General features: G+C 51.7%; 42 protein-coding genes and 1 pseudogene (2 of these 43 only partly in view). 19 read left to right on the top strand and 24 right to left on the bottom strand.

The genetic code is table 11. The annotated features are described in order from the left end of the window. Window positions 1-1,781, bottom strand: partial view of an indolepyruvate ferredoxin oxidoreductase family protein gene (locus tag MWU62_RS08515; protein ID WP_247114439.1) — the 5' portion only. It extends 1,771 nt beyond the left edge of the window; 1,781 of the gene's 3,552 nt are visible here — the first part of the coding sequence; the start codon lies at window positions 1,779-1,781; the stop codon falls past the left edge of the window. A gap of 159 nt (window positions 1,782-1,940) precedes the next feature. On the opposite strand from MWU62_RS08515, the gene MWU62_RS08510 reads away from it, so the two are divergent. After that, window positions 1,941-2,420 carry an Lrp/AsnC family transcriptional regulator gene (locus MWU62_RS08510; protein ID WP_200361484.1) on the top strand — a complete coding sequence of 160 codons (480 nt, stop codon included), beginning with the start codon at window positions 1,941-1,943 and terminating at the stop codon, window positions 2,418-2,420. Window positions 2,421-2,442: 22 nt separating this feature from the next. Here the strand turns inward: MWU62_RS08510 and MWU62_RS08505 are convergent, their stop codons facing one another. Beyond that, window positions 2,443-3,363, bottom strand: a complete 921-nt coding sequence (locus MWU62_RS08505; protein ID WP_247114438.1) for a DMT family transporter — start codon at window positions 3,361-3,363, stop codon at window positions 2,443-2,445. A 120-nt stretch (window positions 3,364-3,483) separates the two neighbouring features. Between MWU62_RS08505 and MWU62_RS08500 the strand changes: the two genes are divergently transcribed. Then, a complete protein-coding gene (locus MWU62_RS08500) occupies window positions 3,484-4,347 on the top strand; it encodes a LysR substrate-binding domain-containing protein (protein WP_247114437.1) in 864 nt (287 codons plus the stop codon). A 2-nt stretch (window positions 4,348-4,349) separates the two neighbouring features. On the opposite strand, the gene MWU62_RS08495 is transcribed toward MWU62_RS08500, so the two are convergent. After that, window positions 4,350-4,901 carry a hypothetical protein gene (locus tag MWU62_RS08495; RefSeq protein ID WP_247114436.1) on the bottom strand — a complete coding sequence of 184 codons (552 nt, stop codon included), beginning with the start codon at window positions 4,899-4,901 and terminating at the stop codon, window positions 4,350-4,352. Window positions 4,902-5,175: 274 nt separating this feature from the next. On the opposite strand from MWU62_RS08495, the gene MWU62_RS08490 reads away from it, so the two are divergent. Together MWU62_RS08490 and MWU62_RS08485 are read left to right on the top strand one after the other, a co-directional pair. Next, a complete protein-coding gene (locus MWU62_RS08490) occupies window positions 5,176-6,060 on the top strand; it encodes an alpha/beta hydrolase (protein WP_247114435.1) in 885 nt (294 codons plus the stop codon). Between the two features lie 26 nt (window positions 6,061-6,086). Next, window positions 6,087-7,019: a 5'-nucleotidase gene (locus MWU62_RS08485; RefSeq protein ID WP_247114434.1), complete on the top strand. Its 933-nt coding sequence runs from the start codon at window positions 6,087-6,089 to the stop codon at window positions 7,017-7,019. Window positions 7,020-7,021: 2 nt separating this feature from the next. Here MWU62_RS08485 and MWU62_RS08480 read toward each other — a convergent pair whose 3' ends face one another. From MWU62_RS08480 to MWU62_RS08465, 4 genes are read right to left on the bottom strand one after another with little or no spacing between them, the layout of a single operon-like run. Then, window positions 7,022-17,452: a DUF5801 repeats-in-toxin domain-containing protein gene (locus tag MWU62_RS08480; protein WP_247114433.1), complete on the bottom strand. Its 10,431-nt coding sequence runs from the start codon at window positions 17,450-17,452 to the stop codon at window positions 7,022-7,024. A gap of 55 nt (window positions 17,453-17,507) precedes the next feature. After that, the gene (locus tag MWU62_RS08475; protein ID WP_247114432.1) at window positions 17,508-18,962 is read right to left on the bottom strand and encodes an HlyD family type I secretion periplasmic adaptor subunit; all 1,455 of its coding nucleotides are present in this window, start codon (window positions 18,960-18,962) and stop codon (window positions 17,508-17,510) included. Then, window positions 18,959-21,088: a type I secretion system permease/ATPase gene (locus tag MWU62_RS08470; RefSeq protein ID WP_247114431.1), complete on the bottom strand. Its 2,130-nt coding sequence runs from the start codon at window positions 21,086-21,088 to the stop codon at window positions 18,959-18,961. The genes MWU62_RS08475 and MWU62_RS08470 overlap by 4 nt, the downstream gene beginning before the upstream one ends. A 15-nt stretch (window positions 21,089-21,103) precedes the next feature. Next, a complete protein-coding gene (locus MWU62_RS08465; protein WP_247114430.1) occupies window positions 21,104-22,891 on the bottom strand; it encodes a TolC family outer membrane protein in 1,788 nt (595 codons plus the stop codon). 299 nt (window positions 22,892-23,190) lie between these two features. Between MWU62_RS08465 and MWU62_RS08460 the strand changes: the two genes are divergently transcribed. Continuing rightward, window positions 23,191-23,943 (top strand): response regulator, encoded by a 753-nt coding sequence (locus MWU62_RS08460; RefSeq protein WP_247114429.1) that lies wholly within the window; start codon window positions 23,191-23,193, stop codon window positions 23,941-23,943. A gap of 15 nt (window positions 23,944-23,958) precedes the next feature. Next, window positions 23,959-26,388, top strand: a complete 2,430-nt coding sequence (locus tag MWU62_RS08455; RefSeq protein WP_247114428.1) for an ATP-binding protein — start codon at window positions 23,959-23,961, stop codon at window positions 26,386-26,388. A gap of 38 nt (window positions 26,389-26,426) precedes the next feature. On the opposite strand, the gene MWU62_RS08450 is transcribed toward MWU62_RS08455, so the two are convergent. After that, complete coding sequence (locus MWU62_RS08450; RefSeq protein ID WP_247114427.1) at window positions 26,427-27,098, bottom strand: hypothetical protein; 672 nt, start codon at window positions 27,096-27,098, stop codon at window positions 26,427-26,429. Beyond that, the gene (gene dcm / locus MWU62_RS08445; RefSeq protein WP_247114426.1) at window positions 27,046-28,695 is read right to left on the bottom strand and encodes a DNA (cytosine-5-)-methyltransferase; all 1,650 of its coding nucleotides are present in this window, start codon (window positions 28,693-28,695) and stop codon (window positions 27,046-27,048) included. Before dcm ends, MWU62_RS08450 begins: the two co-directional genes overlap by 53 nt. A gap of 445 nt (window positions 28,696-29,140) precedes the next feature. On the opposite strand from dcm, the gene MWU62_RS08440 reads away from it, so the two are divergent. Continuing rightward, on the top strand, window positions 29,141-30,166 hold the full coding sequence (locus tag MWU62_RS08440) for an alpha/beta hydrolase (protein ID WP_247114425.1): 1,026 nt from the start codon (window positions 29,141-29,143) through the stop codon (window positions 30,164-30,166). A gap of 15 nt (window positions 30,167-30,181) precedes the next feature. Here the strand turns inward: MWU62_RS08440 and MWU62_RS08435 are convergent, their stop codons facing one another. Both MWU62_RS08435 and MWU62_RS08430 read right to left on the bottom strand, forming a co-directional pair. Continuing rightward, window positions 30,182-30,382: a hypothetical protein gene (locus tag MWU62_RS08435; RefSeq protein ID WP_247114424.1), complete on the bottom strand. Its 201-nt coding sequence runs from the start codon at window positions 30,380-30,382 to the stop codon at window positions 30,182-30,184. After that, window positions 30,382-30,843 carry a hypothetical protein gene (locus MWU62_RS08430; RefSeq protein ID WP_247114423.1) on the bottom strand — a complete coding sequence of 154 codons (462 nt, stop codon included), beginning with the start codon at window positions 30,841-30,843 and terminating at the stop codon, window positions 30,382-30,384. Before MWU62_RS08430 ends, MWU62_RS08435 begins: the two co-directional genes overlap by 1 nt. 268 nt (window positions 30,844-31,111) lie before the next feature. On the opposite strand from MWU62_RS08430, the gene MWU62_RS08425 reads away from it, so the two are divergent. Beyond that, the gene (locus tag MWU62_RS08425; protein ID WP_247114422.1) at window positions 31,112-31,861 is read left to right on the top strand and encodes a CLCA_X family protein; all 750 of its coding nucleotides are present in this window, start codon (window positions 31,112-31,114) and stop codon (window positions 31,859-31,861) included. Beyond that, window positions 31,858-32,001: pseudogene (locus MWU62_RS08420) on the top strand (DNA polymerase V subunit UmuC); the annotation flags it as partial. The gene MWU62_RS08425 and the pseudogene MWU62_RS08420, both read left to right, overlap by 4 nt. Window positions 32,002-32,276: 275 nt before the next feature. On the opposite strand, the gene MWU62_RS08415 reads toward MWU62_RS08420, so the two are convergent. Further along, a complete protein-coding gene (locus MWU62_RS08415) occupies window positions 32,277-33,377 on the bottom strand; it encodes a PilT/PilU family type 4a pilus ATPase (RefSeq protein WP_247114421.1) in 1,101 nt (366 codons plus the stop codon). A gap of 761 nt (window positions 33,378-34,138) precedes the next feature. Between MWU62_RS08415 and MWU62_RS08410 the strand changes: the two genes are divergently transcribed. The 8 genes from MWU62_RS08410 to MWU62_RS08375 all read left to right on the top strand — a co-directional run bounded on the left by MWU62_RS08410 (window position 34,139) and on the right by MWU62_RS08375 (window position 41,513). Further along, window positions 34,139-34,537, top strand: coding sequence for a hypothetical protein (locus MWU62_RS08410; RefSeq protein ID WP_247114420.1), 399 nt, complete (start codon window positions 34,139-34,141; stop codon window positions 34,535-34,537). Next, window positions 34,534-34,902, top strand: a complete 369-nt coding sequence (locus MWU62_RS08405) for a hypothetical protein (RefSeq protein ID WP_247114419.1) — start codon at window positions 34,534-34,536, stop codon at window positions 34,900-34,902. The genes MWU62_RS08410 and MWU62_RS08405 overlap by 4 nt, the downstream gene beginning before the upstream one ends. Before the next feature lie 177 nt (window positions 34,903-35,079). Beyond that, window positions 35,080-36,390, top strand: coding sequence for a DsbA family protein (locus MWU62_RS08400; RefSeq protein ID WP_247114418.1), 1,311 nt, complete (start codon window positions 35,080-35,082; stop codon window positions 36,388-36,390). A 489-nt stretch (window positions 36,391-36,879) separates the two neighbouring features. Then, window positions 36,880-37,962 carry a tRNA dihydrouridine(20/20a) synthase DusA gene (dusA, locus tag MWU62_RS08395; RefSeq protein WP_281494833.1) on the top strand — a complete coding sequence of 361 codons (1,083 nt, stop codon included), beginning with the start codon at window positions 36,880-36,882 and terminating at the stop codon, window positions 37,960-37,962. A 128-nt stretch (window positions 37,963-38,090) separates the two neighbouring features. Continuing rightward, a complete protein-coding gene (gene tal / locus MWU62_RS08390) occupies window positions 38,091-39,059 on the top strand; it encodes a transaldolase (RefSeq protein WP_247114417.1) in 969 nt (322 codons plus the stop codon). Between the two features lie 64 nt (window positions 39,060-39,123). Continuing rightward, window positions 39,124-39,588 (top strand): TerB family tellurite resistance protein, encoded by a 465-nt coding sequence (locus MWU62_RS08385; protein ID WP_247114416.1) that lies wholly within the window; start codon window positions 39,124-39,126, stop codon window positions 39,586-39,588. Window positions 39,589-39,597: 9 nt separating this feature from the next. Further along, complete coding sequence (locus MWU62_RS08380) at window positions 39,598-40,725, top strand: 3-deoxy-7-phosphoheptulonate synthase (protein ID WP_247114415.1); 1,128 nt, start codon at window positions 39,598-39,600, stop codon at window positions 40,723-40,725. Further along, window positions 40,722-41,513: a glycerophosphodiester phosphodiesterase gene (locus tag MWU62_RS08375; RefSeq protein WP_247114414.1), complete on the top strand. Its 792-nt coding sequence runs from the start codon at window positions 40,722-40,724 to the stop codon at window positions 41,511-41,513. The genes MWU62_RS08380 and MWU62_RS08375 overlap by 4 nt, the downstream gene beginning before the upstream one ends. 12 nt (window positions 41,514-41,525) lie before the next feature. Here MWU62_RS08375 and sthA read toward each other — a convergent pair whose 3' ends face one another. The 10 genes from sthA to MWU62_RS08325 form a co-directional block, all read right to left on the bottom strand. Beyond that, window positions 41,526-42,917, bottom strand: coding sequence for a Si-specific NAD(P)(+) transhydrogenase (gene sthA / locus MWU62_RS08370; protein WP_247114413.1), 1,392 nt, complete (start codon window positions 42,915-42,917; stop codon window positions 41,526-41,528). Between the two features lie 65 nt (window positions 42,918-42,982). Beyond that, entirely contained in the window at window positions 42,983-43,234 is a 252-nt protein-coding gene (gene nqrM, locus MWU62_RS08365) for a (Na+)-NQR maturation NqrM (protein WP_247114412.1), read from the bottom strand. Window positions 43,235-43,246: 12 nt separating this feature from the next. Then, window positions 43,247-44,299 (bottom strand): FAD:protein FMN transferase, encoded by a 1,053-nt coding sequence (locus MWU62_RS08360; protein WP_247114411.1) that lies wholly within the window; start codon window positions 44,297-44,299, stop codon window positions 43,247-43,249. A gap of 9 nt (window positions 44,300-44,308) precedes the next feature. After that, complete coding sequence (nqrF, locus tag MWU62_RS08355) at window positions 44,309-45,535, bottom strand: NADH:ubiquinone reductase (Na(+)-transporting) subunit F (RefSeq protein WP_247114410.1); 1,227 nt, start codon at window positions 45,533-45,535, stop codon at window positions 44,309-44,311. 37 nt (window positions 45,536-45,572) lie between these two features. Continuing rightward, window positions 45,573-46,181, bottom strand: coding sequence for an NADH:ubiquinone reductase (Na(+)-transporting) subunit E (gene nqrE / locus MWU62_RS08350; RefSeq protein WP_200201103.1), 609 nt, complete (start codon window positions 46,179-46,181; stop codon window positions 45,573-45,575). Beyond that, a complete protein-coding gene (locus tag MWU62_RS08345) occupies window positions 46,181-46,846 on the bottom strand; it encodes an NADH:ubiquinone reductase (Na(+)-transporting) subunit D (protein WP_247114409.1) in 666 nt (221 codons plus the stop codon). Before MWU62_RS08345 ends, nqrE begins: the two co-directional genes overlap by 1 nt. A 2-nt stretch (window positions 46,847-46,848) precedes the next feature. Then, a complete protein-coding gene (locus MWU62_RS08340; protein ID WP_247114408.1) occupies window positions 46,849-47,652 on the bottom strand; it encodes a Na(+)-translocating NADH-quinone reductase subunit C in 804 nt (267 codons plus the stop codon). After that, the gene (locus tag MWU62_RS08335) at window positions 47,645-48,853 is read right to left on the bottom strand and encodes an NADH:ubiquinone reductase (Na(+)-transporting) subunit B (protein WP_247114407.1); all 1,209 of its coding nucleotides are present in this window, start codon (window positions 48,851-48,853) and stop codon (window positions 47,645-47,647) included. The genes MWU62_RS08340 and MWU62_RS08335 overlap by 8 nt, the downstream gene beginning before the upstream one ends. 4 nt (window positions 48,854-48,857) lie before the next feature. Further along, entirely contained in the window at window positions 48,858-50,204 is a 1,347-nt protein-coding gene (locus tag MWU62_RS08330) for a Na(+)-translocating NADH-quinone reductase subunit A (protein WP_247114406.1), read from the bottom strand. Between the two features lie 265 nt (window positions 50,205-50,469). Further along, the gene (locus tag MWU62_RS08325) at window positions 50,470-51,939 is read right to left on the bottom strand and encodes a glyceraldehyde-3-phosphate dehydrogenase (RefSeq protein ID WP_348645632.1); all 1,470 of its coding nucleotides are present in this window, start codon (window positions 51,937-51,939) and stop codon (window positions 50,470-50,472) included. A 185-nt stretch (window positions 51,940-52,124) separates the two neighbouring features. Between MWU62_RS08325 and mfd the strand changes: the two genes are divergently transcribed. Together mfd and MWU62_RS08315 are read left to right on the top strand one after the other, a co-directional pair. Next, window positions 52,125-55,655: a transcription-repair coupling factor gene (mfd, locus tag MWU62_RS08320; RefSeq protein ID WP_247114405.1), complete on the top strand. Its 3,531-nt coding sequence runs from the start codon at window positions 52,125-52,127 to the stop codon at window positions 55,653-55,655. A gap of 44 nt (window positions 55,656-55,699) precedes the next feature. After that, window positions 55,700-56,461, top strand: coding sequence for a CsiV family protein (locus tag MWU62_RS08315; protein WP_247114404.1), 762 nt, complete (start codon window positions 55,700-55,702; stop codon window positions 56,459-56,461). Here the strand turns inward: MWU62_RS08315 and MWU62_RS08310 are convergent. Next, entirely contained in the window at window positions 56,436-57,218 is a 783-nt protein-coding gene (locus tag MWU62_RS08310; RefSeq protein ID WP_247114403.1) for an S-methyl-5'-thioinosine phosphorylase, read from the bottom strand. The two genes, MWU62_RS08315 and MWU62_RS08310, sit on opposite strands and share 26 nt — an antisense overlap. Next, a protein-coding gene (locus MWU62_RS08305; protein ID WP_247114402.1) for a mechanosensitive ion channel family protein crosses the window boundary here: on the bottom strand, window positions 57,218-57,671 show its end. 851 nt of this gene lie beyond the right edge of the window; only the last 454 of its 1,305 coding nucleotides appear in the window; its start codon lies off the right edge, out of view; its stop codon occupies window positions 57,218-57,220. The genes MWU62_RS08310 and MWU62_RS08305 overlap by 1 nt, the downstream gene beginning before the upstream one ends.

Genomic DNA, 57,671 nt, shown 5'->3' with positions numbered 1-57,671 from the left:
CGATCGTGAAAAGTAACGTCCTCCGGGAAGAGTTTTTTGTAGTCGTCATACTTTTCCGGCTCATCACTGAGCACCACAACCCGGCGCACGCCCTCGGCTGCAACTTGCTGGGCAATCATCGGTACAGTAATCTGGCCGTCCACAGGCTGACCGCCGGTCATGGCTACTGCGTCGTTGAACAGAATCTTGTAGGTAATATTGATACCGGCCGCAACGGCCTGACGAATCGCCATGGAGCCGGAATGGAAATAAGTGCCCTCGCCTAGATTCTGGAATATATGCGGGTTGCCGGTGTACCGGCTCTTGCCAATCCAGTTGACGCCTTCACCGCCCATCTGAATCAAGGATTCGGTATTACGGCCCATCCAGGAGGCCATGAAATGACAACCGATCCCGGCCAGCGCTTTACTGCCCTCGGGTACTTTGGTGGAGGTGTTGTGAGGGCAGCCGGAGCAGAAATACGGTAGGCGCTTTACGCCACCCGGGTCCTGCGCATTACTCATGCTGTTGATGGCCATCAGGCGCTCGTTGTAATCCTCACCGAAGAAACGGCCAAGGCGAGCAGCCAGAAAACCCGCTATCAGTTTGGGGCTCAGTTCACCAACATAGGGAATTAGCGGCCGCCCCAATTCATCCTGCTTACCGGTAATCAGAACCTCACCTGGGCGATCCGGCTCCGACATCGCCTCTTTGATTTGGCTCTCGATAATGCCGCGCTTTTCCTCGATAACCAGCACTTCTTCCTTGTTGTGAACAAACTGAAGCATACCGCGACGCTCAATCGGCCACACCAAGCCCACTTTGTAGATGTCCAGGCCCATCTCACTGGCCCGCTGTTCATCAATGCCCAGCAAATCAAGCGCTTCCAACAGGTCCAAATGACCCTTGCCGGTGGTGACAATGCCAAAGCGCGCCTCGGCATTATTGAACAGGCAACGGTCAATAGGGTTGGCTCGTGCAAACGCCTGCACGGCTGCCAATTTGTGTTCAATACGGGTTTCGAGCTGCGGACCCGGCAAATCCGGCCAGCGATAATGCAAGCCGGATTCAGGTGGCGTGAAGTCGTCAGGGGTTTCAAACTCGGGCAGCGGCGGTAACTCTACCGAGGCAGCACTTTCAACCGTTTCCGAAACCGCCTTGAATCCCGTCCAACAGCCGCTATAACGCGACAGCGCTATGCCCCATAGGCCGAACTCCAGATACTCAGCAATGTTGGCCGGGTTGATCGTGGGCATGAAAAAGCTCATGAACGCCACATCCGACTGGTGCGGCATGGACGACGACACGCAGCCGTGGTCATCCCCAGCCACCACCAACACACCACCATGTGGGGAGCTACCATAGGTAGTGCCGTGCTTCAGCGCATCGCCAGCACGATCGACGCCCGGACCTTTGCCGTACCAGATCCCAAACACGCCATCCACCTGACGATCATCATCGGTTTCTACCTGCTGGGTGCCCAGCATGATGGTTGCTGCGAGGTCTTCGTTAATCGCAGGTACGAAATCGATGCGGTTTTCATCAAGCAGAGTCTTGGCCTGCCACAAAGCCTGATCGTAAGCGCCCAGTGGTGAGCCCCGGTAACCACTCACCATACCGGCGGTATTAAGCCCGAGCTTCCGGTCTAGTGCAGCCTGCATCAACGGGATTCGAACAAGTGCCTGGGTGCCGGTGAGAAATACCCGCCCGGAACTTCTCAGATAACGATCCTCGAGTTTGTAATTGTCGAGCTGGGGTGTATCGGTTTGCGGTACATCGGGTTGAGAGATGTCGGTGGACATGGCGCCCTCCTTTTATTGTCGATTTTATGACCAAAATTCTAGAGGGAAGTTCGCCAAAGGTGCTTGCGTATTTTGCGGGACTTTTAATAGATTGCACAAGATCCTTTGATATATGACAATTAAAACAAAGATCCTTTGATAAAAAACAGGTGTTACCAAATGAAACAGGTGGAGCTGGATAAACTCGACCAACGCATCCTAGCGATTCTGCAACGGGATGGCCGAATCAGTAACCAGCAACTCGCGGAACAGGTAGGGCTCTCACCGGCTGCCTGTTGGCGACGTGTAAGAGCCCTTGAGGAAAGTGGTGTCATTAAAGGCTACAGCGCACACCTGACACCGGAGCGCATCGGCCATGGCCTTTGCGTGTTGGTAAACCTGTCACTCCAAAGACACACCATAGACAGCACGGCGGAAATCGAACGACAGGTGAGTAGCTATCCCGAAGTGCTACAGTGTTTTGCAGTTACCGGAAACGCCGATTTCGTTTTGCGAATCATCGTGCCGGATATGGCCAGTTATGATCGCTTTCTCAACGAAAAGATCTTTACCTTGCAAGGCATAGCGCAGGTAAATTCCAACTTCGTTTTACGGGAAATCAAAAACACCCAGATGATTCCCGTAGGCAGTGGTGATTAAAAGGTCAGTAGCCGGGCCTGCGTTAGCTAGCAGGCCGGAGATTACTTGCCACAAACGACCCCACAACGACCAACAACGCAGCCGTTGGTAAGCGCCAATCCGGCGCTGCAACTCCGGCAATAACCAGAAACGCAGCCGCTAAAACAGGCACGCCATAGGCAAGGCTCCCAACCAGTGCTGCTGGCCCGCTGCGCAGAGCTACATCCCAAGCCACCATGGCGAGCCCGTACGGCCCAACACCCAGACCAATACCAGCCACAAGAGCGATGCCCGACGGCAGCCCAAAAGCTGCGCCTGTAAGAATGTCTGCGATTGCGGCGCCCAAGGCGGCCAGCAAAAAAAGCCCCGGCATAATCGGTGCAACAGCTACCGGCGCTGCCTGACAAACCCATGAATACAAAGCCCAACAGCAAGCCGCCATCAAAGCCAGCGCATAGCCGAGCAGGTACTGAGAAAACCCCTCAGTTCCGGTTCCCGGTGACAGCAAGACCGCCGCTCCCGAAAATGCGATAAGCGCACCGCACAGCACGGGAAGCGGAATCCTGCGATGAAACAGCCACTGGCTGATCACAATAAACATAATTGGCCAGGTGTAAGTTATTAACGCCGCCTCAGCAGTCGGAGCCATACCAACGCCTGTGAGATAACCACCAATAGCACCGAGTATCAGGGTTGGCAGCAAGCCATAAATAGCCAGTTTCCATCGCAGAGAAAGCGGCACTTGAACACTTTGGAGCTTTCGGCTTCCGCGCTTCCGAAGACTCGTTGGTAAGGCCACGATCGCCCCACTAATCAACGCAATAGCGGTGAGCTGAAAAGGTGGAACAGAGCTGGCCAAATCTACTAGCAAAGGCGCGCCAGCCCAGAGCACAACGGCAAAAAGGGCGGCAGTGATACTGACATAAAGTGGGCGGGAAGGGTTTGCGATAAGTTGCACCGTCATGGCTCCTGTTTCTATGGGTGGATTGAAGAGTGGATTGAGTTCGACAGTGACAGGATAAGCATTTACTATTCATCACAATATCAATCGATTTTGATATATAGCATCACGAGGATTGATATATTGAGAAACCGCATACTCGATTTGAACATGCTTCTTACGCTGGTAACCATTGCAGACACAGGCACAGTAACCGCTGCGGCCGAAAGATTGGCATACACCCAGTCAACTGTGAGCATGCAGTTAAACCGCCTGGAAACAGCACTTGGCGTTCCGCTCCATGAGCGGGACGGACGACGCATAAGATTTACCGCAGAAGGTCAGAAGCTGGTGGGTTACGCCAGAAAAATGCTGGAGCTTAATAACGAAGCCATTGATGACGTGCAGCAGCGTCAAATTTCCGGAGAACTAAACCTTGGAATCCCGGAGGACTATGCCTTTCTGTTGACCTCGGTACTGTCTCATTTCAACCGGCAGTTCCCTGCCGTGCAGTTGCAGGTTACCTGTCGCTCAAGCGTGGAGTTGGTCAAACAAGTACAGGCAGGCACCATGGACTTGGCTGTGGTAACCCGCCAGGCGCGGTCTCCCGGCGGTGAGGTCATCCGGCGCGAGCCTTTGTTATGGGCCGTAGGAGCCAATGCCCAGCCGTCACTGACCGACCCGATACCTTTGGCCTTTTACTCGCCGGGGGCTGATGTATTCCGAGATGTCGCCGAACAGGCGTTAACGAACGCCGGGCGCGATTGGCGAATGGCCTATTCAAGCCAGTCCATGACCGGGCTCATGCCGGTTGTTGCTGCGGGGTTGGCAGTCGCGGTGATCACACGAAACATGCTCACCCCACAACTGCGAGTGCTGGACGAGCGCAGTGGCATGCCCGCCCTTCAATCGGTTGAGATTGCACTGCACCGGCCTGCTGGCAGGCCTTCAGAGCCTGCCAAGCAGTTAGCCGAGCTAATCAGAAGCCATTTGTCGACAGCAGAATAAGACTAGGAAAAGGGGGAAGGCGCTGCCTTAAACTCGTCGTACAGCTCCGGGTAGTCCTCTTTGAGTCTCGCCAGATTGGCCTGCGCGCCCTCTGGCAACATCTTGAGCAGGTTCTTTTGCTCCTCAGTTGAGAGCTTTTCACGGAAGAAGGGAAACAGCAGCTCCCGCTCTGCACGCAGATAAGCAAGGTGAGCATCGAGATACGCCTTGAGATCATCGGCAAAACGATCCATGGGAACCACGGCATCCAGAAGAATCATGTCAATATTCTCGGAAAGCAGGTTCAGGCGTTCTCGCAAGGCTTGATAGTCTTCGGCCAACTGCTGGCCCACCTCGCCTTCCTTGAACTTCTTCGCCACATGATGCTCGCTGTAAAGTCGCTCCAGAGGACCAACGAAACTGTTCATGTAGTCGAGAATATAGTCCACAACCTCGCGTATCAGGTGAAAGTCCGGGCGATCACCATGGGTCAAAGACTCATGCCGGAGCAAGAGTACGTGCAGAAGTCGAGCCATGTTGGCGTGATCGTGACGCACTTGGTTAAGGGTTGCCATAGTAAAGCCTCCGTTGCTGGTAGGTCGTATTATAGTTGGCTTTCCAAACTCTATACTGGATGCTTCTTTCCTGGAATACCAGAGCAGTCAGGCGGCACTGGTTGCCGCTGGCGCAAAACGTCGCGACATTCCCCCCAATATGAACGGGCTACCGCACCATGTAGCACCAACTTCACGAATTTTGAGAAATTTATCAACATAATTTGCCAACATGCCCTCAAATTCAGCACTATTTGCGCACGAACTCTAAACAATCAGTCCCCGAGAAGCAGTAATGAACCAGCCCCACACTCACAGCATTTCTACTGAAGCCGGCCACAAGTTGACGGCTCGCCTATTTTCAGCCGACTGCGAAGAAGTCCGTGGCCTCTGCATTCTTGCGCCTGCTACCGGCGTTGCCCAGTATCTGTACGATGACTTTGCACGCTGGCTGAATACTCAAGGATTCCATGCCCTGACGTTTGATTATGAGGGCATGGGGCTTTCTGTGAACGGCCGCGTAAAGGACAGCAAAAGTGACATTTTAAGCTGGGGTAAATATGACTGCCCAGCCATTCTGGGTTTCGTTAAACAACAATATAACGATTTGAAACTCATCTGGATCGGCCACAGTGTGGGCGGCCACATGATTGGTTTTATGGGGCATAACCCAGATATCGACCAGGTGATTACCGTTGGCTGCGGTACAGGTACCTGGTGGCACAATTCACCACCCACCAAGCGCATTGCCTGGTTCCTCTGGTACGTTCTTGTGCCCTCGGTTGTGCCCATTGCCGGCTATTTCCCCGGCAACCGCCTAAAACTTATGTGTGACATGCCCAAAGGGGTCATCATGCAATGGCGTCGCTGGTGCCTGAAAGAAGAATACGCCGTAGGCTACGAGGGAGACTGGCTACGTGAGCGGTTTGCCAGTGTGCGCACCCCCATTACTGCCATTGAGTTTTCCGATGACGAAATGATGTCGTCTACTAATGTGCGGATGCTGCATGAGTTTTTTGCCAATGCGCCACAACAGCACATTCGCGTAACACCTGAAGAGATCAATCAGAAGCGCATTGGCCATATTGGTTGGCATAAAAAGCGGTATGAAGTGCTATGGGAGAAGGTATTCGCGTCGCTCTTGCCTGACCATAAGAACGATATGAAAACTGAGCCCTGACGTTTCCAGAAAGGAACCTTTTAACCATGCCCTACCCCATTGAAGACAAACTCGTGATCGCGGTGGCCTCAAGCGCCCTGTTTGATCTATCGAAGTCTGACCGTGTGTTTCGTGAGCAGGGGGAAAAGGCCTACCGGAAGCATCAGGAAGCCAATCTGGACAAACCTTTGCGTAAGGGTGTTGCCTTTCCTTTCGTAAGGCGTTTTTTGAGTATTAACCAGAAGTTCCCAGAGCAGTGTCCGGTTGAAGTGGTACTGCTTTCGCGGAACTCGGTAATTACCGGTAAGCGGGTATTCCATTCCATTCACCACCACGGTCTGGACATTACCCGTGCCGCATTTCTCGAGGGCAAATCACCCTACGCCTACATTCCGGCATTTAATGCTTCGCTGTTTCTCTCTGCCAACGCCAGTGACGTATCCCAGGCAATCGACTACGGCTACGCGGCTGGCACCGTACTGCCTAGTAAGGTGGTAGACGATGAAACAGATACAGAGCTTCGCATTGCGTTCGATTTTGATGGCGTGATTGCGGATGACGCTTCTGAACGAGTCTACAAAGCCGGCTCTCTGGAAGACTTTCAGGAGCATGAAACCTCCCGCTCCCAAATCCCCCACAGCCCCGGCCCGCTGGCGGATTTGTTCCGTAAGCTTTCACATCTGCAAACACTGGAAGACCAAGCATTAACGGACGACACGGATTACAAGCGAGTGCTGCGAACCGCGATTGTGACAGCTCGCAACGCCCCTTCCCACGAGCGCGTGATTACAACGCTGGAACACTGGGGCGTGAACGCCAATGAGGTTTTCTTCCTAGGTGGCATGAAGAAAGACCGCATCCTGAACGTACTCAAGCCCCATATGTTCTTTGACGACCAGCGGTCGCACCTAGAATCTGATGCTGGAGATATTCCTATGGTGCATATTCCGTTTGGGGTGGCGAATAAAGTCGCTACGTGATCTTAATCGACCATGGTTATGCTCGTAATCTGCTCTGAAATACTTAACGATGCACCGCTGGTCGCATCGGTGTAGACCGTATGGCCATTGCCGTCGCTCCCGGCGTTTGTCCATTCGCTGTTTTTCAGGAATATGGAATCATCACCATCTCCGTCGATTTTCAGTGCATTGTTCTCATCGGTCATATCCAACACATCCTGAATACTAAGGCCTGCACCCTCTCCTACCTTGTTGGCTCCGGAGTCCTTCATGTCAATAATTTCAATATTTTCAAGTTTACTGAAGTCACCTGAACCAAGATCATCACCAAAGCGCAGCTGAACCGTATCCTCACCGCCGAAGCCGTTAATGGCCGTGCCCTCCCACAGGAACTTATCAGCTCCTGAGGTGGCGACAACAGGCGAGACATTGATATTCACTGTTGAAGTGACTTCATCAGAGAAGCCGCTCACTTGGTTACCTGAACCATCTACCTCATAGGTCTTTGCTACAATGCCGACTTGCTCTGCACCACTTGTTGTGCCATGCACAAACTGCAGGCTATCCAGCTCAGTTTGAGTGAGATCACGAATAGTGTATTCATTGCTACCACTATCGTAAGCAACACGACCATCCAGCGTACCGTCACCCACTTCTGGGCCGATAAAGAACTGCACTTTCTCGCCACCTGGGAAGCCAGTTAGCTTTAACTCCGTACGCTCGGTGTGCGTATCACCGATTGCCCCTGTGGCTGCAATGGGGTCTTTCATCGATGCGTTGAGGTTTAACGCAATCAGCTCACCTGCATCACCAAAGCTGAGAGTTGGGCTTAGGGTAATACCGCTGGCAACCGGAGTCACCTCAAAGGCTATTGGTAACTCAGTGGGTGTTGGAGCCAGTCCTGCATGCCCACTGAGCACGGTCAGATTCAACCCCGTTAAACCGCCACTCCAATTAGCTGGCGGTAAAATCGCGATGTAGGTAGGTAGCGCACCTCCAGTGACTGGAACCACCCACGTCTCGTTACCGGCGTTATTGGCCATGGTAGCGTTTGTAGCATCCGGACCGGCATATACAGTGAAGCCCGAGGGCAAGCCACTGATATAGGCCGAGCTGACTTCTTCAGCTGGGTCCACTAAGCCAGCATCAGCTCCAAAATTAAGCTCAATCGCCTTTTCTTTATCGCCACCGGTTTGTGCTTCCTCACCTGCTGCGGTAATCGTTGCCTCATAACCATTATTAGACTGCTGAATAGTCAGTGAGCCGGTTCCTTCAGATACTTTCGAGCCCCCACTACTGTTCTCTTGGTGTTCAGCCCAAACCGTGACGCCCAGTGAGCCGGTTTGGTGAGGGCTTCCTGCATCGGGTCTAAACTGCAGTTTGTCTAAATCAGCGACAGATACCTCGTAGTACTTACCATCCGAGAGTGCTGGCGCGCCTGTTGGTGCCGTTACTGACCCTAAATTTTCAATGCCATTAACATACAACTCACCGTCCAAACCATCAGCGATGTGTATAAACACTGTATCGTCTACCACTATCCAGCCAGTATCAGGTGCGCCAAGCGTGCCATCGGCGCCGTTCTCACTGCTGAGTGAGATAGTGAGGTCGATGTTTTCACCTTCATCCACCACGCTTTCGCTAACGGTTATAACGAGATCATCAGTAACCGGCGTGATTGGCAGCTTCGGTGTAGCTTGGGCATCACGACTGATGCCATGCGCATGGGCAGAAACGTTGATATCCAAGTCTAAGGTGCCGCCAGCGATATTATTCGAGTTGGCATCCTGTGGTGATGTCACGGTGATACCGCCCAGCAAATTATCCAGCGCTGTTTGAGCGCTCCCTTGTGTGACCCCTGAGACGGTTGCAGTCCATAGCGCAACTTGCTGTCCACTTTCGGTAACAAGGGTACGCGTCATGCCCGCAAAGGCTGTTTCATCATCTGGGGTGGTACGTATTGTCACGGTTAGATCAAACGGGTCAGTCGTTGAGCCGCTGCTCACCGCACCTGTGACAACACTCCCTAACACAAACGACACGTCCTCTGTTTGTGGGGTATCTATTGCTGTCAGGGTCAGCTCAGGCAAATCGACTGGGTCCGGTCCCGTATCGCTGACATAGTTTAACGTCCACTGGATGCTGTCTTCTTCAATGGTTTCTGCACCGGTATCCTGAGTGTAGGTGGTGATGGTAATTGCTTCTTGGAAAGTATTCGCATAACCACTGACCACGAACTCTAGGTTATGTGTCAGCTCTGCAGCGTTAAACGCTTCAGAACCAACCGTCATTAACCATTCACCCGGTGCTGTTTCTATTGCGCCATTGACGCTCACGCCAGCCGGCACATCTGAAATAACCACATGGATGAACTTCTCAGAGCCATCGGCATCTTGAGCGCCACCAGCATTAGTATCAGCCTTTTGCGTGATTTTCAGGCCAACGGTTACCGTGTCACCCTTCTGTGCAGTTGTAACGCCAGCATCAGTAGTACCACCTGTAATATCACCCAGCGTCAGGTCAATCTCATCGGTGGCTGCGGCAAAGTTTAGAGTGTGGGTAATGGCTGCTTTCCACTCAGCAACCGCACTGCCTATCCCCGAAGTCACTGGGTCTGTGACCTCATACTCAATGTTTAGCGTTTTCTCACCACTGAAGTTAGCTGGGCCTTTGACGTAAACATTAGGTGCTTCTTGCCCCGCTGCTACGTTAAACACATAGTATTCATCACCACTGATAGTTTCTGTAGCTGGTGTTCCAGTGCCATCGCTATTTGTGAAGAGAGTCAGTTCTTTATCTGTCACATCACTCACTTTAATACGCACAGTACTGATGTACTCGTCTGAGTCATCCCCCACAGGCATAAGCTCGAGCTCACCGATGGTGTCCTCGATGAGATTTGAACTGATCGACAGGGTTGCCTCTGGCACCGGGGTAATGTCGAAACTGACGTTTTGCGGAGCAAAGAATATCTCCGACGGGTTGTCGTTTTCAGTGACCACCGGCTGCGCAGTAAATTTAACCGTACCGCTATAGTGCTTTGGTACAGTAATTTCAACGGTAGCTAAGTGGGCTTCTGTGATTACCCATACACGGCTCTCACCACTGCCCCCTAAGGCAGGGCCAGCGTTTTCCAGATTGAAGCCTTCAGGCAGATTACTTATACGCAAGGTGACGGTTTCAGAGCCGTCAGGGCCTGCGCCACCAACACCGGTTTCACCGGATTTAAGCTCGGTGATTAAATCACTGAGCGCGACTTTTAACTGCCCTGTATTTTGATCACCAGCATCCTCTGCGTAGACCTTGTCTTGCACCAAACCCAATATTGGATCATCCGGCACACCTTGTACCTGAACCTCTGTTGGCAGAGTTTGGTTCTTGCTTGGATCCGTATCCGTAATCGTCTGCTCTGTCCCGCCGCTATCAATATAAGTGAGGGTATCGACGGACTGTGCGGTGATATCAAGGTTAATAGTGACGTTGCTGTCTTTTGGTGGCGTTAGCGTTGGCTGATTAGCCTTATCAAAGTTAATAATTTCAACTGATGTATTCCCAGCGCTACCAGTAAAGGTACCTTGAGTAGATGTACCTGACTCATTGAAATACCAGTAGTCTACGGTCGCTCCGACTGGAATCTTATCAATAGTGACATTAAAAGTTTCGTCAAGACCGCTACTGGTCGGATTAATATTGAGAGCTACTGGTGTGTCTTCAGGTGTTTTAATGATGGCATCGACTTTCAGCGTCACTTGATCGGCACGGGGCTCAATGATCAAGTTCGTCAGCCATGACTCGCCAGAAGCCTCTAGATCAGTTGCTGCATTATCATCTTCGTCATAGTCGACAGTTCCGGCTTGAACCTTAATTTTAACCACACCCGACCAGTCTGCTGGACCTTTGAACTGGACTGTGTCCAAGTACTGCATAGGGATTTTCACTGGCTCGCCAGCGAAAGGAAGAGTGACAGTACCGCCTGGACCCTCATAGGTGAAAACGCTGCCATCCAAGGTTCCAGCCGTAGCTGCACCAGGACGCGCATCGTTATTAACGGTCATATAAGGCGTTAACAATGCAAAGGTGTCTTCGCTGCGGCCATTGCTGGTGTCTACGAACCAGTTACCTGAGCCATCATCCACCCACTTGCCATCTTCGTTAGACCAACCGGCGCTGAGCTTAAAGCTTGTCGATGTTTCATCACCTAAAGCAAACCATCCATCCTCTTCACCTGTGGTTTGGTAGACGTGATCGCCAACCATGGTGACATCATTGCCATCAGCACTATCCGAGTCAGTATCCTCTAGCTCCGCAACAGGCTTAACCACAACAGTGAGCGTTTCTATCTTGCTAGCAGGATCACTGGATGAACCACCTGAAATAATACTGTGGTCAACACTGGTGACCTCAACACTTAAGTCAATGTCTTTACTGCTGTGCGCAGGGGGTGTGACAGTGAACTCTTTGAGGATGTTTTCACGTGCCTCTTTAGTGATCCCAGTAGGACTGGTATCAAAAGTAATGGTGTAGGTATTACCAACCCAAGCACCTGACCAATCAGTACTTGCTACTGGCTCAGTCATCGTCCACGTCTGCCCTTCGGCGTTCGTCCAGTTATCTGAACCGTCAGCTGTCCAACCCGCTGGTACGGTGAACGACACCTCGGTAATCACCTCACCGAGTGTTCCTATCGCTGTACTGTCATCAGTAACCTTGATGTTCTCTAGGAACTTAATAGCAGTGTCTTCATCACCTTCCGCGCCTTCAATTGCTACATCTCCGCCTACGGGCTTGATATGTAATTTGATGGTGACGCTGTCAGTTTCCACTACGGGAGGAACAAAGCCAGGGTTACTTGCACTGTCGCTATCACTGTCCAGTGCTCCTAAAATAACTTCAAAAGCTGGCAGGTCACCACTTAAATCCTTAGGTGGGGTGATGGTGATATCTGGCAAATTAGTTTCGGTACCTGCAAGCGTAAGCGCAGGAATCTCGCCAATAGTTCCGCCAAAGTTGACTGTTGGCGCGTTGCCACCAATCACATAGTCATCTCCACCAACAGTAACGGTCGTACCATCTGGCAAGCCTTTTAGCCCTAAATAACGGGTTTCACTGCCATCGGTGTCTTTAAAAGCCTCAGGCGCAAGGATGTTAGTCAGATTGAACGAGGTGTCTTCATCAAAGGTGATGTCAGCAGTTTTATCAGCGTCTGAGATAACAACCGTCACACCTGCTTGAGTGTCGTCGTCCTGAACTTTAAGGCCCACATCATCAGTCACCGCATGCACATCCACGGTGATGGTTTGTGTGCTTTCAGCGCCGTTAGTGCCACCCACATCAGCATCAGGCAATGCCTCGCCAGAGGCATCCACTTCGTAGCTTTTCACCGACACTTCAACTTCAAAGTTTTCGTGACGGTCTTCGGCTGGATGGGCAGTGATGGCCTCGTACTGATCTTTGGTTAAATGATAGACACCATTAGCCGTACCCTCTGGGTGTAATGCTTGGATATTGCTAACGTGAAAATCTGTTTGGTCAGTAATCACAATGGTGATTTTGCCATCAGTAGCTGGCTTGAGCTCTTTAGTCGCGCCACTAATCACTGTCTGCAGCACCACATCTTGAGCAACACCAGCCCCTACGACGGTGGTATCTACATCCTTTACTTCAAGGGTAATAGCGCCCACCAGCTCGGAGTAGTCCGAACCTGCATAACCCACATCTTTCTGATCAGTAGCGCCTGTATCCTTAATTGCAGGAAGTTTTAGCTCCAGTGATTTTTCAGTATCTTCCGGAGTTTCCACAACCCCGTCATCAGTACGGTCAGTAAACAAAGGTGCATCTGCCACCGGCTTAACGGTGATATTCACCGTACGCTCATACTCGCCACCATCGGTGACTACCTTGTAGGTATAACTGTCACTCCCGCGGTAGTCTTCGTTTGGCATGTAGGTAATAGTGCCGTCATTACCAATGGTAACGGTACCGTGTTCTGCATCTGTAATTACAGTGGTCGTGGTCTGGTTGATGTCAGCGTTACTAAAGCTCACGGAGTCGTCTTCATTGACCTCTAGCTCACGTGTATCGCTTGGCGGTGTATCATCTATCACTTCCACTTTGAACTTCAGATCAACTGAGTCGCCGTCACCATCGGTAGCTTTGATGTCAAAGGGCAGAACGATGTTCTCTGCTGTTGCACCACCGGCATCCAAGGTGTGGTCCAGCGGGCCTTGTAGGGTGAACTCGTAGCTTGGTGTGCCATCTGCAGCCACCTTAAGCTCGATGGTGAAGATGTCGTTAGCCCCTGCTGTAGCAGTGATGGTATGACCATCGGTGCTAGGTGCATAAGTCAAATCTGTAGTACCCGACTTCAGCCCTAAGTCGATAAGGTCTTGGATATTGCTATTAAACGTAAGACCTATATCACCAACAGCATTCACCGCGCCATCCGCACCGAAGTCAATCGGTAGGTTTTTGCCAACGATTAGTTTGCTTGGATCACTTTCACTACCTGAAGCTAGATATCTTTCATCAACAATGGCGTTATCACTAACATAACCATCACCGCCCACCTCACTGCCATCAATCGTTGGGCCATCGTCTTTGAAGGTAAATTGGCCACCTATGTCAACACCATCAGATTTGTCTGTATCACCGTCACCATCCAAGGCAGTAGCGTGAAGCTTGATGGTTCCTGAAGCGATCGTAACTTCGTCATCAGGGTCGTCCGTGTCCGTGTGCTGCATTGAACGGCTTTGAGTCAGGGTTACTTCACCATCGCTGTTCACACTAATCGTAAACGCCAGATTGCCGCCTACATCGGTTCGGCCCTCCACTTCACCCGACCCATTGATACTTAGAACAATGGCTTGCCCGGTCGCCGTGTCGATAAGTCCAGTGCTTGTCGTTGAATCAATATCCAAGCTATATACCAGTGCATCGCTACTAGCCGCGCCATCTGCGCCGTAATCCGGGGCTTTGAAAGCACCTGCAAACGCTTTTGCATCTGATGGCGTACCTAAAGAGGTTTCATCAACAATAACCTCTGGTGCGGTGAAGCCTGCTTCCACTTCAATCGCTGGGCCATCGTCCTTAAACACCAGTTTGTCGCCCAAGCTGATACTGGCACTGGCCTCATCGCCGTCGCCATCGGTCGCGGTAGCTTTTAGGCTTAGCGCGTTTTCAGCCAGACTGACTGCATCATCGTGATCACTTGTATCTGGATGACTAAGCGCGCGCGATTGGGTTAGGGTTACTTTGCCGGTGTTGCTATCCACACTGGCGGTAAACGCCAGTTCTCCATCTGTGTCGGTACGGCCTTCCACTTCACCCGAGCTGTTGATGGATAAAACAATCGCCTGCCCGGTGGCAGTGTCTGTCAGGCCAGTCACTATCGCTGGATCAATATCCAAGCTGTAAACCAGAGCATCGGTACTTGCCGCGCCATCTTCTCCAGAATCAGGGGCAACAAAGGCGCCCGCAAACGCGATTGCGCTCGAGGGAGTACCTAAAGAGGTTTCATCGACAATAACCTCTGGTGCGGTGAAGCCTGCTTCCACTTCAACCGCTGGGCCATCATCCTTAAACACCAGTTTGTCACCCAGACTGATACTGGCACTGTTTTCATCACCGTCACCATCCGTTGCGGTGGCTTTCAGCTTTAATGTATTTTCTACAAGGCTTACTGCATCATCAGGATTGGCTTTATCGGGATGTTTAAGTGCTCGCGCCTGAGTCAGGGTTACTTCGCCATTGGTACTATCTACACGTACAGTAAAGGCCAAGTCACCACTTTCGGTGCGTCCTTCAGCCTCGCCCGTCGCGCTGATTGTCAGCTCAATATTTTCGCCCGTTGCAGTATCAATCAAACCTGTTGCTAGCGTGGTGTCAATTTCGAAGCTATACACCAACCCGTTTGAGCTTGCAGCTCCGTCGGCACCGTATGCAGTGTCAAAAGCATCGGCAAAGCTCACCGCAGTAGACGGAACGCCTAACGTCGTTTCATCAACTTCAACAGAGTGAGTAACAGTCTTTTCGGAAACAGCAGGCTCATCATCGATAATATTGATTTCGAGTGTGCCATTTTTACTAGTATTACCCGCATCAAGCACCTCCAAATCAATCGAATCAAAACCGTTCAGATCGCCATTCGAACCGGGCGCCGCATTATCAAAGCGGATATCTAACTCATAGCTATAGCTGAGTTCGCCACCAACGATGGTGCTGTCAACTTCGTCCGGCGTAAAGCCATTCAGAGTCAACTTTCCGTAATCGGTATCGAGAACAACGGCTGTATTTTCCAAATCCGCCAACTGAGTTAAATCGAAGGTTTGGCCATGCACTTTGACGCTTATCAGGCCATCTAGCGCTGTAACTGTAATCTCGCCCTCTACTGTTTTGCTCTGAGTAGGGGTGTCAGCTATTAATCCGGATTCATAAACCGTCGCATGGCCTGCGGTAATAATATCGTTTGGATCATCTGGACCGTTTTCGTCTTTAGGTATGATTGTAGGCTCGCTATCACTCACACCATTGATGGTAATAACCAAAGTGGCGTCATCAGCGCCACCTTCTCGGTCCGTCATGGTATAGCTGAAGATGTCTTCTAACGTTTCGCCGTCTTTCAGCGCGCGAACATCTGGGTTGGTCTTATCAGGAACATAGGTATAGCTGCCGTCTGCTTGCAGCTTTAAGGTGCCGTAGTCACCGATAATATCGGTATCGAGCCCACCTACACTGGTGGGCTTGCTACCACCAGCAACTATGCCGGTAACGAAAAGTTGATCGCCATCCGGATCTACATCATTTTTGAGCACCCCATTTCTCGGATTAACGACTAGAGTGGTATCTTCATCTGTGCTGCCACTGTCGTCTGCAGCCGTTGGAGCCGGGTTGGTCACTGTCCAGGTAAAACTATGCTGAGTGCTGTTTCCGGCAGGGTCGAAAACAGTGATCGTTACTTCATATTCCCCATTGCCTACATTACCGGTCTGGCTGGCGGAGCTATGAATCCTTCCGCTGATAACACCCGTGCCCGGGTCTATCGTTAAGCCGCCAGGCAGATTGGCCGCACTGTAGATCAAGTTGCTTCCGCTGAAGGCGTCGCTAAACTTCCCACTGATATCAAGATTTATAGGGTCAGCATCTTGGTCGTTTTGGGGGTCCAACGCGCCTGTAAGCAATGGTGGAAGAGTATCTATCGGCTTTTCATCACGATCAGTACTGCTGTTGCCTACCGGGTCCGTAATGCTAGCCTCAACGGTTACTTTCCCCTGACCCGGGCTAACCGGAACCTGCACACGTACGCCGTTGTCGATATCTTCTTGTGTCACAGGGCGCTCAAGTAGCACACCACCATTTGGGGTCTTGACCTGTAGTAAGTCGCCCACCTTGACCGTGTCTTTATCCAAGGTAACTTTCGCGGGCACTTTTCCGTTGGAAATTTCCGACTCGCTGTAAATGCCCCCGGGGCCTGCACCTTCAAGTTCAATGCTAAGTACCGGTTTTGTTACTTCTACGAGGTAAGGGCGTTCTGCTTCAGCGGTAACCGGTTCGCCTTCAAAATAGCCACTAGTGATCGTTGCCTCAACGGTTCTGTCTTGTACAAGCTCACTTCCGGGAACCTCTGTCTGCCAAGTTTTACCATCCGCATTCACCGTTGTCTCATAGGCCTTTCCGTTTACGGTGATGGTCACTTTATCTCCGGGCTGGGCATCACCACCTACGGTGCCTGTCAGAGTAACTGGCTGTTCGGCTTCAGCTGCGCTGATAATGTCATCATCTGCAATCACATCAATAGAAATACTCAGCTCTGGTCGATCACCGCCATCGCCCGGCTCTTCATCACCGTCGTCCGGTTGATCTCCATCACCCGGCTGCTCACCTTCTCCCGGTTGTTCGCCACCATCACCTGGCTCTTGCCCACTTTCTCCCGGTTGGTCGTTATTACCGCCCGAGGGATCAACGTCATCAAGGTACTCGTCATTTCTATTTGCGAGGTGCTCATCGCGAAACCCTTTTTCCAGCTCCCTTTGCGGCAGGCTCAATCCAAGCGGCCGCAGCACTTCTTGGATTCGCGCAACGGTTACGGGTGTGAACCCATCCGCTTCAATTATTTCGCCAATGCGCACCAACTGTACAAAACCATGCCCTTCGGAAAAGGTGCCTTGATTAGACTGCGTGGATGGGTCCGTTATCGGTTGGTCGTTAGGCTCGAGAGGCGCAAGGCTTTCACTCTGCTCAACAAGGTTTGCTCTCTCTTCGGCTGTCACCTGTTGTTCGCCTAAAAACGTTAGCTGCTGGTTGTCGCCAAAATCCAGATTAACCCGCGCACCCCTCTCTAAAACCAAGGTTTCATCAATAGCCAGCTGGTCGCCCACTTCAAGTACACGGCGCTCGCCGTTTGCGTTTTCAGCCCAAGCTTGTCCGATTAGGGATACAACAGTTGCCAGAGTAGTCATACGGACCTCAAAATGTGGTTAGCCATGCGATTTCAATGCAGGTAATGGATCGATTTCAGCGTTCGCTCAAAGCGTTGGCTTTGGCACGCAGTATTGGTTTGAGCAAGTAAGATAAAATGCTCTTTTTGCCGGTCATGATGTCGAGCTGTGCGGTCATGCCCGGAATAACAGATAAGTGCTGTGCCGAATCTTTTCCGGTGGTTACGGCGCGCACGAGGTAAAACGTGTTATCGCGGTCGTCGGTGATGGTATCGGCACTGATGTGTTCAATGGTTGCTGCAATTCCGCCATAAATGGAGAAATCGTAGGCGTGCAGTTTGATAGTCGCTGGCAACCCGGGGCGTAAGAATGCGATATCTTTGGGCGCTATTTTGGCTTCCACCAGCAGGCGATCATCGCTGGGAACAATCTCCACCACTGCATTCCCGGGCTGAACAACTCCGCCAACTGTATTTAGCAGTACACGCTGTACCGTGCCATTTACCGGTGAGCGAATTTCAGAGAGCTTCACCTTGTCGGCCAGACCGGCGACACTCTTTTCTAAGCTGTTTAACTGAGAACTTGCGTCACTAAGCTCCGCTCGCCACTGATTGCGGGTAGAGGATTCAACCTCCTGCAGCCTAGATTCCGCTTCCTGGATACTGGCTTGTACCTGCCGTACACGGGCAGCGGCTTGGAGGCGCTCTCCATCTGCCGCCGCCTGATCCCGTTGCAAACGCAATATCTCGATTTCTGAAACGGCACCGGACGCCAGCAGGGGTTCCGTCGCCTGCAATTCCTGTGTCGACATACGGTAGGACTGCTCTGCAGCAGTCTTCCTCGCCCGTACTTCACTTAATTCTTGCTCCCGTTGAGCAATCTGCTCCCGGGCAACCGCCAAGCGCTCTTGCAGTTCCTTGAGGCTGGCCTTGAAATAACCTTCCTCCTGCTGCAAGACCTGTTGCTGTATAGGTGTTACTGCCTCACGGTAATTCAGCTGAAGTAGCTCGCTATGAATCAATGCCTGCAGCCGTTTCACCTTGGCGGCCAGTGCGAATGCCCGCACGCTGCCCTCCTGAAAGCTGGCCATAAATCGTGTTGGGTCTATGCGCACCAGCAGGTCGCCTTTGCTGACTCTGGCACCCTCGTCTACAAACACTTCCTCAATCACACCGCCATCGGCGGACTGAATAACCTGAAGCTGTCGGGAGGGAATAACCTTACCCTCGCCCCGTGTCACTTCATCGATCGGCGCAAACGCAGCCCAGACAATCAGAACAATACACGTCAGTGCGATGCCGTACAGCAAGCTGCGGGCGCGCAGGGTGCTTTGCTGCTCCATGGCCTGATCCGCATCCGTAGGCCAGTGCCGTGAGTTGCTGCGAAATGCGGAAAAAAACGGCCGAAACAGGCGATTGATAAAACCTTTGCCCCGAGCTCCAACGGCGTCAGCCTTGCTCAGGCGATCAAATGCCTGTTGCTCAAGCTCTTTCTGCACGGTTTTCTCTACAATCTTCGCATCGTTGCTCATTGTGCACCCCGCTGGATGCTTCCTTGCTGGAGAGCCTGAAGTACGCTTTGTTTCGGGCCATCGGCAACAATTTTTCCCGTATCCATTACAATTAAGCGATCAACCAGATCCAGTAGGCTGGTGCGGTGGGTTATCAACAACAGAGTTTTGCCTTGGCTAAACTGGCCCAAGCCTTTGCTGACGTGGTTCTCCAACATGCTGTCCATGGCACTGGTTGGCTCATCAAGCAATAAAATACTGCTGTCCGCCATAACCGCACGGGCTACTGCAATGGTTTGGCGCTGCCCACCGGATAGACGGTTACCGCCCTCCCCGACCGGCATTGACAAACCGTCTGCATGATCACCCACCATGCCTTTCAAACCTGAGATATTGATGGCCTGCAGCAAGCGTTCATTATTAGGATGCTCTATACCCAGCGTAACGTTGTCGTATACCGTGCCACTGAGCAATTGAACATCTTGTGGTATGTAACCAATATTGCGGCGCAGCTCACTCGGGTCGATCTGGCCAATGTTTACCCCATCCACTAAAAGGCTGCCAGACGTTGGCCGGTAAAGCCCCAGTATGAGTTTTTCCAAAGTGCTCTTGCCCGAGCCCACTCGGCCAAGAATGCCCACTCGCTCACCTGCCCGAATATGCAATGACACTCCAGCCAATGCATCACGCTCTTCACCGGGATACTGGAATGACACACCTTTCAGTTCAATTTCGCCGCGCAACTTGCCACGGCTTATTACTTGTTTATCTGGCTCACGATCCTGCTCGGCATCCATAATCTGTTCCACAGATGTCATGGCCGTTGCCGCTTGATGGTATTGAGTCAGCAATGAGGCAGTTTGCGAAACCGGCGCCATGGCCCGTGAGGACAACATGTAAGCCGCGATCAGCCCGCCTTGGCTCATATCCCCATTAATAACCAAGTACACACCGGTGATAATCATCACCACAGATACAACCTGCTGTATCCAGGAAGCTCCCGCGCCTACAGACATACCGAGCATGCGCTGCTTGCCGGAGCAGCCCGACAAAAACCGAGTGGTTTGCTCCCACTCACTTTGCATACGGCTACTAGCGTTGAAGCTTTTAACCGTGGGCGCCGCTACCAGACTTTCTACTAAACCGGAGTTACGCTGCGCACTGGCTTGGCTCATGGTTTCTGAAAGCTGGTGCATGGTGGCCTGCACCGAGAGGGCGTACAGAATAATAATCGTTGCGCCGATCAGCACCGGAATCACCATCACCGGTGAAATTAACGCGATAATGACCACAAAGAGCAGGAAGAAAGGCAGGTCGATAAGCGCCGTTACGGTCATGGAACCAATGAATGAGCGAACGGATTCAAACGACTGGACATTCGCCGCAAACGAGCCCACAGACTGTGGAGCATGTTCAAGCCGAGTACCCAGAATGCGCTCCATAATGCGCGCGGATAAAGTGATATCAGCACGAGTTGCTGCCAGCTCAACAAACCAGCTTCGCAGGAGGCGTAGCGCAAGATCAGCGCAGATGATAATCAGAGCTCCAAGCGCAAGAACCCACAAGGTGTCCGTAGCATGATTGGGTACCACCCGGTCGTAAACATTCATAACGAACAGGGGCATGGTTAAGGCGAACAGGTTGATAAAGAACGCTGCAATCAAGATATCGCGATAAACCGGCCGGTTCGCCTTTATCACACTCCAGAACCAGTGGCCGTTATCTACTGTTGTGGCAGCCCCGATTTTACGTTGGTCCAAACGAAAATCCGGACGGCAGTAGAGTGCAATACCAGTGTAGGTCTCTTGGAAATTGGCAAGCCCGAGCTGCTGAACTTCCATGTCTATTTCTGGCATCCGCACTTGCACTGTCTGCCCCTGAAGGTCAATGCTTTCAAGCAAACAGGCACGGTTACCATCGAGCAAAATAACGCAGGGAAGCAGCAAACTGTTCAGGCGCTCCAACGGCTGCCTTACCAGCTTTACCTTCATATCGACCCGTTCCGCTGCGCGCGCAAACACCGAGGGCGACAAGCGGCCACCAACCAATGGCAAGCCAGCGACCAGCGCATCATGGCTGGTCGTGGTGCCATTTTCAGCAGCAAGCCATAAAAGGCAGGCGCTCAGGGGGTCGTTCATCTGATCCATAGCGGCGCTTCAATCTCACCTTCTGGCGTGAGTAACACGTACCTCAACGCGGCGATTCATGGCACGCCCTTGGGCAGTGTCATTGCTTGTACGGGGTTGGGAGGCGCCCACACCTGAAACCAGCATAACGGTGTTTGCAATGCCACTGTCGATCAAGGCATCACGTACCGAAATCGCTCTGGCAAGGGATAGCTTCCGGTTCAACGCATCGGAGCCCGAGCTGTCGGTATGCCCAACAACATTGATTGACTTAACCGTGCCGCGCTCCAGCAGGCGTTGCGCGAACTGCTGCAGGCTAGCCATTGCCTCAGGCTTGAACTCAGCGCTGCCAACATCAAATAGAGTGTCACTGCCAAGGGTCACGATTTCTTCGGTATCTGCTATTTTCATAAACCGATCGAAGCTTCTGGCGCCCTCGTCGGGAAGTGTGCAGTAGCGGCTGGAGCCCGGCTTAACCGACTGGTTAATATCACCCAAGTTCGGTAACTGGTCGCTACCCACGTACAGGGTGTCCAGCAAGCGCCCCATGCTGTGAAGCGTTTGTAAGCGATTGATCTCCAGATCGTAGGAGCCATTGATATAGGCACGCTCAGCCTGGAAAAACTCGTTTTCAGAATCGAGTACATCTAGCAAAGAGCGGCGGCCGATATCGAACTGTTCACGATAAGCACCTAATACACCCGAAGCTTTTTCGCGATGGGCCGAAAGAGAGTCAAGCTTCACCTGCAAATTGCGCACATCGCCGTGGGCAATCGTCGCTGTTTGACGTAAATCGACGCAGGCTTTATCCCGCAAGCTTTCCGCCTGACTGATACGACGGTCCGCCGCACGTTCGGCTGCCCGGTCGCTGCCACCACGATAGAGGTTGTAGCGTGCACGCAACTCGATAACCGTATCCTCCCCGTAAGAGTGCGGGTTTGTGCGCTTATCGAAGCTATTATTGTTTTTATAGGTGCCATGGCGAGCACCTAGCTCAATTGTCGGGTAACGGCCCGCCTTCGCCTCACCATAGGAGGCTTCAGACGCCTGAATCTCCTCAAAGGCCGCAAACAAAGCCGGGTTATTGGCGTATACCGCCTCAAGAACCTGACGCAACTCCTTAGGCACCGCCTGCTCTTCTACTTCATAAGCGCTTAGCTGCTCTGCCGGGAACCGGCCAACCAAGCGCTGGAACCGCGCGGTAACGCTCTGCAGGTTGGCTATCTCTGTCATTAAGTTAGAGCGCGCCAAAGACAAGCGCCCATCGATTTGCTGCAGATCGGCACGGTTGCTTACACCCCGGTCTGCACGCTCGCTGACGTGGCGTTGCACACGCTGGTGATTGGCCACATTCTCCTGTGCTAGGGTTACAAGCTCTCGATGCCGTAGAACGCTTAGATAAACTTCGCCCGCTTCCAGTGCCTTGGTTTCTGCCTCGTCCAACAGTTCATAATAGCGTGCCCGACTGCTATGCTCGGCTCTGGCAACGGCGTTTCGCACTCGAAATCCATCAAACAGCATTTGCGTGAGTGACACTTCGGCGTAATTGCGGTTATAACTACCGCGACCATCGTAATCACGGTCTCCCATGCCGCCAGCTGCGCTGACATCAAGAGATGGCAAGTATCCGCCAAAGGCTTCCCTTTGGTCGTAGGTAGAGGCTTGAAAGGCACTCAAACGAACTTGTAACTCCGGATTGGTTTCAAGCGTTTCTTTTACAACGCTTAATAAATCATCTTGATGCGTAGTTGCAGCATTAATAGTTGCGGAAAAGCTCAAAGAAACCGCGAGGGCAAGTTTTGCGACAGAAGGAACTCTAGCCATAATATCCTCAAGGCAACCGGCACAGGCTCTGGGCCTGCAACGGGTGTGATCAATGCGCTGGCGTTGATGAATGTCGGGCAGAAATTGGTTTGAACAAACACAAAGTGGTAGCTCGGAGCTACACCTGAGCTTGGTAGGACCCAACTCAAAGCAGCGAGTTATTCACCTAATCCTACCCCGCGTGTGGAGATGAACCTTTGATCGCGGGCTAGAACCTGTGCGGGAAGGGAATATTTTATTTGCTATACAAAACTCAGGGGTTGCTTGAGAGCCGGGCTAGATTAAATGAAAGGATGAAGATGGAGAACAGACGAGTTTTGATTGTTGAAGATCAAGAAGCCGACCGCATGCTACTTTCTGCTTATCTTCAACAAAACGGTTGCCAGTTACTCTATGCTTACGATGGCCTTGAAGGTGTCGAAAAAGCTCGGGTCTGGCAGCCAGATATAATATTAATGGACTCGGAGATGCCCCGTTGCAGTGGCCACGACGCCTGCAAAATAATTACCCAGGACCCGAGAACCCGTGATATTCCAGTTATTTTTATCTCAGGTATGACTGCGCCTGAACACCGCATTAGAGGGTTACTTGCGGGCGCCGTTGACTACATAAATAAACCCTTCGATTTTAATGAAGTTAAATTGCGGCTCGCGATACATCTGAGGCACAAACCACCAGCACAGGCCCGCAAAAAAAGCTTAGAGGCCGAGACGGCTGCAACAAATAACCGGCATATGATCGTGTTTCACTCCACTCGCACCCATTTGCTAAAATCGCTATCCGTTACACCGTCGATGAAAGAGCTAGAGAAATTGACAGGAACGAACAGCAAACACCTGAACGCAGCATTCAAAGCATGCGCTGGAACAACAGTTTATGAATACCTTCGAGAGGAGCGTATGAAGGAAGCCAAAACCCTGCTTCAACAAACACATCTCGCCGTTCAGGATGTGTCTCATCAGGTTGGCTTTTCAGACAGCGCTAACTTCTCCACTGCGTTCAAAGAGCGCTTTGGGCTAACTCCGCGAGACTTTCGAAAACAACATAGTTGAGACCGGGAACACATTTTGACCAAACGCAATTGGATTGCCACATGCGTCGCCATTTTCGCCGCTTTTTTATTAACCTTATCGACCATTTCACAGGCACAGACCGAAATCTACTCGAACCCCTACTTGGATCTAGCCACACAGCCAGATGGTAGTGAACTGATTGAATTCATGCAGGCAATCTCCGGCAACAATGCCATTCAAAGCCTCAATGACGCCCAAAGTGCCGTAGACTGGATACAGCCTGAAGCAGGCACCTTGAGCGCCACACGCCGCCATGCGACCACCTGGCTTAAAACGACCTTGCACAACAGCAGCAACCAGGCACTGATACGCTGGCTGGCTATAGAGCCTTGGCGCTTAAATAAGGTTCATGCCTATTTTGTTGAGCCAGTTACCGGAAGAACACTACATCAAACAGCCACAGGTCTGGATATCCCGCTGCAAAATCGTGCTGTTAACAATGGCAAAACCATCATTCCGGTGCGGCTCAATGCAGGCCAAACCCAGCAACTGTTTCTAAAAATAAATAGCGACAACCTTCCTTTTATTAGCATAGAAAGCTGGGAGCCAGTGCCCTACTCAGAAACACTCACCGAAAACCGAATCTTTCTGGCGGCTTTTTTTGCGGGCATTCTCACACTTCTACTTATTCTTGCCTTCCAGCTCAACGCCAGCCTCTTAGTAACAGGTTCATGGTTAATGGTGGCATTTATACGAGAAGCCGAGAAAAACGGCTTTTTCACCAACTACCTGCTGCCATCACTCGAAAGTTATTCGATCAATTTAAGGGTGACCGCAGCCATGCTTTCTACACAACTATTTCTGGCCACCTCTGTTTTCATCCTAGGCCTGAACCACCAACGTGGCTGGCGCAACTATCTGTTGCTGACAGGTGCTGCCGCAGCTGCCATGGCATGCCTTACATTTATTGTCGACGGCAGCAGTATAAGAAAGCTGGGAATCCTGTGCCTAACCGGCTACATGATTACCTGGCCGTTTATTATTCCCGCAGCTCTGAAAACTCGGCCCGCTGGGCTAAGCTCAATACTATTGATGCTGTTGCTGTCAGTTTATTGGCTGACCACATCGTTTCTGTTGCTGGGTTACACCTTTAATTTCTACTACACCGCCCTCTTTGCGCCTTATCGCCTTGGTATCGAAACTGCCACCGCGCTGGTTTTGATACTAATCTACAGCTGGCAACAAAAACATCAGATCCGAACAGCAAAAAATGCACTAAAAGCCCAGGAAATAGAGAGCCGAAAGTCTCTGGAGTTGACCGTCAAACAACGTACGGAAGATTTAAGGAATGCTCTGGAAACAGCACGCAAAGCCAGCCAAGCAAAGGTAAATTTTCTGGGGCAAGTAACCCACGATTTGAGGTCGCCACTAACCGCCATTCTCGGCTATGCGCAGCTTCAATCTGCTGATGCTGTCGATGCTCGAAAAGCCACACAGGTTATTCTGGATAGAAGCATATACATGAAGGATCTCATCGATGGTCTGGTTGACTATGCTCATGGCATTTCAACAGCTTCTGATGAGCCGCAAGACATCTACCTCATAGCGTTTATCGACAACCTTGTTAACCATGCACACATCATCGCTGGCAAACAAAACAATCGTTTTCAGTTTAAAATCGAGACAGATTTACCAACTGTAATTCGCTGCAGTAGTAAACAGTTGCAGAGAATTTTGCTCAACCTTCTGGACAATGCAGCCAAGTACACTCAAGGCGGTGAGTTTTCTCTTGCCGTTGCCCAAACCTCAAACCAACAGCCGTCGCTGATTTTTCGTGTGAGTGACACGGGGTGCGGCATCTCTGCTGACGATCTCAAAAAAATATACACCCCGTTCTATCAAAGTGCCGAGGATAACCCCGGTGCTGGCCTTGGCTTGTCCATCTGTTTTGAACTCGCGGAAAACTTGGGTGGTAACCTTGAGCTGAAAAGTGAACCAGGTAAGGGGACCACAGCCACTTGTACGATTCCTTATGCTACCGGAGAAGAGCGTCTGGCAACGCCATCACTTGCAGCCGTACACGATTTACTTCCCACGTTTGATGCAAAAGGCCAAAAAGCCTGGGTTGTGGAGGACTCTGAACCTGTTAGAGAATTGCTCGACGATGAGCTAACCGCTATGGGATTTGACGTTGAGTTTGCGACGACCGCAGAAGCCTTTGCTCAGAGTGTGAGCGGCAGTGCCCCTGCAATCATTGTGTCAGACTACCAACTACCAGGCGCTTCTGGTGATGAAGTTCTTCGGATTGCACGCAGCCAGTGGCCTAAGGTGCCCGTGATACTCCTATCGGCAACGCAAAATAGCAATCCGCGCCCTGAAAAAGGCTCGCCTAAACGCTTTAGCGCTTACCTATCTAAACCTGTGGACCTTTTTGAACTGCGTATGACGCTGGCAGAGCTCTGCAATCTGGAACCGGAAGCATAAACGATCATTATTCGAGCTAAAAAGCCTATAACTGCCCATTAATTGACTAACTTTCCACCTGCCCGCATTTTTGAAACTTTGGCGATGAGAGTATGGTCTGGCGTCACGACCTTAATCGGGCAAGATTTCACACCCCTAAAAATCTCTATCGTTTCTTTTACTGGAATAAGCTGCCCAACCTGCACGTTTAAACAATCTGTCCAGAATTTGGTCCCGTTACGCCAGTCTGTTTCGTCCTTGAAAAATCGAATTCCGGCTTCGCTTATCTCGCCATAGCTGATGGCGCCTAAAATATATGCATGCTCATACTGGCGTATGCTTCCGGGCTCTTTATTATTTTTTCGATGAAGCGATATAAACAAAAAATAATCGGGCATTTGGTGGGAGTGGTTATACAGCGGCACTGTGGCTTCATAGTGTATCTTTGGCACCACAGTTCTATCTTTCGTTTTAACGTCGATCGTCAAGCGGTTATTGATTAGGTAATCATGTTTGGTTTCGTTGAGCTGAGAGGTAAAGCCTATGTTTTTCGCTCTCATCCAATGTTCAGCGATAACCTCGCCCAAGCAACCAACAACGTTTGCTTCTTCTTTTCTTCTCGAATAATCAAAAACCGGTAACCTCGATGCCCTAAGCTCCGCCTCTGCGTATATCCATTCAGGTATGCTTAGCATCCGCGTGTACCAAAGGTTCCGCCATACTTCGTTCATCACGTAGTTCCTTTACGTTCAGTCTTTTCAAAAGATTGCCAACAGCCTCGCCAAGGGCTCTCCCCAGTAGCGGCGGGACAGCATTACCAACCTGCGTGTATTGGGGCACTTCGTACTTGCGCATTTGGCCTCCGGTCGTCACCTTAGACCTAAACGCAAAACCATCCGGGAAGGACTGGATTCTCGCCATTTCTCTAACAGACAAGGTTCTAAGCTCATCGTGATCATAATGACAAGCATCATCCGGAATGGACAATGCTGCAGGGGCTGGTGAATCCGCCGTTAGCGCCTTTTGCGTCTGTTTTTTCGTGCCATGGGCCTTTAAATAGTTTTCCAGCTCGGTTTTGCTCTGGAAAAAAACGTATTCGCCCGCATCAGAGAGAAAATCGAAGCCCATGACCCTCTCGGCAACATCAGCAGGCAGCTCTTCCCTTTCCCCTTTCAGCAGCGCTTTCACGATGCGCTCATCCGATCGCGACACTTTCTGTAGCATCTGATAGATCCGAAAGCGGCGCTTAACATGCTCTCCATTTTTGCGCATTTCATGGTTTTCCATGTCGTGCTCGGGGATAAATGGAGTAAACACCCGGTTGATCTGCCGTACATACTCAGACGGCAACTCCGGGGCGTGGACTTTAAGATCGTCAATAGCATCACGCACGGTTCTCACACTATCTCGATAAGCAACCAACGGGCGGAGAAATGATTGCTCGTATAGCTCATGGTGCTGAGGTTTATCAGCATCGAAATAGGAGATATCACCGAATGCCACAGGCTGGCCTTGCGTAATATTGAGATAAAACTGGTGAGAGGGTAAAACAAGCTCTCGCTCTATGGCGCTGAAGGTGGGTTCCAGCTCCTCATATATATCTGCACGGGTGGCTAACATGATGAATCTTGGCCGGTTCTGCGCCACACCGGCAAGCTTGGCGTTTACATGAAGACAAAGCGGAACATAGCCTACAACCGCAAAAGCCTTTGCCACTTCGAACCAGGCGTGAAATTCTTGCCCCTCTTCTTTGAACGCCCGCAAGATGCCCGTAACGTTTTCGAGCAACGCAAATTTCGGCTGGGTAAGCTCCACAAACTTTGCCATTTCCCATGGAAGGGAATTGCGTTGGTTGGTTCGCTGGCGCAGCCCGGCCAAGCTGAAACTCTGGCAAGGCGGCCCACCTGACACCAAATCCAAACCACCACGACCAAAACTGCTTTGCAGGGCATCACGGCGCTCTGGTGCCGCCTCAAGAAACCGGTTTAGCTCAACTATACTGCCAACAACCAATGCTCCGTCTAAGTCCGCCGGGCCGTTTATATCGCTCTCACCTTCAGGGTAAGGCGGGAATTCGTGCGGGTTTTCACGCAAGCGGTTGTGCAGATTCGATTTAGGGAATTGGCTGCTTAACCACTTGGTTCGTTTTGGTAAGCCAAACCCCTCCTCTCCATCCGCCATGGCGCGGAGGTTTTCATCCAAAAAATTATACGCAAAGGTTTCCGCAGCCATCGGCGAGAGTTCGTTAGCCATAACGAGTTCAAATTCAACAGATTCAAGGCCGAGACCCAAACCGCCACAACCGGCAAATAACTCGATATGGTTCACTTACCAACACCTACAACATGAGACTTTGACGGGGGATTTTACGGTAGCCGGGGTGAAAAGTCCAGGTATTTAGGGCGCAGGGTAACCACATAGCTACCGGCGTAGCGGCTGGCACACGCCTAAGCCACTTCATCAAGGTATTTCAGCAGGGAGCCACTGAACTAACACTCAGAGTCAGCGATATTGCGGCAACCGTCAACCTCAGTGCCTTCGCCATTTGCGTGCCCCTCACAAGCCGCCTCACTCGAGCAAACAACACCTTGTGACCCCCCTCACAGACCCAGAAAATTAAAAAACTATTTTAAAAGATGTTTTTTCTTTTAAATCAAACGATTAAATCTAACATGACTTAAATGGCCACACACCCTTAGGCAATTGCGTCAATGGCTTAAACCGGTCTTGCTGCGAGGCTAGCCACAAGATCGAACAAATCAGGATTAGCCCAATGTTCACAGCCAACTATAAAAATTCCCGCCTGCTGTCACTGCTAGCGCTGTTGCTTTTCGTTGTTACCCTATCGGGCTGTTCTGCCATCGGGGCATCCATGAAAGCGGCACCCACCCTAAGTCACTGGGGAGGCTTGATCAGCATGGATATGGAGGACCTGGAAAGCAGGTACACGAATGAATACTCGAAATTCGTGAAGGTGAACGGCTACAACATCCACTATCAGGATCGCGGTCAGGGCGAGGTCGTCATTCTTATGCACGGCATCTTTTCATCCCTGCAAACCTGGGACACATGGATTGACGAACTTTCAAAAAATCACCGGGTAATTGCACTTGATATGCCAGGCTTTGGCCTGACTGGCGGGCCAACAGAGCTAGATGACTTCAACGAGGAGCACGCGCTGGATGCCTTCGAGAAGTTTGTGAATAAGCTGGATTTGAACAGCGTTTCGCTCGCCGGGAATTCTTTGGGGGGTTATATTGCCGCAAGATACGCAGCCCGAAACCCCGGGCGCGTCAATAAGCTGATTCTTCTCGACCCTTTCGGCTACCCGCAAGATACACCCTGGATACTCAGCATTGGTACTCTCCCGCCCGTTGCGTTTATTGGCAATTACATTCAGCCAGCTTGGATGGTAGCGCTAAACGTTGCCTGGGTTTACGGCGACTCAGACCGTGTAGCTCAAGAAGATTACATACGCTACGTTCACATGAACCTGCGCCCGGGCGCAAAACCTCTGTACGTTAAAACCCTGAAAATGATCGAAGCCCGAGCTGAAAATTTCGAGCCAGCGCCGTTTAACCGCATTACCGCCGAAACACTTCTGATGTGGGGTGAAGAGGACGCATGGGTACCTTTGGAGCTTGCCGACAAGTGGATGGCAGATATCCCGAAAACGGAACTTATTGTATACCCGACAGCGGGGCACATTCCGATGGAGGAGTTGCCGGAGGAAACGGTGAAGGACGCTGCGCTGTTTCTACGGCGGGGCTTGGGGGCTTTTGCTCAGCGCGATGGATGAACTGATAGAGCCCGATCAGTCGTTCCTATCTTTAGCTCCAATCTTGCGGGCCTTGCGCTTACGCTGGTAGCGCTGGGCCCAGACCAAAACCACCAGAACGGAGTAGATATAGATAACCCACATACCCACCACTTGAAACACGCCCCAAGCAATGATCGAGACGAGTAGGCCCACCATTAGCAGAGCAAGATCGTCTTTGATCCTAGCCTTAGCCATCACGCGCACTCGAAAAGTTTATGTTGGTGTCTAACTTTGACAACAAAAGATTCGCGGTTGGAGTGATTAACATCATAGACTTCTGGGTGACGGATATAGAACTCTTTATACCCTTTAAATTGCAGATTGTTTTTTTCAATATAACCAATCACATCAATCATACGAGTGCCGCAACCTAAGCTTCGACCGGTAGCTACCGCTGCACTGCCAATTGCCGCGCCTGCATATCCTATGAGTAACAAGCCTGCACCGATGATTAATTTCTCGCCAGTGAAGGTTGCGCCCGCGAGCGTTCGCAATGCCGTCTGACCACCAAACTTTCCGGTCAGTTCTACCGATGCACTAGCAACACCGAAGGTAGTCATTGAAGCGTCAAACCAAGTAGAAGGGGATGGGAGCCCTAAAGCGTCCATATTTTCGTTGAAATACTTCTGGAAATCACCGTTGTTGTAGCAGGCCATGTAACAAATCCTTTGTTAGTGTTGATCGTCCTGAACCAAAAGATAAAACCTTTCAAGCTGCGCCACAAGTGCACCTGCACACTACACTTGACGCTCCAAACGCTGCCGGTGGCCGCCCCACAGGAATAGCATGGGCTCACACAGCGCCAAAACACTGTATAAAAAAACAGTTTTTGTGTGTAATATGCCCGTCACACATCTTGGCGACCATAAGCCGCTCTCTCACCAATGCCATTCCGTTTTGATCGCTCAAACGTGGAGGATATTCATGACGATCTCTCACCCCATCTCTTTTATTACGGTACGGCGCCGATTCGATTTCCGAGGCATCGAGGTCGGCCGCTGGGTGACACCAGCAGAGCGGGATCGTGCGGCTGATCGGTTTTACAGGGCTCTGTGTGATCTGATGACGACTTTGCAGGGGCCAGAAAACCTCATATCTCTTCGTGGAACTCTCGGCATGCAGTACGGCATTGGTGGTAGGCCCGGGGTGTCTGCCCACTATATTCCCGCAACCCGACAACTGGCACTCGCAAAGAACGCCGGTGCCGGTAGTCTGGCTCACGAGTGGTTCCATGCCTTTGATCATTATATGGGGAGCAAGGCGTTCCGCGATTTGGGGAAGTTCGGGTTTGCCTCCAGCGGTTGGCTGGGAAGCGCCAAACAAAAAGAGCACCCGTTAAACGACCTGCTCAGCACCTGTTTTCAAACCATCTTGCTCACTGAAGACGGAACCGCGCCCAGCCCATTGTTCCAGGCGTCACAGGTGGCAGACAGTCAGATGAAGGTGCTGTATTACGCCAAACCCGAAGAGCTCTGCGCCCGGTCTTTTGAAGCATTCATTGAAGACAGTACGCCCGCAAATCCCTTTCTGGTGCGTGGCACTGTCTACTCCGATGAAGCCAAAGCAGGCCTTTATCCAGAGGGTGTTCATCGCCAGCGAATCAATGAAGCCTTCCAGAACTATTTCGTTGCGCTGGGCGCAGCCCTGTATCGCGAGCAGGCCAAAGCCGGATGAAGTCGCCAGTCTTCGCCCTGGTGGATTGCAACAATTTCTACGCATCGTGCGAGAAGCTGTTCCGGCCGGATTTTCGGCATCCCCCCATCGTGGTTTTATCGAATAACGACGGTTGTGTGGTTGCACGCTCCAGAGAAGCCGGAACAGCGGCTTATGCGATGCGAAGGGAGCATTTGTCGCCGGCGAACACAACGGCCTGAGGGGGAGCTGCCAATCGTTTGGTGATGTGTAATCCCCCCAGAAAATAATCGAGGTTTTGAGTAGAGACTTTTACAATGACCGCAAAGGCCGCAAAGCGGACATTCGGATGGATAGATCAACACTCACCTTTGGAGAAATTCAGCCTCTTTTTTTAGGCACGTCAGCAGTAAAGGGGCAGGATTCCTCCTAGCCTGAGATTGATTAGCGTTTCCTATCAACCCTGAATACTGAAAGTATCCTCTCCAGAACCGAAAACTCCTGTTTCCAGACGTATCTTCACACCAAGATTATGACGTGAATCTGCGTTGGCCAAGGCCACTTCCTGACTGATCCTACCCTCGCTAAAAAGCTCCATGATGGCCTGATCAAAGGTTTTCATACCCTGTTCGGGGCTCTTCTCCATAATGTCTCCAATACCATCAACTTCCCCCTTATTAATCAGATCCTTTATGTAGGGACTGGCCAGCATCACCTCAACGGCCGCTACACGCTTGCCATCTTTTCCTTTCAACAGGCGCTGGGATACAACGGCTTTCAGATTCAGACTCAGATCCATGAAGAGCTCACGATGTGCATGTTCGGGGAAGAAGTTCACAATCCGGCGTATCGTCTGGTCCACATTGCTGGCATGCAGCGTTGCAATACAGAGGTGACCCGTTTCAGCATAGGTCAAAGCATGCTTCATGGTTTGCCGGTCACGTATTTCACCAATCATGATGACATCAGGCGCCTCTCGCATGGCCCTGCGAAGCGCCTCTTCATAGGAATGAGTATCGACGCCGACCTCTCGCTGATTCACCACACTCTGCTTATGGTGATGGGTGTATTCGATCGGATCTTCGATGGTAAGGATGTGACCTGCTTTATGGTCATTCCGATAATCAATCATCGACGCCAAGGTAGTTGACTTACCAGACCCGGTCGCGCCGACCACCAGAATCAGGCCCCTAGGCTCCATGATCAGTTGTTCCAGTACTCGAGGCAATCCTAGTGCTTCGAACGAGGGTATTTCTGTTTTAAGATGGCGGATAACCATCGCCACCTCGCCCCTCTGCCAGAAAACATTCACCCGGAATCGCCCGACTTGGCTTACCCCGACAGCCATGTCCAACTCCAGATTCTTCTCGAATTCCGAACGCTGCTTGTCGTTCATAACGGAGTAAGCCAACTCCTTCACAGAGCCAGCAGGTAGGGGCTTCTGGGTGATAGGGCCAGTTTTTCCCTCTATCTTGAGCATCACCAGCGCGCCGGTTGAAAGATATAGGTCAGATGCACCTTTATCAGCCATGACTTTCAGGTAAGCGGGTAATTCCACAACAACTCCTGGAGATATCAAGATCAGGAAAAACGAATGAGGTAAACCTCGGCCACAGATGTAAAGCTCGCACGGCCCTTGCTCGGCGCAAGCCTCGTCAGAGGCATCATACCTGAGGCAGGCGCCTGCTTTTTAAGCTCACCCACTGACGCTTGCTGTAGCGGCAGCGGACTCCCGGTAGCACCATTATTCTTACGATACTCGGACTCCGACTGATATATCGACACCTGTATAAAACAGCAGTTTACCCCAAGAATAGGGCTCTATCATCTAATCTGTTGACCGCCGTTGACTTGCTTGAAAGCTCTGGAAAAAAGCCCCGACTCGAATGTTCGCTTCTGTTTAGAACCAATCCAATCCTTCTAAAAAAAGCAGCCCTTCAACATTTCAAAAGCACAAGCATTGTTTGACCAATATCGTTCAAGACTCTGGCCCCAACATCATGTTCCAGGCGATACCGAGTACTTGCACACTCATTGATTCAAGGCTTTTGGTTTGAACATACCCGGAACCCTGATCTTTGGTTTGCACATACCTCAGGTGCTCGTCAGGCAGGCACCAAACCCTCCCCTAAACCGACACGAATCAGCTGGTAGAGGTCCGTCTACTGCTGTGCATCGGGCTCTCAGGCAATGACGAACCGGTCTACATTACTCGCTCGAATCATACGACATGATTTGTCGCACCCTTAAGTTACAGTCCCAACAACTCCTCGATGACTTGGCAATGAATACGGCAAGCCAATCACCAAAGGAACCACCATGCACGACTTTTCAACCATTCTTGCCCAGCACGGGTTCACATCTGAACAATACGACTTTGATTCCACCATCGCCGGTTTCGATTACGACCTGCAGTTCGCTTTGTTCGATCAAGACAGCGTTTTCGATATCGAGAAATCAAACATCGTTCGCCAATGGGACAACCCCAGCGCATACCTGCGCTGCGAACTGATTACCCGAAGCTGCGATACAAACAGCGCATTAACATTTTTCCTGCAGCGCTGGGTGTCCGAACTCAGGTACAACACAGTAACCCGTGAAATACTGGACATTACTCAGGAGCAAAACACCGTTGAAATTCGCGCCCTGATCATAAGCCCACACAACGCGATGTCTTTTGAAATCCATATTCTGCCACCTATCGAGGAACGCCTATGAACCGCTTTAAAAAAGAAGAAGCCCGCGCGCACCAAAAAGCCCGTGAAGGTTTAACCGATGCGGAAATAAAACTCGTAGACGAGCAAGATGCCCTGAACAAGAAGGTCTCAGGAATAGCGCGAACCATTCATATTGAGTGGTTTCCCGAAGAATACGACCACCAGATGGACTCCATTGCCGATGCTGCAGATCGAAGAAGCGGGATTAACCCTATGAATGCCGAATACACCAAAGAAGTGAACGAGCGTCGTAAAAAGCTTGGTGTACAGCCCCTTGGATCGAACGGAATACCGACGTCTAATGAGAGCTGGGACATTGCCTACAGTGAAGCCCGCAAACAAATAAAACAATCGCTTAAGAGCTAATATCCCGGATATCACTCCCAGAGCTCACGGTCATCGCTCCGGGAGCTCTGGGTCAAGTGAAACTGTCCATCCACCCTAATGGCTAGTAACATAACTACCTGATCCATCAGTCGCTATCCCGGCTCCCACGCAGTCGCTGGCATCAACTCCATCAATAATAAAAAGAAGGACTGTCTTATGCGCCGCCCTGTCAACGCGGACCTTATCCCCTGGGTCGCCCGCGCACTGTCCAGTTCACCCCGCTACGTGTTGCAACGATCTATTCAAAGCGTTCGTGCGAGGGTGCGGGGCGAGAGCGATCTTATTCTGGTTTTCGTGAATCCTCGTGACCCTTTTGGACTCCCCCTGCTGCAAGCTCTCCTCGAACTGCAGGAACGTTTTCGGGTTCGTTTTCAACTCCATACCGTTTGGCAGCAGGATGACGAGATTTTCCCGGAGCCGTCGCTCTGGCATAAGTGGGCTCAGCAAGATGCAATCAATCTTGCCAAACTGTATAACTTCACACCGCCTTACCGGCCTACGCCACCCTCGAACATCGAATTAACATCCGCCACAACTCGGCTGCTCAATGCCGAAAAAGCTGGCGAAGGGCTCAGCACTGCGGCCGGAATATTGACGGATCTCTGGAGTTCAGAGGCCCACAGTGGGTCAGTTCTGGAGCCATCAGATCATCACAACCAATCCCTGCTCGAGAATGAAAAGCTGCTTCGGCGGCTCGGGCACTATCAAGGTAGTATGACTCGGTACCTTGGCGAGTGGTTCTGGGGCGTTGATCGTCTGGATCATCTTGAGCGCAGTCTCACAGATCAGGGCCTGAAACGAGACAACGCCGCTGCCATAACGTACACCCACACATGGGCTGACTTAACGAAGAACGCTGTCAGACTTCCCGACCACTCTTCTGAGCCTGGTACGGCCTTAGAGGTATTCTTTTCCATCCGTAGCCCCTACTCCTACCTCGGACTTGAACGGGCGATTCAGCTGGCAGAAGTCTGGAACATCCCTCTCCATCTTCGGCCGGTGTTACCCATGGTGATGCGCGGGCTATCGGTGCCTGATGCCAAGAAATGGTACATATTTCACGACACCAAAAGAGAAGCCAGCAAGCTGGGGCTTCCCTACGGTTTTGTCGCTGATCCTCTCGGGCCAGGGGTGGAACGATGCTACGCTCTGTTTGAATACGCCCGCTCGCTGGGCAGAGAAATTGAGTACATGCGCACCTACGCTCGGGCAGTCAATGCCGAAGGCATCCGCTCAGAAACCGACACTGGCCTCAAGCTGATCGTAGAACGTTCAGGACTGGATTGGCACAAAGCCAAAGCCCTGTTGGACGACCAAAGCTGGCGTGAGTGGGCAGAAGTTAATCGTCAAGCGATGTATAACTGCGGGCTCTGGGGTGTGCCGAGCTTCCGGTACGGCGATGTCACCTGCTGGGGCCAGGATCGGCTCTGGGTGATCGAAAATGAAATTAAAAACAAGTCAGCTTAATGGAGTTTCTTAACCCGCAGGAAGAGGACGTTTTATACGTTCAAGCTCCCGACGACTATTCCAGTCTTTGGCCAAGGCTTTTCGATCAAATGTGCGACTCTCCTGATACACAGTTTTGCCATCACGCTTGACCCTCACGTCAGCACGATAGGCTTTGCTGCCATCTGCGCGCTTTCTGGCGCAACGGCCTGTTCCTAACTAAAGGATATCTGCCGAAAACCGGCATTTGTGACGGGAAACGTACTTTTTCGACGACATCAGGAGCCCATCGGCTAATACTCATAGGGGGGGTACCAACCCAGTACACCGGCTAAACCGTTTTCCTGATAGAATTGGGGATTCGAAAGACCCGTTCGAACGAAGCGTTCAGGCCGCAAACTTTCTTTTGGAGGCTGGCCAGACACGGGGCCAGATTTGGGTGCTACAAGCCCGAGTCTGTAGCACTTTTGTAGCACCGAGACCCTAAAAACGGGCAGAATTGAGCAACAAATGATCAAAAACACAGCTTCAGAAAACGGCCAAAACCACCCCTCAACCCTTGAAAACACTGGGCTTGAGCCATCCCGCCGCTTTTGCGTCGCGCCGATGATGGATTGGACCACCCCGCATTACAGGTATCTTGCTCGCCTGCTTAGCCGACACACCCTACTTTACACCGAGATGGTCACCACAGGCGCCTTGATTCACGGCGATACTGAGCGGTTTTTACGCCATGACCCTACTGAATACCCGTTGGCGCTTCAGCTAGGTGGCAGTGATGCACGCGAGCTGGCTCACTGTGCGCGGCTTGCCCAAGAGTTTGGTTTTAGCGAAGTAAATCTGAACGTTGGCTGCCCTAGTGATCGCGTTCAGAACAACATGATTGGCGCCTGCTTGATGGGGCACCCGGATAAGGTAGCCGAAGGCGTTCAGGCGATGATTGAAGCTACTCGTCTACCGGTTACAGTCAAGCACCGTATTGGCATTAATGGCCGCGAGTCCTGGGACGAGCTTTGCGAATTTATTGAGAAGGTCGCCGCTGCAGGCTGTCGCACCTTTATAGTGCACGCACGCATCGCTATTCTTGAGGGGCTAAGCCCGAAGGAAAATCGTGATGTTCCGCCTCTGAAATACGACTGGGTTTACCGACTGAAACAGGCGTACCCGCACCTTGAAATCATTATCAACGGCGGCATCAAAACCTTCGAAGAATGCCACCAACATCTGGAACATACAGATGGTGTAATGCTGGGCCGCGAGGCGTATCACAACCCTTGGCTACTGGCTGGCGTAGATTCAGAATTCTTTGGTAGCGAGCCCCCTGTTGCTTCGCGCCACGAAGCACTCAGGTCGATGTATCCGTTTATTCAAAGTGAGTTGGAGCGCGGTGTTTTCTTAGGCCACATTTCTAGGCACTTACTTGGGCTTTTCCACGGAATGCCCGGCGGTCGCCAATTTCGCCGCCACATTAGTGAAAATGCTCATAAACCCGGTGCGGGCTTGGAAGTGATTCAGACGGCATTGGAGAAGGTTCAAGAGCCAGAAGAGCCTGCACAAACGGAAGCCGCAACGAGTGCCGTGTCACAGCCTTAACGTTGTATTGCCAGAACCTAACGTTTTGCTGTCTTGTTCCTGCCTTTACAGCCCGTTATTGTAGAAGCACAACCCGCATCCGGGAGTCGGATGTGCTGATAAAAATATCAATCGGGACGACTATACGAATGACCAACAAGCTCGACCAACTGAAAACCATGACCACCGTAGTGGCAGATACCGGCGATATCGATGCTATTGCGCAATGGCGCCCTGAGGATGCCACCACAAATCCATCGCTCTTATTGAAGGCAGCTGCATCTGATGCCTATAGGCCCATGCTTGAAAAAGCCGTTGCTATGGCACGTAAACAGGGTGGCTCAGACTCAGAGCAACTAACCTTAGCCACGGATATGCTTGCCGTTCTGGCGGGTCAGGAAATACTCAGCCTGATACCCGGTGTGGTGTCTACCGAAGTGGATGCGCGTTTATCTTTTGATACCGAGGCCACACTCAAGCGGGCACGCCGCCTGATCGAACTGTATGACCAGCAGGGCGTGGATACCAGTCGGGTCCTCATCAAGATTGCATCTACTTGGGAAGGTATTCGCGCTGCGGAAATACTTGAGCAGGAAGGCATACGTTGCAATCTCACACTTCTGTTCTCTTTTGTTCAGGCCGCTGCCTGCGCCCAAGCTGGCGCTTTTTTGATTTCACCTTTCGTGGGACGCATTCTGGACTGGCATATTGCCAATAGCGGCCGCGACCACTTCCCTGCTGCAGAAGATCCCGGCGTACTATCGGTGGCGCGAATCTACAACTACTACAAAGCAAATGGCTTCAGCACTGTGGTTATGGGCGCTAGCTTTCGCAATATCGGCGAGATCGAAATGCTGGCGGGCTGCGACCGGCTTACAATAAGCCCTGCATTGCTACAGGAGCTGAAAGACGACAACGGCAAGCTGGCGCAACAGCTGACAGCTACCGGTGCCTCTTCAACCGATGGCTTTGGAATTCTGGATGAAAAGCGCTTCCGTTGGGAATCCAACGAAGATGCTATGGCCACCGAAAAGCTTGCAGACGGCATTCGCCGCTTTACTTCCGACCAGATTGAATTGGAAAACCGGGTTCGCCAATTGGCCAACAAAGCTGCCTGACTAGCAATATTCGTTTGGCCCGATCTCGGAGCACCCTTAATCCACCTAAATAGCCGTGCAGATTATGATTGAGAGCCTGAAAAAACTGTTTAGTGCGCCGGAAACGGAGCATCATAAACCCGATGACCACCAGCTTGCGATCGCAGCCACTGCTTTGATGGTTCAGCTTTCACGAGTAGACAGTGATCAGGATAAGCGCGAGCTACAAGTTATCGTGGATTGCGCCGTCAAAGCCCATCAGATAACTCGTGAAGAAGCGGAAGAAATACTAGCCACTGCGTTAAGTCAGGCCGAGGATGCCACTTCACTTTATGAGTTTACCGGGCAAATAAACGATGCACTGGATCAAGACGGTAAGCAGGCACTACTGGAAAGCATCTGGCACGTTGCTCTGGCAGATGATCGCATCGACAAATACGAAGAACACCTAATTCGCCGTATTGCTGATTTATTGCACCTTAACCACAGGGAATTCATGCAGGCACGGCACAAGGCTGAGAGCGCCCGCTCTGAGTCTTTAGATCATTAAGGAGATCGCATGCTAGCTATTCTTCACCCCAATACACCGCTCGACAGCGAAGCCTATCGCCAGACAATGCATTATCTGGAAAACCTGTCCGGCGTAACTGTACGCGTCCACGAAATTCAGGGAGTCAGCCAACGGCTGACCGAAATATATCTACTGGGCGACACAAAGCCTCTAGACAAAGAAGAAATTGAAGCCCTACCCGCGGTCGAGCGGGCCATTCGCATATCCGACGACTATCGGATTCTTGGCCGCCACCGGGATGATAATCGGCAAACCGGCTTCAGCTATAACGGGGTGGATTTCAATCAATCCAACCTCAATATTTTTGCAGGGCTCTGTGCCGTCGATATACCAGAGCATGTAGAAATGATGCTGAAGGCGTTGGAGCAGAACGGTCAGGTATGCACCCGCATGGGCGCCTACAAGCCCCGCACCAACCCTTACTCGTTTCAGGGTCATGGTAAAGGCTGTCTACCCTGGGTATTTGAAAAAGCAGGTAAACACGGCATCAAAGTAGTGGCCATGGAAATCACCCATGAAAGCCACATTGAAGAAATTGATACCTGTTTAGAAAAGCTTGGGCGGCCGACAGGCGTCATGCTTCAGGTGGGTACCCGCAACACCCAGAACTTTGAACTGTTGAAAGCCATTGGCCGTCAGAGCACCTATCCCGTTCTACTCAAGCGCGGGTTTGGCATTACTCTAAACGAATCCCTGAATGCCGCGGAATATCTGGCCAGTGAAGGCAATGCAAACGTTATTTTCTGCTTACGCGGCATGAAAACCGAAGCTGGCCAGCCACACCGTAACATGGTGGACTTTGCTCACGTGCCCGCTGTTAAGAGGCTGACGCGCATGCCTGTCTGTGTAGACCCGTCGCACTCTGTTGGCACCCGTGAAAAATCCCCCGATGGCATTCTCGACGTGATGCACGCAACGGCACAAGGCGTGATTGCAGGGGCGAACATGGTGCTGGTGGACTTCCACCCTAAACCTGAAAAAGCACTGGTAGACGGGCCTCAGGCGCTGCTGATGAACGAACTCCCGGCCTATCTGGAAGATATTCAGTTGTGTCACGACACTTGGAAAAAACGTCAGGCCATTTACCAACGCTTAAAAGGTGAAACACCGGAATGATTGTCTACGGACACCGGGGGGCTAAAGGTGAAGCCCCCGAAAATACCCTACCCGGATTTAAACACGCTTACCGGCAGGGCGTTAGGCATTTCGAGCTGGATCTGGTGCTATCAAAAGATGGCAAACCGGTTCTGGTGCACGACCTTACAACCGACCGCACTACCGGCCAAAAAGGCGAGGTAAGCAATTACACCGCCGCAGAGCTTGCTGCAATGGACGCCCGTAAAAACACAAGTCCTTGGCCAGAAAGAGCAGGAATTCCGTCGCTTGAGGATTTGCTGGATCAGTTCAACGATATTGAACATTTCCAGCTTGAGGTAAAAAAAGACTCCCGCGCTAGACTGAATATCCTCTGCAACCGGCTAACGGAAATTATCCAACATCGGGACCTCTATCAAACGGCGGCAATTACTTCCTCAGACACATGGTTTTTGAAAGAAATTCGCAGAAGAAATAAACGTATTCGTACCGGGCTGGTAGCAGAAAGACGCTTCCCGAGGCCGATTGGGCAGGCAGCAAGGCTAGGATGTGAATACCTTTGCATTAACTGGAAACTGTGCTCACCAGAACTTGTAGAAAACGCTCGGCGCAGGGAAATGCACGTTTCCTGTTGGACGGTTAACCGCATTCAAGACATGCTTCGGCTAGAAGCTATGGGCGTAGACAGCGTTATTACAGACTATCCCACAAGTACACGCATGTTCTTCGACAACCGTGCACGCACGGCTCTGGCACTGCCCGATCGAAATGAAATGGCGGCGGGCAATGAAAAATTGCCCGCCAGCTGAGCACTGAACAGATTAGAAGATCCGGTTCAGGCCATTTAATGCAGCTACCCGATAAGCTTCAGCCATAGTCGGGTAGTTGAACGTAGTATTGATAAAGTAGTTCAGTGAGTTAGCCTCACCTTCCTGATTCATAATCGCCTGACCGATATGGACGATTTCTGCAGCCTGGTCACCAAAACAGTGAATCCCCAGAATGGCTCTGGTCTCCCGGTGGAACAGGATTTTCAGCATACCCACTGCTTCGCCGGTAATCTGTGCCCGGGCAAGATCCTTGAAAAAGGCCTGACCAACTTCATAGGGCACTTTGGCTTCCGTCAGCTCACGCTCGGTTTTACCAACGGAGCTGATCTCCGGAATCGTATAGATACCCGTAGGCACATCTGTGACGAAACGGAAGTAGTCATCATCAACGATATCTGAAGAGGCGGAGCGCCCCTGATCGTAAGCGGCACTTGCCAAGCTTGGCCACCCGATAACATCCCCGGCTGCATAGATGTTCTCTATCTCGGTGCGGTAATGCTCATCTACTGAAAGCTGGCCACGCCCGTTGGGCGTTAAGCCAACATTCTCAAGCCCTAGGCTATCTGTGTTACCACTTCGGCCATTACACCAGAGAAACGCATCTGCACGAATCTTCTTGCCTGACTTCAGCGACAGCACCACACCATGGTCGTCGCCATCCACAGACTCGTATTCTTCGTTATGGCGCACTAGCACACCGTTATTGCGTAGGTGGTAGCTCAGTGCATCAGAGATTTCATCGTCAAGGAAGGACAGCAGGCGACTGCCCGGGTTGATAAGGTCTACTTTCACACCAAGACCTGCAAAAATAGACGCATATTCCGAACCAATAACCCCTGCGCCATAGATGATCAGGGTGCGCGGTGTATGGGAAAGGTTGAGAATGGTGTCTGAGTTGTAAATCCTGTGATGACGGAAATCCAAATCAGGCGGTAGATACGGGCGTGAGCCGGTAGCGATGACGGCCTGTTTGAAATGCAGGGTCTCTACAGCCTTGTTCCCGCGGACTTCAAGTCGATTCTGGTCAAGAAACGAGGCCCGCCCGTTGATCAGGTCAACACGGTTACGGGAGTAAAACTGGGTTCTCAGCTTTACCTGTTTGCCTATAACCTTCTGAGCACTTTGCAAGACTCGGGGAAACGAGAACCAGCGGGGCTCACCAATATCCCGGAACATCTGGTTGGTGTTAAAAGTTATGATTTGCTTAACCGAGTGACGCAAAGCCTTGGAAGGAATCGTTCCCCAATGGGTGCAATTGCCCCCTACCGTGGGTTTGTCTTCAACAATAGCAACACGCTTGCCGTGCTTTGTCGCATTCATTGCCGCACCCTCACCAGAAGGTCCAGCACCGATAACGACGACGTCGTAATGATATTCTGCCATGCGCGCAGTGACTCCTTATCTACGTCGTGAAAAGTAATTGTGATTATTTGAAATCTGCTAGCGTTTTACCGCTTACGACCAGCCTTGGTTGCATCATAGGCTAAATCTTCAGGCGCTGCGGCTTCCGAGGCCACGCGCTGGTTTTCTTCTTCACACTTCTGGGTGTTGCCACCACAAATGTCGCAGGAAGAGCTGATGCCCAGAGCACCAATACCACCACAGGTGCCACTGATGGGCTTTCGCCCAAAAATCACACCAACAGACATGCCAGCAACCAGAAGAACCACGATCAATAAAACCAGAAGAAAGGTACCCATATTGCCCTCCCCTTACTGAGTAACGTAGGAAGAAAACGCCGGAGTCTGGTGCGACTCGAATCCGTTTTCCGCCCGGATAATAAAATAGGCCGGAATATTCTCCCGTGTGGCAAGCCCAAATGCCCGCTCATAACCCATTACTGTGAAACCAGTAGCTAACGCATCAGCAGTCATGCTGTCGTCGGCGATAACCGTTACAGATGCCAAATGGTGCGTAATCGGTTTTCCAGTTTCTGGGTCTATTGTATGGGAGAAACGACGCCCTTCCGATTCGTAATAGTTACGATAGTCACCAGAGGTTGCCATCGCCTTGGAAGGCAGATTAACAATACGGTTTACTGCATGTTGTCCGCCCTCAGACGGCTGCTCGATGGCAAGTCGCCATACACTGCCGTCAGGTTTTATTCCTTGCGTGCGCACCTCACCGCCGATTTCCACGAGGTAAGCTTTTAAGCCCTCACTATCAAGATAGCGTGCCACTACGTCTACACCATACCCTTTGGCGATGGCGGACAAGTCAATATACTGAGGCTGGGAGGCTTTTAAAGCAGGCGGTTGCGCCCGAAGTGAGAGGTGCTCAAAACCGGTTGAGGCCAGTACTTGGGCTAAGTCATCGTCCGACGGAACCTGTTCCGGCCGAGCCTCCGGCCCAAAGCCCCACAGATTGACCACCGGCCCTATAGTTACATCGAATGCGCCCTCCGTTAGGCGAGAGATTTCGGCTGACCTGGAGAGCACTTCATAGAGCGGTTCCGACACCGGAACCCAGTCTGACTGATCCTCAAGGCGATTGAGCTTTGAAAGCTCGGAGTCTTTCCGCCATGTCGACATGGATGCATCAACACCGTCCAGTGTCTCTTCGATGCCTTGAGCCAGCGCCTCAAGTCGCTGGCGATCTTCAGGCAACACAACACTTATATGATAGCTGGTGCCAAACACCGGCCCTGAGATCTCCCAGATTTGTTCATCTGGCTGAAACGAGCAACCCGCCAGAGTCACCAACACCAGCGCCGTGAAGACGCTGGCAAAAGTGACCCTGGCGGGTTGAAATATGCGGGATGTCATTTAAAAGGCTTAGCCTCCGAAGTCATCCAACATAATATTCTCGTCTTCTACACCCATATCTTTCAGCATCTTGATAACAGATGCGTTCATGATTGGGGGCCCACACATATAGTACTCACAGTCTTCGGGGGCCGGATGATCTTTCAGGTAGTTCTCGTAGAGCACATTGTGGATAAAGCCGGTAGGGCCTTCCCAGTTGTCCTCTGGCTGCGCATCTGAAAGAGCGACGTGCCATTCGAAGTTGTCGTTCTCTTCTGCAAGGCCGTCGAAGTCTTCCACATAGAACATCTCGCGGACACTTCGTGCACCGTACCAGAAGCTGATCTTACGCTTGGAGTTTAGGCGCTTGAGCTGGTCGAAAATGTGGGAACGCATGGGCGCCATACCGGCACCACCGCCGATAAACACCATTTCCGCTTCGGTCTTCTTAGCGAAGAACTCACCAAACGGCCCCATTACCGTAACCTTATCGCCCGGCTTCAGGTTGAACACGTAGCTGGACATGATGCCCGGCAGATGGTCAGTGCCCGGAGGCGGCGTTGCAATACGAATATTGAACTTGAGAACGCCCTTCTCTTCCGGGTAGTTCGCCATGGAGTAAGCGCGAATGGTTTCTTCCTTGTTGATCGCCTTATAGCGCCAAATATCAAGCTTGTCCCAGTCGCCGTGGAAGTCCTTCTCGATATCAAAATCTTTGAAGTTGATTTCGTAGGGAGGACACTCCAGCTGAACATAACCGCCAGCGCGGAAGTCAACTTCCTCACCTTCGGGCAGCTTGAGTACCAGTTCTTTGATGAAGGTAGCCACGTTGTGGTTGGAAACAACCTCACATTCCCACTTCTTCACGCCGAAGAACTCTTCCGGCACTTCAATCTTCATATCCTGTTTAACAGGAACCTGACACGACAAACGCCAGCCTTCCTTCTCTTCACGATTCGTGAAGTGCGTCTTTTCTGTCGCCAGCATGGCGCCACCGCCATCAAGCACCTTACATTTGCACTGAGCGCAGGTGCCGCCGCCGCCACAGGCAGACGATAGGAAGATACCACTACCGGCTAAAGTACCCAGTAGTTTGCCACCGGCTTCCGTTTTCACGGTATGTTCCGGGTCGTCATTGATTTCGATAGTCACATCACCGGTGCTTACCAGTTTGGATCTCGCCGCGAGGATGATCGCCACAAGCGCCAGAACGATAACGGTGAACATGACCACGCCGAGTATTATTTCTGTATACATGGTCTCGCCTTTTCGTTAAACCGAATCACCGGGTGAATTACAGGGAAATCCCTGAGAAGGACATAAAGCCAAGGGACATCAAACCAACAGTAATGAAGGTGATGCCCAGACCACGAAGCCCGTCAGGAACGTCGCTGTACTTCAGCTTTTCACGGATACCTGCCAGAGCAACGATGGCCAAAGCCCAGCCCACGCCAGCACCAAAGCCATAGACCACACTCTCACCGAAGGTGTAATCACGCTCAACCATGAACAGTGCCGCACCCATGATGGCGCAGTTAACTGTAATCAATGGAAGAAACACGCCAAGTGCGGAATAAAGTGCCGGAATATATTTATCCAGTATCATCTCCATGATCTGAACGATGGCCGCGATAACACCGATGTAGGTGATCAACCCAAGGAAGCTCAGATCCACATCCGGCAAGCCTGCCCAGGACAACGCACCCTCACGAAGGATGTTGTTGTAGATCAGGTTGTTGACCGGCACAGTCAGCGTGAGAACCACCACAACTGCAATACCAAGGCCAGTAGCCGCTTCAATCTTCTTGGAAATGGCGAGGAACGTACACATCCCCAAGAAGAACGCGAGCGCCATGTTCTCAATGAAAATTGCTTTGAGAAGCAGACTGATATAGTGCTCCATCAGAAGGCCTCCTTATGGGTGTGGCGGGACATTTTGTAGTCCTCTTCTTCGACTTGTTCTGGCATCCAGGCACGCAGTCCCCAGATGGCCAAGCCAATAATAAAGAACGCGCTAGGCGGCAACAGAAGCAGGCCGTTGGTAATGTACCACCCGCCTTCGTTAACCGGTGTCAGCAGGGTTACGCCAAACAGCGAACCAGCACCCAGCAGCTCCCGGAAAAATGCGACAAACAACAGCATAACTGAGTAGCCCATGCCGTTACCGATGCCGTCCAAGAAACTCAGCCAAGGGCCATTTTTCATGGCAAAACCTTCAGCGCGGCCCATAACGATACAGTTGGTAATAATCAGACCAACGAATACCGATAGCTGCTTACTGATCTCGTAGGCGTAGGCCTTGAGAATCTGGTCAACCACAATAACCAGCGAGGCAATAATGGTCATTTGAACAATGATTCGGATACTGCCCGGAATCTGGGTACGAACCAGCGACACAGCCAGGTTGGAAAACGCGGTAACCGCGATAACCGACAGACACATAACAATGGTGACGTTCATGCTGGTGGTTACGGCCAGCGCAGAACAGATACCGAGGATCTGTAGTCCGATCGGGTTGTTACTGAATATGGGTTCGAAAAGAACCTGTTTGGCAGTTACTTCAGACATGATCAGGCCTCCCCTTCACGAAGTTTCTTGAGGAACGGTGCGTAACCCCGGTCACCCATCCAATAGTTGACCAACTGCTGAACGCCACGACTGGTCAGTGTTGCACCGGAAAGCGCATCAACCTTGTGCTCTTTATCGGCTGCGTTAGCGTCAACACCACCTTTCATCAGGCGAATCTGCGGTTCAGTTTTATCCTCACCGTAAAGTTCTTTGCCAACCCACTGGGACTTCCAACGCGGGTTATCCACTTCACCGCCCAGCCCGGGTGTTTCCGCATGGGCATAGAAGCCAAGGCCTTCAATCGTATTCAGGTCTCCTTCAAGCGACATGAAGCCGTAAAGGGTGGACCACAGCCCGTATCCATGAATAGGAAGCACTACCCGCTTCATTTCTCCGTTTTCGCTCAGGGTATAAACCTTGGCGATATTGGGGCGGCGTTTGATGCCGGCCTTATCCTCAGACGACGGGATCTTGGTGGACATCTTCGGATCTGAAGCAGCTTTATACATATCGTATTTCATGGGATCGCTTACTTCCACGAAAGACGGCTCTACATAATCGCCGGTTTCCAAATCTACCAAGCGCACATCAAACTGCGCGAAAATACTCTCGATTTCATCGGCGCCTGCTCCATTAGGCAGCATGCCCGCCGCTGCGAGAATATTGGTTTTAATGTCCAGATTCTGGTTCTTGATCTGGGCCGGGCGCAGCACTACCGCAGCGGTTGATACCACTACGGAAAAGACGATACTCAGTACCAGAGCAACAAGCAGCGTTCTGGAGACAGTTTCTTTAGCATTAGCCACGAGCGAGCCTCCGTTTAACGTTAGCCTGAACCACATAGTGATCCATGAGCGGAGCAAAAAGGTTAGCGAACAGAATCGCCAGCATAATGCCCTCCGGGAACGCCGGGTTAACAACGCGGATAAGGATGGTCATCACGCCTACCAAAATGCCGAAGCACCAGCGACCCGTATTGGTCATTGCCGCTGAAACTGGGTCAGTAGCCATGAACATCATACCAAACGCAAAGCCGCCCATAACCAGATGCCAATGCGCGGGAACGGCAAACATCGGGTTTGTGTCCGAACCAACCAGATTCATCAGCATGGCCGTACCGATCATGCCAATGAGCACACCACCCACAATTCGGTAGCTCGCGATCCTCATACCGATCAGGATCAGACCGCCAATCATCACAGCCAGAGTAGAGGTTTCGCCCATAGAGCCCTGAACCGAGCCCATAAATGCGTTCATCCAACCAATGCTCTGCTCCAGTGCTTCAAGACCGCCGCTTGCGGCCATGCTTAGAGCAGTTGCGCCACTGAAACCGTCAACGGCTGTCCAAACCGCATCACCCGAGATCTGCGCCGGATAAGCAAAGTACAGGAATGCGCGACCTGTCAGTGCCGGGTTGAGGAAGTTTTTCCCTGTACCGCCAAAGACTTCTTTACCAATGACTACGCCGAAAGTAATACCCAGAGCCACCTGCCACAGAGGAATGGTGGGCGGGCAAATCAGTGCGAACAGGATAGACGTTACAAAGAAGCCTTCGTTCACTTCGTGACGGCGCACGGTTGCGAACAGAACTTCCCAGAAACCGCCGACCACAAAAGTCACCGCGTAAACAGGGATAAAATAAGCCATCCCGTAAACGAAATTATCCCATACACCTGCTCCGGCCCCAGTTATCGCCAGAGCTTGAATAAAGGCCGTGCGCAGACCTCCATCAGCAATCAGAGCATCCGGATTGGAGGCAAGAAAGCTGTTGGCCTGAAAGCCGATATTCCACATACCAAAAAACATTGCCGGGAAAGTGCACAGCCACACTGTGATCATGATGCGCTTAAGATCAACGCCATCACGCACATGGGAGGTTGTGGATGTCACCGAACTGGGTGTGTAGAAAATAGTATCGGCAGCTTCATAAAGCGCATACCAGCGCTCGTACTTGCCACCTTTTTCGAAATGATGCTCGATTCCATCGAGAAACTGTCTGATAGCCATCGTATTAGCCCTCGATCTCGATTCGGGTCAGGTTCTCGCGGAGAATCGGACCGTATTCATATTTACCCGGACACACGAAGGTGCACAGCGCCAGATCTTCTTCATCCAACTCCAAAGCGCCGAGTTTTTGAGCCATTTCGGTATCACCCACAATCAGCGCACGTAGCAGCTGGGTTGGCAGGATATCCAGAGGCATCACCTTCTCGTAGGCGCCCACAGGCACCATAGCGCGTTCACTACCGTTGGTGGTCGTGGTGAAATCGAATTTTTTGCCAGCAAAAAGCTTGGACAGGTAAATGTTCAGAACAGAGAACTTATTAACACCCGGCGTCAACCAACCCATGAAGTAGCGCTTATTGCCCTCTTCCAGAATCGATACCTGATTAGCAAACCGGCCAAGGTAGGCGCAGGGGCCTTCACCACGGCGACCACCAAACACAGAACCGGAAATGGCGCGTACATCACAGTCTGTAGCGACTTCGCCATCAAGAAGCTCAGCGAGACTGGCACCTAAACGGGTACGAACCAAACGCGGCTTCAGAGCTTTGGGCCCACCAAGCGCAACAATTCGGCTAACGTTCAGTTCACCGGTTGTAAACAGAAGCCCGAAGTCGATAACGTCTTGATAGTTTACGGTCCAGACGCTTTTGGCAGCGGAAACCGGGTCAAGGTGATGAATATGGGTGCCGACATTACCGGCGGGGTGGATTCCGTCGAACTGCTGGACGTCAATATTATCCGCCTTGGGTACCGACACATTTGAGCCCGGCCGCCCAGTAACAAACACCTTGCCTGATGTAAGTCTGCCCAGAATGGTCAAGCCGTTTTCAAAGGCTGCCGCATTTTCTGCAATCACTACGGTGGGATCTGCAGCTAGCGGGTTGGTATCCATAACGGAAACGAAAATAGAATGCGGAGCGGTGTCGATTGCCGGCACCTTGCTGTATGGGCGTGTTTTCAGCGCTGTCCACAAACCAGACTCAACCAGATTGTCGACCACCTGCTGACGCTCAAGACCCGGAAGGTCCGAAGCATTGTAGCGTGCAAAGGTTTCAGCCTCGTCACCATCAATCTCGATGACCACTGACTGGAATACCCGTCGCTCACCGCGATTGAGCTCTTTCACCACACCAGCGGCGGGTGACGTATAACGAACGCCTTCGGTCTTCTTGTCCGTGAACAGCAGCGTACCGCGCTTAACACGATCCCCTTCTTTAACAGCCATCGTCGGCTTCATGCCGACATAGTCAAAACCAATCAACGCCGCGTGGCGAACTGGCTTGCCGTCTGTAATGGTCTGTTCAGGAGCGCCGCTGATGGGAAGATCCAGGCCTTTCTTGATCTTAATCATTAGCCTCATCCAATCATCAGAAACTATTCTATGTATTCGTATTGTCTGGCCCCAGCGGCCCAGAAAACAGATTGAGAAACAGGGAGCCAGACATACCCAAAATCGCGCCAATTATAGAGTTTAAGGTGAGCTATTTCCACCTGAAACAAGAACTGGTTTGTACCTGAACGTAAACCCGGCGAGCTCAGGTCTTGCCTATAAAAAACCCGGTGACTTTCGACACCGGGTTTGTGGAGCGATCCATACTAATTCTGGTTCACTAACCTCAGTCGCGCGAGCGCTTCGGGAAGATGGGGTAATCAATGCCCGCCATCTGGTTCACCACGCGAATTACCTGAGCACTATAACCAAACTCATTATCGTACCAAACGTATAGAATCAAACGCTTACCAGCCGCAATGGTAGCCTGAGCATCAACGATACCGGCATGCCGCGAGCCAACAAAGTCAGTGGATACCACTTCAGGGGAGTTCACAAAATCGATCTGCTTTTGCAATTCGGAGTGCAAAGCCATCTCGCGCAGGTAATCGTTAACGCTTTCTACATCCACCTCTTTCTTCAGATTGAGGTTCAAAATGGCCATAGAAACGTTCGGAGTGGGAACACGAATTGCGTTACCAGTGAGCTTACCTTTCAGCTCGGGCAAAGCTTTGGATACTGCTTTTGCCGCACCTGTCTCGGTAATTACCATGTTCAGCGCGGCACTTCGGCCACGACGACTTCCTTTGTGGTAGTTGTCGATGAGGTTTTGATCGTTCGTATAGGAGTGCACAGTCTCAACGTGCCCATCTTCAATGCCATACTCGTCGTAAATCGCTTTCAGCACAGGGGTAATGGCGTTGGTGGTACAGGAGGCTGCTGACAGAATCTTGTCTTCGTCAGTAATCCAGTCGTTATTAATGCCGTAAACAATATTCTTGATATCGCCCTTGCCAGGCGCCGTTAGCATAACGCGACTCACGCCTTTGGATTTCAGGTGCAGCCCAAGACCCTCTTCATCGCGCCACTTACCCGTATTATCGATAACGATGGCGTTATTGATTCCATACTGGGTGTAATCCACCTTATCCGGGCCGTCTGAATAGATCACCTTGATGAAATTACCGTTGGCAATCAGCGCAGACTGCTCCTCGTCAACGCGAATAGTGCCGTCAAATGGGCCGTGCACGGAATCACGACGCAAGAGGCTGGCACGTTTCTCCAGATCGTTTTCAGCGCCGCCCTGACGAACCACAATAGCTCTCAAGCGGAGGTTGTTACCACCACCGGCCTTTTCGATGAGAATGCGGGCCAGCAAACGACCAATACGGCCAAAACCATAAAGCACGACGTCTTTGGTGTCGTTGTTGGCGTCTTCTTCAGACTGTGCAGGATACTGACCAACCACAGGCCCGATTTCTTTCTTTAAAAATTCGGTTAGGTCACCGCCTTCCTGCTTGAACTTTACCGCCAGCTTGCCAATATCGACGTGCGCGCGCCCAAGCTCTAACTGGTCCATGGCTTGTAACAGCGGCAGGGTGTCGTGGACAGAAAGCTCACCGCCTTCTACTTGGCGCACGTAACGATGCGCACGAATAATATCGATAACCGATTGGTTGATAATGGCGCGACCGTATACGGAGGTAACGATGTTATTTTTACGGTAAAGACGGCCGATTAGCGGAATCATAGCCTCCGCAGTAGATTCTCTGTCCATCCAGTTGGACAGGCACTGGTTCATCTGATCGTGGCTCACGGTAGGGACCCCTGTTTCGCACATGGAATAATTAAGGTTGGGCATTATCCAACTTAAACCCGCTAACGGCAAATACGAACTGGCACGGACATCGTAGATTAGCCGCCATGACACCGAGGTCACCCGGCGTTAGAATAGCCGCCTCACCGGTTCCCCAACCCCACAGCAGGAGAACACGACTGCCCATGAATCAAGGTGCCCCGACTTCCACTTCGCCGCAAACACTGATTGCGCCATCGTTTCCTCAAAAACCGGCCGATCACCGCACCTGGGGGCAGTTGCACGGCAGCAGTGACGCGCTGGCCATTTGTGAGAGTGCTCGTGCGCTTAAAGGGCTCACGCTGGTGATTACCCGCAACACGGCCGAAGCGATTCGTCTGGAGCAATCCATACGCTTCTTTCTCGGCTTGCCACCGGAAGAAGATGGGGCAACCGTCACAGAAGACGGTTTGGAGCTGTTATCTCTGCCAGACTGGGAAACCCTGCCATACGATCTGTTTTCCCCACATCAGGACATAACCTCACGGCGCATTCGCACCTTGCACCGCCTGCCGAGTATCCAGCACGGCGTGATTGTGGTGCCAGCCCGAACCCTGATGCACCGACTGCCACCAGTGAACTATTTACAAGGCAACACCTTACTACTGGAAACCGGCCAGTCTCTTGATATGGATAGCTGGCGCTTGCAGCTCTCTACTGCAGGTTACCGGCACGCCGAGAATGTATACGAGCATGGCGAATATGCCGTTCGCGGCTCCATTCTCGATATATACCCCATGGGCTCAAACCTGCCCTATCGAATTGACTTGTTTGATAACGAAGTTGAAACGCTTCGCACCTTCGATCCCGAAACCCAGCGTTCCATTGACCGAATTGATCGAATAGAGCTTCTTCCCGCCTACGAATTCCCGTGGCACAAGGAAGCCCGCTCAGCCTTTCGCGGGCGCTGGTTCGAGCAGTTTCCAAATGCGGATAAAAATGCGCCCATTTATCAGGACGTCAGCAACGGCATTACCCCACCGGGCATAGAGTATTACCTGCCTCTATTTTTCGATCAAACTGCTACGCTGTTCGATTATTTGCCCGGCACAACCCATGTTTTCACGGCGGCTGGACTGAACGAAGCCATCACGCACTTTGACACTGAAACCCGCAATCGCTTCGAAGACCGCCGCCACGACCGGCATCGACCGATCCTCCCGCCTGCAAGCCTGTTCTTGCAGCAGGACGAGTTGTTTGGCCACCTCAAGCACTTCCCTCGGGTAACCACAACACCCGATACAGCCGAGGGCAGCGGCGCCATAAATTGCCCCAGCAACGCCCTTCCAGATATAGCCATGAACGCTCGGGCCGCTGATCCTGCTGGCCGATTGAAACGTTTCATCAGTGACTTCTCGGGACGTGTGCTTATCTGCGCAGAGTCGTCCGGGCGGCGTGAAGCTTTGGTTGAAAATCTCGGAGAGCATCAGCTCAAGCTGCAAGGCTTTGAAAGCTGGCACGACTTTCTAGCCGATAAAACAGCTCCTCTGGGCATCACCATCGCACCGATGGAACAAGGCCTAGTGTTGCCAGAGCACAATGTGGCTTTGATCACCGAAACAGCGCTGTTTGGCGAGCGGGTTTTGCAGCGCCGCCGCCGGGACAAACCGACAGAAATTAATGATGATGGATACCGCGATCTGTCCGAGTTGCGCACGGGCTCTCCTGTTGTGCATATCGATCACGGCGTTGGCCGCTATTTGGGTTTGGAAACCATTGCCGTTGAAGGGGAAGCCAGTGAGTTTTTGATGCTCGAATATGCAGGCGGCTCGAAACTCTATGTGCCCGTATCTAGCCTGCACCTCATCTCGCGCTATGCAGGCTCTGATACCGAACACGCTCCGTTGCACAAACTGGGCACCGAACGCTGGAGCACTGCCAAGCAAAAGGCACTGGAAAAAATCCGCGATACAGCTGCCGAGCTTTTGGACGTATATGCCCGCCGTGAGGCCCGCAAAGGGTTTGCCTTTGAAGACCCGAAAGAAGCTTACCGTGCGTTTGCCGCAGGTTTTCCCTTTGAGGAGACGCCGGATCAACAAGCAGCCATTGAAGCCGTTTTCGAGGATATGACTAACGAAAAGCCCATGGATAGGTTGGTGTGCGGTGATGTCGGTTTTGGTAAAACCGAAGTGGCTATGCGCGCCGCCTTCATGGCAACCTGGTCCGGGAAACAGGTCGCCGTGCTGGTGCCAACAACGCTTTTAGCCCAACAGCATTATGAATCCTTCCGGGATCGCTTCTCGGATACTCCGGTTAATATCGAGCTATTGAGCCGTTTCCGAAGCTCAACCCAAACAAATAAAGCTCTGGAAGCCATTGAGAGTGGCAAAGCCGACATTGTGATTGGCACTCACAAACTGCTGCAAGGCGATATTCAGTTTAAGAATCTGGGCTTGGTTATTATTGACGAGGAACACCGGTTTGGTGTGGGGCAGAAAGAAAAACTCAAAGCCTTGCGGGCCGAGGTGGATATGCTCAACCTCACGGCAACGCCTATCCCGCGAACCCTCAATATGGCCATGGGTCACCTTCGGGACTTATCCATCATTGCCACGCCTCCAGCCAGAAGGCTCTCGGTTAAAACCTTTGTACGCCAACGCGACGATGCGCTTGTGAAAGAAGCAATATTGCGTGAGGTTCTGCGAGGTGGCCAGGTGTATGTTTTGCATAACGATGTGGCCAGCATCGAAAAAACGGCGGAGGATCTTCGCCAACTGGTTCCGGAAGCCCGCGTAGGTGTGGCCCACGGCCAAATGCGGGAGAGACAGCTTGAAGACATCATGTCGGACTTCTACCACAAGCGCTTTAATGTGCTGGTGTGCACCACCATCATCGAGACCGGCATAGACATCCCAAGTGCCAACACCATTATTATCGAGCGCGCGGACAAATTTGGCCTAGCGCAGCTGCATCAACTCCGTGGCCGAGTAGGCCGCTCACATCATCAGGCTTACGCTTACCTGCTGACGCCTCCGCCAAAAGCCATAACGGCGGATGCCAAAAAGCGGCTAGAAGCTATTTCCGAAGCTCAAGACCTCGGCGCCGGCTTTATGCTGGCAACCCACGATCTAGAGATTCGTGGCGCTGGCGAGTTGCTGGGCGACGAGCAAAGTGGACAGATCGAAAGCATCGGCTTCACGCTATATATGCAACTGTTAGACGAAGCCGTAAAAGCCATTCGAGAGGGCCGTACTCCCAATGCCGAATTGCCCCTGAGCCACGGCACGGAAATGAACTTGCGCATACCTGCAGTAATTCCGGAAGACTATTTGCCCGATGTACACAACCGACTCATGCTCTACAAACGCATTGCCAGCGTCAGCGATCGCGAAGGATTAAAAGAACTTCAGGTTGAAATGATTGATCGCTTCGGATTATTACCAGAGCCAGCTAAGAACCTAGTCCGGCAAACAGAGCTTCGGCTGCAGGCAGAAGCTCTGGGCATAGTAAAAGTAGACGCTGGCAAGGAGTGGGGCCGCCTTGAATTTGGCAATTCCACGCCGGTGGATCCGCTTGTGCTGGTTAAGAAAATGCAATCCGCACCAGACACCTATCGTCTGGAAGGTGCCAACAGCTTCCGTTTTCGGCTGAAGGACACCTCAACCAGTGGTAAACTCGACGGCATTTCCGCGATGCTGGGCGAACTTTTACCCGCTCAGAGCGCGGCCACTGCCTGATTATCGCCCGAAATATAAGGGCTTGAAAAAACTGGAGCACTCTCTTGCAGACTGATGGTAATCGCCTAACCCGGCTACTGGCACACACACTACTGACAGCCCTTCTGGCGGCCACCCCGTTAGTGAGCCATGCCCAGCAGACGCCAGACGACTTTTACCGCGCTGAGTTCGTGATTCTAGAGCGTATCATCGACCCCGCCGCTGTTAACGAGCGCATGGTTACGCGCAAAGTGGAAGCGCCGTTAGATACAAGCGAGACCCTGTATCGTATTGCCCGCGATGGCACCTCAAGCTCCTCTTTAAAACTTGAAAGTCGCAATCAGCTTCATCTTGGCTACGCGGCCAACCGGCTCGAAAACAGCGGCAAATACCGAGTGCTTATGGCCGCAGGCTGGTATCAAGCTTTCCCGCCGGATTACAAAGGCCAACCACTGCGTGTTGAAATAGGGGATTGGCTAGCTCAAGCAGGCCAGAGGGAAATTGAAGGACACATTACAGTCGATAGGCAGCGCTATCTGCACGTTGCGGTTCACTTGAATCACTGGCAGGAAGGAAAAGTTGCGCTGCCCCCTGTTGCCGCCAGCGGCGAACCCGCCAGCTTAACGGCCCCGGTAGCTGCATCAGGTACAGAAGGCACGGCAGATAATACCGCAGGTGCAGAGCCAACTTTAAAACCTGAAGTACCGCTTGAGCTACTCACCTGGATCCGTGAAACCCGCCGGATGCGGAGCGAAGAAATTCACTTCCTCGACTCCCCCACCATCGGCGTTCTTGTGTTCTTCAAGAAGATTGAGGCAAAACCCTAAGCGCTCCGAGACCGGCCATCGAAACTTCAAGAATACGTTTTACACCAGACATACCTTGATCGATGGCCGCTTCTATTTCTTCCATGGTGATAATGTGGTCTGACTTGCCTGCGGCCCAGTTCACCACCAGCCCCAAGCATACATACCGCATACCCAGCTCTGCAGCCAGAGCAGCCTCAGGCATACCGGTCATGCCGACCAAGTCACACCCATCTCTCTCCATACGCCTTATTTCAGCTGCCGTTTCAAGTCTTGGGCCCTGAGTTGCGCCATAAACGCCAAACCCGGAAAGGGGCACATCATGCGCCGTTGCTGCATGCATCAACACATCCCGCGCAGCCTGATCGTATGGCCAAGTGAAGTCTATGTGGGTTACCTGCTCCAGATTCCCCTCAAAGAAGGTGCCAGCCCTCCCCCAGGTATAATCGATAATCTGATCGGGAATCACCACACGGGCCGGGCCCATCTCTGGATGTATACCGCCCACCGCATTCACGCCAACGACCGTGCGCACGCCTACATTGTAGAGCGCTTGTATATTTGCCCGGTAATTCACCTCATGAGGTGGAATCCTATGCGGATTGCCATGTCTGGAAAGAAACACAACCGACTGTCCATCAAGGTGGCCTTCGACCAACTCGGAGGAAGGCTCCCCCCAGGGAGTTTCCAGTGTTCGGGTTCCCGCGATTTTCAGGCCCGAGAGGGTTGTCAGCCCTGTGCCGCCAATAATGCCGATAGCACTGCTTAGATCAGACATTAATCGCCATCTCCCGCGTCCAGTGACTGTTCGCCTTCATCACCTGCCTGAGTGTCATGGCGGCGACTGCGGTCTCGCTTACTGCCACTTCCTTTATTTTGAGATGCCCGAGATTTACTCCGCGAGGCTCGGGGGGTATCTGCCTTTTCACCTTGAGCCGCCCCAGACTCGGATTCCACATCAGGCTCCTCATCATCATCTTCAGAGCGGTTCTCGTCGCCAAAATGTATGGTTTGTGTCGGGAACGCCACTTCACCACCGTGCCCTTCGATAACGTCGCTGATTTTTAGAAGCACATCCTGTTTTACTTCGTGATACCTAACCCACTGAGTGGTTTTGGTGAAGGCGTAAACCATAATATCCAGTGACGAATGATTGAACGCCAAAAAGTTAACAATCAAGGTTTGATCGCTATCGATGTCGTCGTGCCCCTCGAGCATCGAGCGTATGTCT

Source organism: Marinobacter sp. S6332, from assembly GCF_023016045.1.
Lineage (GTDB): Bacteria > Pseudomonadota > Gammaproteobacteria > Pseudomonadales > Oleiphilaceae > Marinobacter.
The sequence above is the reverse complement of the archived record's forward strand: the minus strand, read 5'-3'. Positions and strand labels throughout refer to the sequence as shown.

Coding starts and splice junctions, on each gene's coding strand:
- MWU62_RS08510 (WP_200361484.1), top strand. CDS start 1,941: ATGAAACAGGTGGAGCTGGATAAACTCGACCAACGCATCCTAGCGATT.
- MWU62_RS08505 (WP_247114438.1), bottom strand. CDS start 3,363: ATGACGGTGCAACTTATCGCAAACCCTTCCCGCCCACTTTATGTCAGT.
- MWU62_RS08495 (WP_247114436.1), bottom strand. CDS start 4,901: ATGGCAACCCTTAACCAAGTGCGTCACGATCACGCCAACATGGCTCGA.
- MWU62_RS08490 (WP_247114435.1), top strand. CDS start 5,176: ATGAACCAGCCCCACACTCACAGCATTTCTACTGAAGCCGGCCACAAG.
- MWU62_RS08485 (WP_247114434.1), top strand. CDS start 6,087: ATGCCCTACCCCATTGAAGACAAACTCGTGATCGCGGTGGCCTCAAGC.
- MWU62_RS08480 (WP_247114433.1), bottom strand. CDS start 17,452: ATGACTACTCTGGCAACTGTTGTATCCCTAATCGGACAAGCTTGGGCT.
- MWU62_RS08475 (WP_247114432.1), bottom strand. CDS start 18,962: ATGAGCAACGATGCGAAGATTGTAGAGAAAACCGTGCAGAAAGAGCTT.
- MWU62_RS08470 (WP_247114431.1), bottom strand. CDS start 21,088: ATGGATCAGATGAACGACCCCCTGAGCGCCTGCCTTTTATGGCTTGCT.
- MWU62_RS08465 (WP_247114430.1), bottom strand. CDS start 22,891: ATGGCTAGAGTTCCTTCTGTCGCAAAACTTGCCCTCGCGGTTTCTTTG.
- MWU62_RS08460 (WP_247114429.1), top strand. CDS start 23,191: ATGGAGAACAGACGAGTTTTGATTGTTGAAGATCAAGAAGCCGACCGC.
- MWU62_RS08450 (WP_247114427.1), bottom strand. CDS start 27,098: ATGAACGAAGTATGGCGGAACCTTTGGTACACGCGGATGCTAAGCATA.
- MWU62_RS08440 (WP_247114425.1), top strand. CDS start 29,141: ATGTTCACAGCCAACTATAAAAATTCCCGCCTGCTGTCACTGCTAGCG.
- MWU62_RS08435 (WP_247114424.1), bottom strand. CDS start 30,382: ATGGCTAAGGCTAGGATCAAAGACGATCTTGCTCTGCTAATGGTGGGC.
- MWU62_RS08430 (WP_247114423.1), bottom strand. CDS start 30,843: ATGGCCTGCTACAACAACGGTGATTTCCAGAAGTATTTCAACGAAAAT.
- MWU62_RS08425 (WP_247114422.1), top strand. CDS start 31,112: ATGACGATCTCTCACCCCATCTCTTTTATTACGGTACGGCGCCGATTC.
- MWU62_RS08410 (WP_247114420.1), top strand. CDS start 34,139: ATGCACGACTTTTCAACCATTCTTGCCCAGCACGGGTTCACATCTGAA.
- MWU62_RS08405 (WP_247114419.1), top strand. CDS start 34,534: ATGAACCGCTTTAAAAAAGAAGAAGCCCGCGCGCACCAAAAAGCCCGT.
- MWU62_RS08400 (WP_247114418.1), top strand. CDS start 35,080: ATGCGCCGCCCTGTCAACGCGGACCTTATCCCCTGGGTCGCCCGCGCA.
- dusA (WP_281494833.1), top strand. CDS start 36,880: ATGATCAAAAACACAGCTTCAGAAAACGGCCAAAACCACCCCTCAACC.
- tal (WP_247114417.1), top strand. CDS start 38,091: ATGACCAACAAGCTCGACCAACTGAAAACCATGACCACCGTAGTGGCA.
- MWU62_RS08385 (WP_247114416.1), top strand. CDS start 39,124: ATGATTGAGAGCCTGAAAAAACTGTTTAGTGCGCCGGAAACGGAGCAT.
- MWU62_RS08380 (WP_247114415.1), top strand. CDS start 39,598: ATGCTAGCTATTCTTCACCCCAATACACCGCTCGACAGCGAAGCCTAT.
- MWU62_RS08375 (WP_247114414.1), top strand. CDS start 40,722: ATGATTGTCTACGGACACCGGGGGGCTAAAGGTGAAGCCCCCGAAAAT.
- sthA (WP_247114413.1), bottom strand. CDS start 42,917: ATGGCAGAATATCATTACGACGTCGTCGTTATCGGTGCTGGACCTTCT.
- nqrM (WP_247114412.1), bottom strand. CDS start 43,234: ATGGGTACCTTTCTTCTGGTTTTATTGATCGTGGTTCTTCTGGTTGCT.
- MWU62_RS08360 (WP_247114411.1), bottom strand. CDS start 44,299: ATGACATCCCGCATATTTCAACCCGCCAGGGTCACTTTTGCCAGCGTC.
- nqrF (WP_247114410.1), bottom strand. CDS start 45,535: ATGTATACAGAAATAATACTCGGCGTGGTCATGTTCACCGTTATCGTT.
- nqrE (WP_200201103.1), bottom strand. CDS start 46,181: ATGGAGCACTATATCAGTCTGCTTCTCAAAGCAATTTTCATTGAGAAC.
- MWU62_RS08345 (WP_247114409.1), bottom strand. CDS start 46,846: ATGTCTGAAGTAACTGCCAAACAGGTTCTTTTCGAACCCATATTCAGT.
- MWU62_RS08335 (WP_247114407.1), bottom strand. CDS start 48,853: ATGGCTATCAGACAGTTTCTCGATGGAATCGAGCATCATTTCGAAAAA.
- MWU62_RS08330 (WP_247114406.1), bottom strand. CDS start 50,204: ATGATTAAGATCAAGAAAGGCCTGGATCTTCCCATCAGCGGCGCTCCT.
- mfd (WP_247114405.1), top strand. CDS start 52,125: ATGAATCAAGGTGCCCCGACTTCCACTTCGCCGCAAACACTGATTGCG.
- MWU62_RS08310 (WP_247114403.1), bottom strand. CDS start 57,218: ATGTCTGATCTAAGCAGTGCTATCGGCATTATTGGCGGCACAGGGCTG.